General features: G+C 61.5%; 41 protein-coding genes and 3 pseudogenes. 23 read left to right on the top strand and 21 right to left on the bottom strand.

All coding sequences use genetic code 11. The features are described from left to right. From HX815_RS18665 to HX815_RS18570, 20 genes and pseudogenes are all read left to right on the top strand, one after another. On the top strand, positions 1–136 hold a 136-nt coding region (locus tag HX815_RS18665; protein WP_177008282.1), incomplete at its 5' end, for a hypothetical protein. 142 nt (positions 137–278) lie between these two features. Further along, the gene (locus tag HX815_RS18660) at positions 279–1718 is read left to right on the top strand and encodes a cytosine permease (RefSeq protein WP_087692903.1); all 1440 of its coding nucleotides are present in this window, start codon (positions 279–281) and stop codon (positions 1716–1718) included. Next, positions 1705–1852: pseudogene (locus tag HX815_RS18655) on the top strand (histidine ABC transporter substrate-binding protein); the annotation flags it as partial. The gene HX815_RS18660 and the pseudogene HX815_RS18655, both read left to right, overlap by 14 nt. Before the next feature lie 71 nt (positions 1853–1923). Further along, positions 1924–2775 carry a proline/glycine betaine ABC transporter permease gene (locus HX815_RS18650; protein ID WP_003209260.1) on the top strand — a complete coding sequence of 284 codons (852 nt, stop codon included), beginning with the start codon at positions 1924–1926 and terminating at the stop codon, positions 2773–2775. Then, on the top strand, positions 2772–3596 hold the full coding sequence (locus HX815_RS18645) for a glycine betaine/L-proline ABC transporter ATP-binding protein (protein ID WP_008430269.1): 825 nt from the start codon (positions 2772–2774) through the stop codon (positions 3594–3596). The genes HX815_RS18650 and HX815_RS18645 overlap by 4 nt, the downstream gene beginning before the upstream one ends. 146 nt (positions 3597–3742) lie before the next feature. Continuing rightward, positions 3743–5266, top strand: a complete 1524-nt coding sequence (gene hutH / locus HX815_RS18640; RefSeq protein WP_003209264.1) for a histidine ammonia-lyase — start codon at positions 3743–3745, stop codon at positions 5264–5266. Between the two features lie 114 nt (positions 5267–5380). Further along, on the top strand, positions 5381–6919 hold the full coding sequence (gene hutH / locus HX815_RS18635; protein ID WP_085984627.1) for a histidine ammonia-lyase: 1539 nt from the start codon (positions 5381–5383) through the stop codon (positions 6917–6919). 170 nt (positions 6920–7089) lie between these two features. Further along, on the top strand, positions 7090–8496 hold the full coding sequence (locus tag HX815_RS18630) for an amino acid permease (protein WP_008430271.1): 1407 nt from the start codon (positions 7090–7092) through the stop codon (positions 8494–8496). A gap of 16 nt (positions 8497–8512) precedes the next feature. Next, the gene (gene hutI, locus HX815_RS18625; RefSeq protein ID WP_134325596.1) at positions 8513–9718 is read left to right on the top strand and encodes an imidazolonepropionase; all 1206 of its coding nucleotides are present in this window, start codon (positions 8513–8515) and stop codon (positions 9716–9718) included. An 11-nt stretch (positions 9719–9729) separates the two neighbouring features. Beyond that, positions 9730–10530 carry an N-formylglutamate deformylase gene (gene hutG / locus HX815_RS18620; protein ID WP_087692905.1) on the top strand — a complete coding sequence of 267 codons (801 nt, stop codon included), beginning with the start codon at positions 9730–9732 and terminating at the stop codon, positions 10528–10530. A gap of 259 nt (positions 10531–10789) precedes the next feature. Further along, positions 10790–11737 (top strand): choline ABC transporter substrate-binding protein, encoded by a 948-nt coding sequence (locus tag HX815_RS18615; RefSeq protein ID WP_010169147.1) that lies wholly within the window; start codon positions 10790–10792, stop codon positions 11735–11737. A 154-nt stretch (positions 11738–11891) separates the two neighbouring features. Beyond that, positions 11892–12827 (top strand): alpha/beta hydrolase, encoded by a 936-nt coding sequence (locus HX815_RS18610; RefSeq protein WP_177028685.1) that lies wholly within the window; start codon positions 11892–11894, stop codon positions 12825–12827. Positions 12828–12930: 103 nt separating this feature from the next. Next, complete coding sequence (pip, locus tag HX815_RS18605; RefSeq protein WP_008439282.1) at positions 12931–13902, top strand: prolyl aminopeptidase; 972 nt, start codon at positions 12931–12933, stop codon at positions 13900–13902. Then, positions 13899–14336, top strand: coding sequence for a D-aminoacyl-tRNA deacylase (gene dtd, locus HX815_RS18600; protein WP_087692908.1), 438 nt, complete (start codon positions 13899–13901; stop codon positions 14334–14336). Before pip ends, dtd begins: the two co-directional genes overlap by 4 nt. A gap of 267 nt (positions 14337–14603) precedes the next feature. Continuing rightward, the gene (locus tag HX815_RS18595) at positions 14604–16355 is read left to right on the top strand and encodes a glucan biosynthesis protein G (RefSeq protein ID WP_008439280.1); all 1752 of its coding nucleotides are present in this window, start codon (positions 14604–14606) and stop codon (positions 16353–16355) included. Further along, positions 16348–18923, top strand: a pseudogene (gene mdoH / locus HX815_RS18590) (glucans biosynthesis glucosyltransferase MdoH); the annotation flags it as partial. The gene HX815_RS18595 and the pseudogene mdoH, both read left to right, overlap by 8 nt. A 237-nt stretch (positions 18924–19160) precedes the next feature. Then, the gene (locus tag HX815_RS18585; RefSeq protein WP_177028684.1) at positions 19161–19964 is read left to right on the top strand and encodes a transporter substrate-binding domain-containing protein; all 804 of its coding nucleotides are present in this window, start codon (positions 19161–19163) and stop codon (positions 19962–19964) included. Between the two features lie 219 nt (positions 19965–20183). Then, entirely contained in the window at positions 20184–20981 is a 798-nt protein-coding gene (locus tag HX815_RS18580; protein WP_003209284.1) for a transporter substrate-binding domain-containing protein, read from the top strand. Between the two features lie 128 nt (positions 20982–21109). After that, positions 21110–22069, top strand: a complete 960-nt coding sequence (locus HX815_RS18575; protein ID WP_177028683.1) for an amino acid ABC transporter permease — start codon at positions 21110–21112, stop codon at positions 22067–22069. Then, complete coding sequence (locus HX815_RS18570) at positions 22062–22796, top strand: amino acid ABC transporter ATP-binding protein (protein WP_008439278.1); 735 nt, start codon at positions 22062–22064, stop codon at positions 22794–22796. Before HX815_RS18575 ends, HX815_RS18570 begins: the two co-directional genes overlap by 8 nt. Before the next feature lie 126 nt (positions 22797–22922). Here the strand turns inward: HX815_RS18570 and HX815_RS18565 are convergent, their stop codons facing one another. From HX815_RS18565 to ubiE, 12 genes and pseudogenes are all read right to left on the bottom strand, one after another. Then, positions 22923–24830 (bottom strand): methyl-accepting chemotaxis protein, encoded by a 1908-nt coding sequence (locus HX815_RS18565; RefSeq protein WP_177028682.1) that lies wholly within the window; start codon positions 24828–24830, stop codon positions 22923–22925. Between the two features lie 172 nt (positions 24831–25002). Beyond that, positions 25003–25716 (bottom strand): methyl-accepting chemotaxis protein, encoded by a 714-nt coding sequence (locus tag HX815_RS31965; protein WP_371132926.1) that lies wholly within the window; start codon positions 25714–25716, stop codon positions 25003–25005. A gap of 144 nt (positions 25717–25860) precedes the next feature. After that, a pseudogene (locus HX815_RS31960) lies at positions 25861–26919 on the bottom strand (methyl-accepting chemotaxis protein); the annotation flags it as partial. Between the two features lie 178 nt (positions 26920–27097). Further along, entirely contained in the window at positions 27098–27805 is a 708-nt protein-coding gene (locus HX815_RS18555) for a 16S rRNA (uracil(1498)-N(3))-methyltransferase (protein WP_003209293.1), read from the bottom strand. Continuing rightward, positions 27802–28593: a twin-arginine translocase subunit TatC gene (gene tatC / locus HX815_RS18550; RefSeq protein ID WP_003209295.1), complete on the bottom strand. Its 792-nt coding sequence runs from the start codon at positions 28591–28593 to the stop codon at positions 27802–27804. Before tatC ends, HX815_RS18555 begins: the two co-directional genes overlap by 4 nt. Then, entirely contained in the window at positions 28590–29036 is a 447-nt protein-coding gene (tatB, locus tag HX815_RS18545; RefSeq protein WP_003209296.1) for a Sec-independent protein translocase protein TatB, read from the bottom strand. Before tatB ends, tatC begins: the two co-directional genes overlap by 4 nt. 10 nt (positions 29037–29046) lie before the next feature. After that, positions 29047–29325, bottom strand: a complete 279-nt coding sequence (locus HX815_RS18540; protein WP_003209298.1) for a twin-arginine translocase TatA/TatE family subunit — start codon at positions 29323–29325, stop codon at positions 29047–29049. 25 nt (positions 29326–29350) lie between these two features. Then, positions 29351–29683, bottom strand: coding sequence for a phosphoribosyl-ATP diphosphatase (locus HX815_RS18535; protein WP_003209299.1), 333 nt, complete (start codon positions 29681–29683; stop codon positions 29351–29353). A 2-nt stretch (positions 29684–29685) separates the two neighbouring features. After that, positions 29686–30078, bottom strand: coding sequence for a phosphoribosyl-AMP cyclohydrolase (gene hisI / locus HX815_RS18530; RefSeq protein WP_003209300.1), 393 nt, complete (start codon positions 30076–30078; stop codon positions 29686–29688). 41 nt (positions 30079–30119) lie between these two features. Further along, complete coding sequence (gene ubiB / locus HX815_RS18525) at positions 30120–31724, bottom strand: ubiquinone biosynthesis regulatory protein kinase UbiB (protein ID WP_003209302.1); 1605 nt, start codon at positions 31722–31724, stop codon at positions 30120–30122. Next, positions 31721–32344, bottom strand: a complete 624-nt coding sequence (locus HX815_RS18520) for an SCP2 domain-containing protein (RefSeq protein WP_177028681.1) — start codon at positions 32342–32344, stop codon at positions 31721–31723. The genes ubiB and HX815_RS18520 overlap by 4 nt, the downstream gene beginning before the upstream one ends. After that, complete coding sequence (gene ubiE, locus HX815_RS18515) at positions 32344–33114, bottom strand: bifunctional demethylmenaquinone methyltransferase/2-methoxy-6-polyprenyl-1,4-benzoquinol methylase UbiE (RefSeq protein WP_003209306.1); 771 nt, start codon at positions 33112–33114, stop codon at positions 32344–32346. The genes HX815_RS18520 and ubiE overlap by 1 nt, the downstream gene beginning before the upstream one ends. Before the next feature lie 143 nt (positions 33115–33257). Between ubiE and HX815_RS18510 the strand changes: the two genes are divergently transcribed. The 3 genes from HX815_RS18510 (at position 33258) to HX815_RS18500 (ending at position 35084) form a co-directional block, all read left to right on the top strand. After that, positions 33258–33533: a polyhydroxyalkanoic acid system family protein gene (locus HX815_RS18510; RefSeq protein ID WP_017478217.1), complete on the top strand. Its 276-nt coding sequence runs from the start codon at positions 33258–33260 to the stop codon at positions 33531–33533. Between the two features lie 105 nt (positions 33534–33638). Next, entirely contained in the window at positions 33639–34061 is a 423-nt protein-coding gene (locus HX815_RS18505) for a phasin family protein (RefSeq protein WP_134325603.1), read from the top strand. A gap of 12 nt (positions 34062–34073) precedes the next feature. Next, positions 34074–35084 carry a phasin family protein gene (locus HX815_RS18500; protein WP_102367937.1) on the top strand — a complete coding sequence of 337 codons (1011 nt, stop codon included), beginning with the start codon at positions 34074–34076 and terminating at the stop codon, positions 35082–35084. A 171-nt stretch (positions 35085–35255) separates the two neighbouring features. On the opposite strand, the gene HX815_RS18495 is transcribed toward HX815_RS18500, so the two are convergent. From HX815_RS18495 to argS, 9 genes are all read right to left on the bottom strand, one after another. Continuing rightward, on the bottom strand, positions 35256–35876 hold the full coding sequence (locus HX815_RS18495; protein WP_177028680.1) for a TetR/AcrR family transcriptional regulator: 621 nt from the start codon (positions 35874–35876) through the stop codon (positions 35256–35258). A 27-nt stretch (positions 35877–35903) separates the two neighbouring features. Further along, entirely contained in the window at positions 35904–37586 is a 1683-nt protein-coding gene (gene phaC, locus HX815_RS18490) for a class II poly(R)-hydroxyalkanoic acid synthase (RefSeq protein WP_177028679.1), read from the bottom strand. Between the two features lie 101 nt (positions 37587–37687). Then, positions 37688–38533 (bottom strand): poly(3-hydroxyalkanoate) depolymerase, encoded by an 846-nt coding sequence (phaZ, locus tag HX815_RS18485; RefSeq protein WP_003209316.1) that lies wholly within the window; start codon positions 38531–38533, stop codon positions 37688–37690. Positions 38534–38722: 189 nt separating this feature from the next. Beyond that, entirely contained in the window at positions 38723–40402 is a 1680-nt protein-coding gene (gene phaC / locus HX815_RS18480) for a class II poly(R)-hydroxyalkanoic acid synthase (RefSeq protein ID WP_102605853.1), read from the bottom strand. A 249-nt stretch (positions 40403–40651) separates the two neighbouring features. Next, entirely contained in the window at positions 40652–41029 is a 378-nt protein-coding gene (locus HX815_RS18475) for a gamma-butyrobetaine hydroxylase-like domain-containing protein (protein ID WP_003209319.1), read from the bottom strand. A 162-nt stretch (positions 41030–41191) separates the two neighbouring features. Further along, the gene (gene hslU / locus HX815_RS18470) at positions 41192–42529 is read right to left on the bottom strand and encodes an ATP-dependent protease ATPase subunit HslU (protein ID WP_003209321.1); all 1338 of its coding nucleotides are present in this window, start codon (positions 42527–42529) and stop codon (positions 41192–41194) included. A gap of 38 nt (positions 42530–42567) precedes the next feature. Then, positions 42568–43098, bottom strand: coding sequence for an ATP-dependent protease subunit HslV (gene hslV / locus HX815_RS18465; protein WP_003209323.1), 531 nt, complete (start codon positions 43096–43098; stop codon positions 42568–42570). Positions 43099–43354: 256 nt separating this feature from the next. Continuing rightward, entirely contained in the window at positions 43355–44059 is a 705-nt protein-coding gene (locus HX815_RS18460; RefSeq protein ID WP_003209324.1) for an SPOR domain-containing protein, read from the bottom strand. A gap of 1 nt (position 44060) precedes the next feature. Beyond that, positions 44061–45797: an arginine--tRNA ligase gene (argS, locus tag HX815_RS18455; RefSeq protein WP_177028678.1), complete on the bottom strand. Its 1737-nt coding sequence runs from the start codon at positions 45795–45797 to the stop codon at positions 44061–44063. Between the last annotated feature and the right edge of the window lie 100 nt (positions 45798–45897).

Genomic DNA, 45897 nt, shown 5'->3' with positions numbered 1-45897 from the left:
CGAAGCCGCCGAGCGTATCGCGCGCGTGCTGCACAACGACCCGGCGACCGGCGTGATGCGTCATGCGGATGCGGGCTACCAGATCGCCATCGACTGCGCCAAAGAGCAGGGCCTCAATCTCCCGATGATCAAATAACTAATGTGGGAGCGAGCTTGCTCGCGAATGCGGTGTATCAGTCACTGAAGTCGTTAGCTGACCCATCGCTTTCGCGAGCAAGCCCGCTCCCACATGTGATCTGCGTTTCACCCAAAAACAATCCATCAGAGGTTGAACATAAATGGCAGTAAAAGACGCTCGTGCAAGCACCACCCCGTTGATCGAAAGGCGTTCGATCGACTACATCCCGGAAGCGGAAAGACACGGCCGTCTATTGAGTCAGTTCACCCTGTGGTTGGGTGCCAACTTGCAAATCACTGCGATCGTCACCGGGGCCCTGGCCGTGGTGCTGGGCGGTGATGTGTTCTGGTCGTTGATCGGTCTGTTGATCGGTCAACTGCTGGGCGGTGGCGTCATGGCCCTGCATGCGGCGCAAGGCCCGCAACTGGGCTTGCCGCAGATGATCTCCAGCCGCGTGCAGTTCGGCGTGTATGGCGCGGTGATTCCACTGGTGCTGGTGTGCCTGATGTACATCGGTTTTTCCGCCAGCGGCTCATTGCTGGCGGGGCAGGCGGTGGCGCAGTTGCTTCACGTTGAAGACTGGGTCGGCATCGTATTGTTCGCGGGGCTGATCATGGTGTTTACGATCTTCGGCTACCGGGTGATCCACGGCATCGGTCGCATCGCCAGCGTGCTGGGGGTGGTTGCCTTCGTGTACCTGTTCTACAGGCTGCTGGCCGGTAACGACATCGGTGCGTTGCTGGGCAACAAGCATTTTTCCCTCAGCAGTTTCCTGCTGGCGATTTCCCTCTCGGCGTCCTGGCAGATTGCGTTCGGCCCGTATGTAGCGGACTACTCGCGCTACTTGCCGCGCAGCACGCAGGCCTCGAAAACCTTCTGGGCCGTGGGCCTCGGTTCGGTGATCGGCGCGCAGGCTTCGATGGTGTTCGGTGTGTTTGCGGCAGCCCTGGCAGGCTCGCAATTCGCTCACCACGAAGTGTCGTTTATCGTCGGCCTGGGCGGCACCGGGATCGTCGCGGCGCTGCTGTATTTCAGCATCGCCTTCGGCAAGGTCACCGTCACCACCCTCAACGCCTACGGCAGCTTCATGTCGATCGCGACAATCATCAGTGGTTTCCGTGGCAGCCGGCATATCGGCAGTGGCACGCGGCTGTTGTACATCTTCGTGATGGTGTCGATTGCCGCCGCGCTGGCGTTGCTGGGCAAGGACTCGTTCCTCAAGGATTTCTCCGCGTTCATCCTGTTCCTGCTGGCGTTTTTCACGCCCTGGAGTGCGATCAACCTGGTGGACTTCTACTGCATCACCAAAGAGCGCTATGACATCCCGGCCCTGTCCAACCCCAACGGTCGCTACGGTCGCTGGAACCTGATGGGCATCAGCATCTACGTGTTCGGCGTGCTGATTCAGATGCCGTTCATCTCGACGCATTTCTACACCGGCCCACTGGTCGCGAGCCTGGGCGACACCGATATCTCATGGATCATCGGGCTGGTGGTGCCGGCGGCGTTGTACTACTGGGCTGCGAAAAAATGGCACAGCCCGATTCCTGAGCGCCTCGTGCTGCCCGATGTGCAGGGCGCCGCTGCTCAACCTGCTTAACCAGAACCCGGTACGCATGACAAACAGCGAATTGAAACAGCAAAACTGGCGAAAACTTTCCTCAAGGGACATCCTGAACTCTGGCACGCATGGTGAGCGACAACGCAGCCAAGAAAATCGACGCGGCCTTGTAGGTTGAGCGTTTCCGGTTGCCGCCACAGGCAACCGGGCGCCCGGCCACAATCCACTGGATCGAGAGCACACTATGTTTCCTGAGAGTTTTACGTTTTCCATCGCCGACTGGGTCAACAGTTGGGTCGATGCGCTGGTGACCAACTACGGCGATGTGTTCCGGCACATCTCCGATACGTTGCTGTGGGCCATCGTTAACCTGGAAGGTTTGCTGCGCGCAGCGCCCTGGTGGTTGATGTTGCTGATTGTCGGCGGTATTGCCTGGCATGCCACTCGCAAGTGGTTCACCACCGTCGTGATCGTCGGCCTGCTGTTTCTGGTGGGCGCGGTCGGGCTGTGGGACAAGCTGATGCAAACCCTGGCGCTGATGATGGTGGCCACGGTGATCTCGGTGCTGATCGGCATTCCCCTGGGGATTCTGTCGGCCCGCAGCAACCGCCTGCGTTCGGTGCTGATGCCGCTGCTGGACATCATGCAGACCATGCCCAGCTTCGTGTACCTGATCCCGGTGTTGATGCTGTTCGGCCTGGGCAAGGTCCCGGCGATTTTCGCCACGGTGATCTACGCCGCACCGCCGCTGATTCGTCTCACCGACCTGGGCATTCGCCAGGTGGACGGTGAAGTCATGGAAGCGATCAACGCCTTCGGTGCCAACCGCTGGCAGCAACTGTTCGGCGTGCAACTGCCGCTGGCCCTGCCGAGCATCATGGCCGGGATCAACCAGACCACCATGATGGCCCTGTCGATGGTGGTGATCGCTTCGATGATCGGCGCCCGTGGCCTGGGTGAAGATGTACTGGTGGGCATCCAGACCCTCAACGTTGGACGCGGCCTTGAAGCCGGTCTGGCGATCGTGATTCTTGCCGTGGTCATCGACCGCATTACGCAAGCCTATGGTCGTCCACGGCATGAGGCGAGCAAATGACTACTGTCAGCAAAATTGAAGTCAAAAACGTATTCAAGATTTTCGGCAACCGCTCCAAGGATGCACTGGCGTTGATTGGCCAGGGCAAGACCAAGGACGAGGTGCTGGCCGAGACTGGTTGCGTGGTGGGTGTGAACGACCTGTCCCTGAGCGTCGACACCGGTGAAATCTTCGTGATCATGGGGCTGTCGGGTTCCGGCAAGTCGACCCTGGTGCGTCACTTCAACCGGCTGATCGACCCTACCAGCGGTGCGATCCTGGTGGACGGTGAAGACATCCTGCAACTGGACATGGAAGCCTTGCGCCAATTCCGCCGGCACAAGATCAGCATGGTGTTCCAGAGCTTTGGCCTGCTGCCTCACAAGAGTGTGCTGGACAACGTTGCCTACGGCCTGAAAGTGCGTGGCGAAACCAGGCAAGTGTGCGCCGAGCGTGCGCTGCACTGGATCGAAACCGTGGGCCTCAAGGGCTATGAAAACAAATACCCGCATCAACTTTCCGGCGGCATGCGTCAGCGTGTAGGCCTGGCCCGGGCGCTGGCGGCCGACACTGACATCATCCTGATGGACGAGGCGTTCAGTGCGCTCGACCCGCTTATCCGTGCCGAGATGCAAGACCAGTTATTGGAGCTGCAAAAGACCCTGCACAAGACGATCGTGTTCATTACCCACGACCTCGATGAGGCGGTGCGCATCGGCAACCGCATTGCGATCCTCAAGGACGGCAAGCTGATCCAGGTCGGCACGCCCCGCGAGATTTTGCATTCACCGGCGGATGAGTACGTGAACCGGTTTGTCCAGCGGCGGGTGGCGGTGGTTTGATCCGATATTTGTGGTGGGTTGGCTGAGGCTGTCGCAGGCAAGCCAGCTCCCACATTTGGAATGCGTTTCCCCTGTGGAAGCTGGCTCGCTTGCGATGAGGCCAGTGAAGCTGCACAACAATTGCGAATTTCATGAAGAGGTCAACGATGTCCCAGGCTGAAAAAATCATCATCGCCGACGCCCCGATGCGTTGGCAGGACGTGGTCGCCGTGGCTCGCCACGGTGCGATCCTCGAACTCTCGGGCCAGGCCTGGGCTCGCATCGACAATGCCCAGGCCATCGTCCAGCGCATCGTCACCAGCGGCGAGCGCGCCTACGGCATCAACACCGGCCTGGGCGCCTTGTGCAACGTGTCGCTCAAGGACGAACAACTGAGCCGGCTGTCGCGCAATACCCTGCTCAGCCATGCCTGCGGCGTCGGTGCGCCACTGAGTGTGGAGCAAACCCGCGCGATCATTTGTGCGGCGATCATTAACTACAGCCACGGCAAATCCGGCTTGCATCCGCAGGTGGTGCATTCGCTGCTGGGGCTGCTCAACCATGGCATCACGCCGCAAGTGCCGTCCCAGGGTTCCGTGGGTTACCTGACCCACATGGCGCACATTGGCGTCGCCTTGCTCGGCGTCGGCGACGTCAGCTATCGGGGCCGTATCGTTCCCGCACACCAGGCGCTGGCTGAAGAAGGTTTGCAGCCGGTAGTGCTTGGCGCCAAGGACGGGCTGTGCCTGGTCAACGGCACGCCGTGCATGACCGGCCTCAGCAGCCTGGCCCTGGCCGATGCGCACCGCCTGCTGCAATGGGCCGACGTGATCGGTGCCATGAGCTTCGAAGGCCAGCGCGGCCAGATCGACGCCTTCGACGAAGAAATCATCGCGCTCAAGCCGCACCCGGGCATGCAGCAAGTGGGCATCAACCTGCGCGCGTTGCTGGACGGCAGCGAAGTGATCGCCAGCAGCAAAGGCATTCGTACCCAGGACGCCCTGAGCATCCGTTCGATTCCCCAGGTGCACGGCGCGGCCCGCGACCAACTGGAACACGCCACCCGGCAGATCGAAACCGAACTCAACGGTGCCACCGATAACCCGCTGGTGCTCGGCACGCCAGACAACTACCGCGTGGTGTCCCAGGCCAATCCCCACGGGCAGTCCGTCGCCCTGGCGGCCGACATGCTGGCCATCGCCATGGCTGAAATCGGCTCCATCGCCGAGCGTCGCCTGGACCGTCTGATCAACCCGCACGTCAGTGGTTTGCCGGCGTTCCTGGTGAGCAACCCCGGGGTCAACTCCGGGATGATGATCGTGCAGTACGTCGCCGCCTCGCTGTGCGGGCAAAACCGCCAGTTGGCGCAACCGGCGGTGCTCGACAACTTCGTCACCTCGGGCCTGCAGGAAGACCACCTGAGCATGGGCACCAACGCCGCGCTGAAGCTGTATTCGGTGCTGGAAAACGTCACCCAGATCCTCGCCATCGAGTACTTGCTGGCGGCCCAGGCGTTCGAGTTCCTCCAGGAACAACGCTTCGGCGCCGGCACCGATGCCGCCTGGCGTTTGCTGCGCGAACACGTCCCGGCCTACGACCAGGACCGCTGGCTGGCGCCAGACATCGCAGCCACCGCCGCGTTGCTCAAGGACGCCGACTTACTGCAACGCACGCTACCGAATTTGCACTGACCTTTTCCCAACAATAACCAGCGTGCCAAGCCGACTGATCCTCTAAAAGAGCACAGCGGCGGATAACGGAAGCATCCGGAGCGACTGGTAGTTAACAACACTCTCAAAAGGAGCATGAATGTGACTGCGCTAAACCTGATTCCAGGCCAACTGAGCCTTGCCCAACTGCGGGCCATCTACCAGCAGCCGGTAACCCTCAGTCTGGATGACAGCGCCTCGGCCCAGATCGAAGCCAGTGTCGCCTGTGTGGAACAGATTCTCGCCGAGAACCGCACCGCCTACGGCATCAACACCGGTTTCGGCCTGCTGGCCTCGACCCGCATTGCCAGCGAAGACCTGGAAAACCTCCAGCGTTCCCTGGTGCTGTCCCACGCCGCCGGCGTCGGTGAGCCCATCAGCGATGCGCTGGTACGGCTGGTCATGGTGCTCAAGGTCAACAGCCTGAGCCGGGGCTTTTCCGGGATTCGCCGGCAGGTGATCGACGCGCTGATCGCCCTGATCAATGCCGAGGTCTACCCGCACATTCCGCTGAAGGGTTCGGTGGGCGCCTCCGGTGACCTGGCGCCATTGGCCCACATGTCGCTGGTGCTGCTGGGCGAAGGCAAGGCCCGCTACAAAGGCGAATGGCTGGAAGCTACCGAAGCGCTGAAAGTTGCCGGCCTGACGCCGCTGACCCTGGCGGCCAAGGAAGGCCTGGCGCTGCTCAACGGCACCCAGGTTTCCACCGCTTATGCATTGCGTGGGCTGTTCGAGGGCGAAGATCTGTTCGCCGGTGCCCTGGCCTGTGGCGCCCTGACGGTGGAAGCCGTGCTGGGTTCGCGCTCGCCGTTCGACGCACGCATTCACGCTGCCCGGGGCCAACGCGGCCAGATCGACTCTGCGGCCGCGTATCGCGCCCTGCTGGGTGAAAGCAGCGAAGTGTCGCAATCCCACGAGAACTGCGACAAGGTCCAGGACCCGTACTCCCTGCGTTGCCAGCCACAAGTCATGGGCGCCTGCCTGACCCAGTTCCGCCAGGCGGCCGAAGTACTGGTGGTGGAAGCCAACGCTGTGTCGGATAACCCGCTGGTGTTCGCGGCTGAAGGTGACGTGATTTCCGGTGGCAACTTCCACGCCGAACCGGTGGCCATGGCGGCGGACAACATGGCGCTGGCCATCGCGGAAATCGGCTCCCTGAGCGAGCGTCGCATCTCGTTGATGATGGACAAGCACATGTCGCAACTGCCGCCATTCCTGGTGGGCAATGGCGGTGTGAACTCCGGCTTCATGATCGCCCAGGTGACGGCGGCGGCATTGGCCAGCGAGAACAAGGCACTGGCGCATCCCCATAGCGTCGACAGCCTGCCGACGTCAGCCAACCAGGAAGACCACGTGTCGATGGCCCCGGCGGCGGGCAAGCGCCTGTGGGAAATGGCCGAGAACACCCGCGGTGTGCTGGCGGTGGAATGGTTGGCGGCTTGCCAGGGCCTGGACCTGCGCAATGGTTTGAAAACCTCGCCGGCGCTGGAAAAGGCGCGCGGGATCCTGCGCAGCAAAGTCGCGTTTTATGAGAAGGACCGCTTCTTTGCGCCGGACATCAATGCCGCCAGTGAGCTGCTGGCAACGCGTTGCCTGAACGAGCTGGTGCCGGCGAAATTGCTGCCGAGCCTCTAAGGACATCGAACCCCTCTTTGTGGCGAGGGAGCTTGCTCCCGCTGGGCTGCGTAGCGGCCCCAAAAGCTTGCCGGCGCTGCGCACCCGAGCGGGAGCAAGCTCCCTCGCCACAAAAAGATTGTTCGCACCGCTTCGAATTTTCTCAGGATAAAAATAATTAGGGACGAGAAATGCACTCGGAAAAAGGTTTAAAACGCGGGCTCTCCGCCCGACATATTCGCTTCATGGCCCTCGGTTCCGCGATCGGTACCGGGCTGTTCTACGGCTCTGCCTCCGCCATCCAGATGGCCGGCCCGGCCGTGCTCCTGGCCTACCTGATCGGCGGCGCCGCGGTGTTCATGGTCATGCGCGCCCTCGGCGAAATGGCCGTGCATAACCCGGTGTCCGGCTCCTTCGGCCAGTACGCCAGTACCTACCTGGGCCCGATGGCCGGCTTTATCCTCGGCTGGACCTACGCCTTTGAAATGATCATCGTCTGCCTCGCCGACGTCACCGCCTTCGGCATCTACATGGGCTTCTGGTTTCCCGAAGTCGCGCGCTGGGTCTGGGTGCTGGGCATCGTGTTGCTGATCGGCGGCCTGAACCTGTGCAACGTCAAAGTCTTTGGCGAAATGGAGTTCTGGCTGTCGCTGCTCAAGGTCGGTGCCATTGTCGCAATGATCCTCGGCGGCTTCGGCATCATGCTGTTCGGCATTCACTCGGCGGGCGAAGCACCCGCTACCGGCCTCAGCAACCTGTGGGCTCACGGTGGCTTCATGCCTAACGGCGTGGGTGGCTTGATCGCATCCTTCGCGGTGGTGATGTTTGCGTTTGGCGGCATCGAAATCATCGGCATCACCGCCGGCGAAGCCAAGGACCCGCAGCGGGTGATCCCCAAGGCAATCAACGCCGTGCCGCTGCGTATCCTGCTGTTCTACGTGCTGACGTTGTTTGTGCTGATGGCGATCTACCCGTGGCCGCAGATCGGCAGCCAGGGCAGCCCGTTCGTGCAGATCTTCAGCAACCTGGGGATAGGCTCGGCGGCGACCATCCTTAACATTGTGGTGATCTCGGCCGCCGTCTCGGCCATCAACAGCGACATTTTCGGCGCCGGTCGCATGATGTATGGCCTGGCCCAGCAAGGGCAGGCGCCCAAGGGTTTTGCCCAACTGTCGAGCCAGGGCGTGCCGTGGATGACCGTAGTGGTGATGGGCGCCGCGTTGCTCGGCGGTGTGGTGCTCAATTACCTGATCCCGGAAAACGTGTTCCTGGTCATCGCCTCGATTGCGACCTTCGCCACGGTGTGGGTATGGCTGATGATCCTGGTCACCCAGGTGGCCATGCGTCGCTCGATGACCAGGGAACAGATTGCCGAGCTGAAATTCCCGGTGCCGTTCTGGCCCTACGCGCCAGCGGCCGCCATCGTGTTCATGCTGTTCATCTTCGGCGTGCTGGGTTACTTCCCGGACACCCAGGCCGCTCTTATGGTCGGCGCCGTGTGGATCGTCTTGCTGATCGTCGCCTATCTGCTGTGGGTCAAGCCCGCCGCCGGGCAAACGGCCAAGGTCCACTACGACCCGGCTTTGTCTCATCGATAACCTAATGGAGGCGTTGATGAAAACGCTTTGGCAACACTGCCACGTTGCAACCATGGCCCAGGGCAACTACTCGATCATCGAGGACGCCGCCATTGTTACCTCGGGCACGCTCATCGAGTGGATCGGCCCGCGCGCCGATCTGCCGGATGCGAACTACGCAACCACCCATGACCTGCAAGGGGCGTGGGTCACGCCCGGGCTGATCGACTGCCACACCCACACGGTGTTCGGCGGCAATCGCAGCGGCGAGTTCGAGCAGCGGCTGCAAGGCGTGAGCTACGCCGAGATCGCAGCGGCCGGTGGCGGTATTGCCAGCACCGTGCGCGCCACGCGTGCGGCGAGCGAAGATGAACTGTTTGCCAGCGGCCACAAGCGCCTGCGCAGTTTGCTGCGCGACGGTGTAACCACCGTCGAGATCAAGTCCGGCTACGGCCTGGACCTGGCCAGCGAGCGCAAGATTTTGCGGGTGATCCGTCGCCTCGGCGCCGAGTTGCCGGTCAGTGTGCGCAGCACCTGCCTGGCGGCGCATGCGTTGCCGCCGGAGTACGTGGACCGGGCCGATGCCTACATCGAACACATCTGCACCGAAATGCTCCCGGCGCTGGCAGCGGAAGGCCTGGTGGACGCGGTCGACGCCTTCTGTGAGTACCTGGCGTTCTCGCCGGAGCAGGTGGAGCGCGTGTTCATCGCCGCCCGGAAACTTGGCTTGCCGGTAAAACTGCACGCCGAACAGTTGTCGTCCCTGCATGGCTCCAGCCTGGCGGCGCGTTACCAGGCGCTGTCGGCGGACCACCTGGAATTCATGACCGAGGAAGACGCCATCGCCATGGCCGCTTCCGGCACCGTCGCGGTGTTGCTGCCGGGCGCGTTCTACTTCCTGCGGGAAACCCAGTTGCCGCCGATGGATGCCCTGCGCAAGCACGGCGTGAAGATCGCGATCGCCAGCGACCTCAACCCGGGCACCTCGCCGGCGTTGTCGGTGCGCTTGATGCTGAACATGGCCTGCACCCTGTTCCGCATGACCCCGGAAGAAGCCCTGGCCGGCGCCACGCAACACGCGGCCACCGCCCTGGGCCTGGGCAACAGCCATGGCTCGCTGGAAGTGGGCAAGGTCGCGGATTTTGTCGCCTGGCAGATTGATCGTCCCGCCGACCTGGCCTACTGGCTGGGTGGCGAGCTGGATAAACGCGTCGTGCGCCACGGCGTCGAAGTCACCGTTTAAGGAGTACCGCTGTGGATAAGGTTCTGAACTTCAAACAAGGCCGTGTGCCGCTGCTGATCAGCATGCCCCACGCGGGCCTGCGCCTGACGCCGGCGGTGCAAGCCGGGCTGATCCCCGAGGCGCAAAGCCTGCCGGACACCGACTGGCACATTCCCACGCTGTACGACTTCGCCGAAGCGCTGGGCGCCAGCACCCTGGCGGCGGAGTATTCGCGCTTTGTCATCGACCTGAACCGGCCTTCAGACGACAAGCCGCTGTACGTTGGCGCAACCACCGGCCTGTACCCGGCGACACTGTTTGACGGTGTGCCGCTGTTCCGCGAAGGCCTGGAACCGTCCAAGGCCGAGCGCGCCACGTACCTGGAGCAGGTGTGGACGCCGTATCACCGCACCCTGCAAAACGAACTGGCCCGGCTCAAGGCCGAGTTCGGTTATGCGCTGCTGTTTGATGCGCATTCGATCCGCTCGGTGATCCCGCACCTGTTCGAAGGCAAGCTGCCGGACTTCAACCTCGGCACCTTCAACGGCGCGGCCTGCGATCCGCAGCTGGCCAGCGAACTGGAAGCCATCTGTGCCGGCCACCCGCAGTACAGCCATGTGCTCAACGGGCGCTTCAAGGGCGGGCACATCACCCGTCACTACGGCAACCCGGCCGAGAACATCCACGCCGTGCAGCTGGAGTTGGGGCAGTGCACCTACATGGAAGAGTTTGAGCCCTTCCGTTATCGCGCCGACCTGGCCGAGCCGACGCGGGTGGTGTTGAAGGAACTGCTGGAAGGGTTCCTGGCGTGGGGCAAGCGGCATTACTCCTGAGTGGCGTCGCTGCTGAGATAGCTTTCGCGAGCAAGCCCGCTCCCACATTCGACCGTGTTTCTTCAGGAGGAACACGGTCGAATGTGGGAGCGGGCTTGCTCGCGAAGAGGCCCTCAACAGCAACACACCTCCCAAGTCGTCTGTGTGCAAATCCCTGTCGCCACAGTTCGCTTTGATCAAGGTCTCGCTGGGTAAGGTGTTGGGCACGGCGCGTCAGACGCCACTCCCACAATAAAAACTGCCGAGTGAGACCGCATCGATGAAAAGACTGTTCAACCGTTGTCTGTTGATTCTCACCGGCGCCGCACTCTTGAGCGCCAATGCGATGGCTGCCGACCCGGCCTCGTGCAAGGTCGTGCGCATGGGCGTGGTCAGCTGGACTGACGTGATCGCCACCAGCGGCATGGCCGATGTGCTGCTCAATGGCCTGGGCTATGACAGCAAGCAAACCAGCGCCGTGCAGCAAATCATCTTTGCCGGTATCCGCGACAAACGCCTGGATATCTTCCTCGGCTACTGGAAACCGGCGATGGACAACAACATCGCGCCATTCCTCGCGGCCAAGCAGGTCAAGGTGTTCGACAAGCCGAGCCTGTCCGACGCTCAAGCGACGCTGGCGGTGCCGCAGTACGTTGCCGACGCCGGCTTGAAAACCTTTGCCGACATTGCCCGCTTCAAGGACAAACTGGGCGGCAAGATCTATGGCATCGAGCCGGGCAGCGGTGCCAATACCGATATCCAGAAAATGATCGACAGCAACCGCTTTGGCCTCGGCGGCTTCAAGCTGGTGGCGTCCGGCGAGGCAGGCATGCTGGCGGCGGTGCAGCGGGCAGTGAATCGCAAGGAGTTCGTGGTGTTTGTCGGCTGGACCCCACACCCGATGAACATCAACATGAAAATGGCGTACCTGACCGGCAGTGAAGATGTGTTCGGTGCCAACGAAGGCATGGCCACGGTCTCCACGGTGACGGCGCCGGATTACGCCGAACGTTGCCCCAACGTGACACGCCTGCTGGAAAACCTGACCTACACCGCGGCCCAGGAAAGCCAGTTGATGGTGCCGATCATGGACCGCAAGACGCCGCAGGAGGTGGCCAAACAATGGTTGCGCGACAACCCCGAGGATTTGCAGCGCTGGCTGGCGGGTGTAACGACCCTGGATGGCAAGGACGGCGTGGCGGCGGTGCAGGCCAGCCTCAAGCCCTGAGCAAATGAAGATCAAAATGTGGGAGCGGGCTTGCTCGCGAATGCGGTGGGTCAGCCACACAAGTATTGACTGATACACCGCATTCGCGAGCAAGCCCGCTCCCACATTGGATTCGTGGCGGCTGTTAAATCCTTATCTTCAGGACGATCCTTCGATGTCCCATTACCCGATTTCCGCGCAGATGTGCGCCTTCGTCGAAAAAACCGAATCCTTCACCAGCGACGACACATCGCTGGCCGGATTGCGCCGAGGCTATGACCGCATGTGCCAGGCGTTCACCCCGGCGCGGCCCGAAGGGTTACAGGTGTCAGACGTTTCCCTGGGTGGCGTGGGCGTACGCATTTATCAACCGGCGACGCCAACCCCCGATAGCGGCTGGCCATGCATCCTTTATATGCACGGTGGCGGCTGGGTGGTCGGCGGCCTGGATTCCCATGACTTCATGTGTGCTGAACTGGCCGACTCACTGCAAGTGCTGGTCATCGCCATCGATTACCGCCTGGCACCCGAACACCCGTTTCCGGCCGCCTTTGAGGATTGCCGTGCGGTCTGGCAGGCGATCCAGGTGGGCGAAGCGCCCCAGCCGATCAACCTTCAGCGTCTGGTGGTGGCTGGTGACAGCGCCGGCGGTAACCTGGCGGCGGCCCTGTGCCTGGGCCTGCGGGATGACCATCAGCCGCAGCCCCTGGCGCAAGTCCTGATCTACCCCGGCCTGGGCGGCCCCGCCGACCTGCCGTCCCGCCGCGATTGCGTCGACGCGCCATTGCTCAGTACCGCCGACACCGAGTGCTACCTCGCCCTTTACCTGCGTGGGCCGGACAAGCCGTCGCCCTACGCCATGCCATTGCTGGCCGTGGATTTCAGCGGGTTGCCGCAGGCTTTGATCGCTGTCGCCCAGTTCGACCCGTTGCGGGACGACGGCATGCTCTACGCCGAACGCCTGCAAGGCGCCGGGGTGGCGGCCACGCTGTATCCCGGCAAAGGCCTGGTTCACGGCTGCCTGCGGGCCCGGGGCCAGGTGTTGGAGGTCGACCGGCTGTACGTTTATCTGCTGGACTACCTGCGTGGTGTTCTGCTGACACAGGTCTAGGTCCACGAGGACATGCTCATTGCACAATTCGGGTTTATGATGCCAGACGGCAAAATAATAGACGTCCCCCCAGGGATGAACTCGACCCCTTACGGAGCGCGCAATGCAGACTTTGTACCCGCAGATCAAACCCTACGCCCGGCACGATCTGGCCGTCGATGAAACCCACGTCCTGTACGTCGACGAAAGCGGTTCCCCGGAAGGCTTGCCCGTTGTGTTCATCCATGGCGGCCCCGGCGCCGGGTGTGATGCCAATAGCCGCTGCTATTTCGATCCTAATCTGTACCGAATTGTTACTTTTGATCAGCGTGGCTGCGGGCGCTCCACCCCACGGGCCAGCCTGGAAAACAACACCACCTGGGACCTGGTGGCCGACCTTGAGCGGATTCGCGAACACCTGGGCATCGAAAAATGGGTGCTGTTCGGCGGTTCCTGGGGCTCGACCCTGGCCCTGGCCTACGCGCAAACCCACCCGGAGCGTGTGCACGGCCTGATCGTGCGGGGCATTTTCCTGGCCCGCCCCCAGGACATTCAATGGTTCTACCAGGCCGGCGCCAGCCGCCTGTTCCCGGATTACTGGCAGGACTACCTGGCGCCTATCCCGGCGGAGGAGCGGCACGACCTGCTCAGCGCCTACCACAAGCGCCTGACCGGCAACGACCAGATCGCCCAGATGCACGCCGCCAAGGCCTGGTCCACGTGGGAAGGGCGCATGTTGGGCCTGTGCCCGAACCCGCAATTGATCGAGCGTTTCTCCGAACCCCAGCGCGCCCTGTCGATTGCCCGTATCGAATGCCATTACTTCACCAATAACTCGTTCCTTGAACCTGACCAGTTGATCCGCGACATGCACAAGATCGCCCACCTGCCTGGCGTAATCGTGCATGGCCGCTACGATATGATCTGCCCGCTGGACAATGCCTGGGAGCTGCATCAGGCCTGGCCCAACAGTGAGCTGCAGATCATCCGCGAGGCCGGCCATGCGGCTTCCGAACCCGGAATCACCGATGCGCTGGTGCGTGCGGCGAGTGAAATGGCACGGCGCCTGCTTGATTTGCCGCCTGAAGAAGCATGAAGGGGCTTTTGCAACGGGTGCGCGGCGCCCGGGTCGAGGTAGAAGGGCAGGTGGTCGGGGCGATAGACCAGGGTTTGCTGGTGCTGGTGGCTGTCGAGCCTTCGGATACGCAAGCCAGCGCCGACAAGCTGCTGCATAAGCTGCTTAACTATCGGGTGTTCAGCGACGACGAGGGCAAGATGAACCTGTCCTTGAAAGACATTGGCGGCGGTTTGCTGCTGGTGTCGCAGTTCACCCTGGCGGCAGACACCAAGAGTGGGCTGAGGCCGAGCTTCTCCACGGCGGCACCGCCGGCGTTGGGCGAGGCGCTTTTCGACTATCTGCTGTTACAAGCGCAACAATTGCATGGCACGGTAGCGGCAGGGCGTTTTGGCGCTGATATGCAGGTGCATTTGGTCAATGATGGGCCGGTCACCTTCCTGTTACAGACGTGAATGTACTGAAAACGACTTGTGATGCCCAAAAAACCGGGTTTTCGCTACAAATACTTCGCTGACCCTGATGCGTTGTCACGCGGGCTACTAGATAATCGCGCGCTACGGGGATCAGCGTTAATTGGTCCATTTTTGACTTAGGTAGAGACTTGTCCGATAGCCATTGGGGAATCATTTAGCCCCATGGGAGTCGGAACAATGCTCGCCAACCTGGCATATAGATAGCTGGCCGTTGGTTTTTTGATCTGTTTTCGGCGAGGGTTGCTCGTGATTGTTAGTCCCTGTAATGCACCAAAATTGTCTGCCAAACGGTTACGAAACGTACTGGTGACGGGCTCTGCCCTGTTTTGCCTGTTCGGCGCGGGTCAACTGTGGGCATTCAGTCTGGATGATGTGTCGGCCAAGGCAAAAGAGCTGGCCGGGCAGAAATACGAAGCTCCGCGCAGCAATTTGCCGAACGAATTCCGCGAAATGAAATTCGCTGATTACCAGAAAATTCGTTTCCGCAACGAAAAAGCCGAGTGGGCCGATCAGAACACCCCGTTCAAGCTGTCCTTCTACCACCAGGGTATGCATTTCGATACACCGGTGAAAATCAACGAAGTCACCGCCGACAGCGTTCAGGAAATCAAGTACGACCCGTCCCGCTTCGATTTCGGCGACGTCAAGTTTGATCCCAAATCCACCGAACAGCTGGGTTATGCCGGTTTCCGTGTGCTGTACCCGATCAACAAGGGTGACAAGCAAGACGAAATCATGACCATGCTCGGCGCCAGCTATTTCCGCGTCGTGGGCAAGGACCAGGTCTACGGCCTGTCTGCCCGCGGCATGGCGATCGACACTGCGTTGCCGTCCGGCGAAGAATTCCCGCGTTTCACCGAGTTCTGGATCGAGCGTCCAAAACCGGGTGAGAAACAGCTGGTGATCTACGCCCTGCTGGATTCGCCGCGGGCCACCGGCGCTTATCGCCTGATCCTGCGCCCGGGTACCGACACCATCGTCGACGTCAAATCCCAGATGTACCTGCGTGACAAGGTCACCAAGCTGGGCATCGCCCCGCTGACCAGCATGTTCCTGTTCGGCGCCAACCAGCCGTCCAAGGTCCTCAACTACCGTCGCGAGCTGCACGATTCCAGCGGCCTGTCGATCCATGCCGGCAACGGCGAGTGGATCTGGCGCCCACTGAACAACCCCAAACACCTGTCGGTCAGCAACTTCACCGTGGAAAACCCGCGTGGTTTCGGCCTGCTGCAACGCGGCCGCAACTTCAGCCACTACGAAGACCTCGACGACAACTACGACAAGCGCCCAAGCGCCTGGATCGAGCCTGAAGGCGATTGGGGCAAGGGCTCCGTCGACCTGGTAGAGATTCCGACCGCCGATGAAACCAACGACAACATCGTTGCGTTCTGGAGCCCGGAAACACTGCCGGAGCCAGGCAAGCCGCTGGACGTTGCCTACCGCCTGCACTGGACATTGCAAGACGCCGAGTTCCATTCGCCAGAAAGCGCCTGGGTCAAGCAGACCCTGCGTTCCACCGGCGACGTCAAGCAATCCAACCTGATCCGTCAGCCAGACGGCAGCGTGGCTTACCTGGTGGACTTCGAGGGCCCGTCCCTGAAGAAACTGCCAGCTGACGCACCGGTTCGCAGCCAGGTCAGCGTGGGCGACAACGCCGAAATCGTTGAAAACAGCGTGCGCTACAACCCGCACACCCAAGGCTGGCGCTTGACCCTGCGCATGAAGATCAAGGACGCAGGCAAACCGACTGAAATGCGCGCTGCTCTGGTTCAGGACATCGTGCAGCCGGAACCGGAGAAGGTTTCGACCCAAGTGTTGAAAGCCGACAAAGTACTGGCTAAACAGCACGAGAAAGCGGCCAAGAAAGACGCCAAGGACAAGGACGCCAAGCAGCCGGAAGCGGCTGCCCCAGCCACACCACTCCCTACCCAGGATCAGGCCAAGACAGAGCAAGTCCTGACCGAAACCTGGAGCTATCAGTTGCCTGCCGATGAGTAATTCTCAAGTCCAGCCAGAGACGCTTGCCGAGTACCTGGCGCATCTACCGATGACCGATGAGCAGCGCGCCGAACTGGCGGGCTGCGAGTCCTTCAGTGAATTGCACAAGCGCCTGTCATCGTCCACGTTCGACGCGCCTGCCGACGCTGCCCAGGCATCGGTAGGCGCCCGGCTGACCCTCAACACTGCCGAAGAGCTGCAAGACGCCGAAATGCTGGTGCTCGACGCCAGCGGCCGGGTCTGCCTCAAGGCCACGCCGCCGATCCGTCGGACCAAGGTCGTGCCTGAGCCGTGGCGCACCAATATCCTGGTGCGTGGCTGGCGCCGCCTGACCGGCCGCACCAATCCACCGGCCCCGCCGAAGGATGAGCGCGTACTGCCGGCCGCCCGCTGGCGCACCGTCGGTTCGATCCGTCGCTATATCCTGCTGGTGCTGATGCTCGGCCAGACGATCGTTGCCGGCTGGTACATGAAAGGCATCATGCCGTACCAGGGCTGGTCCTTCGTCGACTTTGACGAGATCCGCAACCAGACCCTGCTGCAAACCGCGACCCAGGTACTGCCTTACGCCCTGCAAACCAGCATCCTGGTGCTGTTCGGGATTCTGTTCTGCTGGGTCTCGGCCGGTTTCTGGACCGCGCTGATGGGCTTCCTGGAACTGCTGACCGGTCACGATAAATACCGTATCTCCGGTAAAAGTGCCGGTGACGAGCCGATTCCGAAAGACGCCCGCACCGCCCTGGTCATGCCGATCTGCAACGAAGACGTGCCCCGGGTATTTGCCGGCCTGCGCGCGACGTTCGAATCGGTGGCTGCCACCGGTGACCTGGACCGTTTCGACTTCTTCGTCCTCAGCGACAGTAACGAGGCCGACATCTGCATCGCCGAGCAGCAAGCCTGGCTCGACGTGTGCCGCGAAGCCGGTGGCTTCGGCAAGATCTTCTATCGCCGCCGTCGCCGTCGCGTCAAACGCAAGAGCGGCAACCTCGACGACTTCTGCCGTCGCTGGGGCGGTGACTACAAGTACATGGTGGTGCTCGACGCCGACAGCGTGATGAGCGGCGAATGCCTGACCAGCCTGGTGCGCCTGATGGAAGCCACGCCGGATGCCGGGATTATCCAGACCGCGCCACGTGCGTCGGGCATGGATACCCTGTATGCGCGCATGCAGCAGTTCGCCACCCGGGTGTACGGCCCGCTGTTTACCGCCGGCCTGCACTTCTGGCAGTTGGGTGAATCCCACTACTGGGGTCACAACGCGATCATCCGCATGAAGCCGTTTATCGAGCACTGCGCCCTGGCGCCGTTGCCGGGTAAAGGTGCGTTTGCCGGTGCGATTCTTTCCCACGACTTCGTTGAAGCTGCGCTGATGCGCCGCGCCGGCTGGGGCGTGTGGATTGCCTACGACTTGCCGGGCAGCTACGAAGAGCTGCCGCCGAACCTGCTGGACGAACTCAAGCGTGACCGTCGCTGGTGCCACGGCAACCTGATGAACTTCCGCCTGTTCCTGGTAAAAGGCATGCACCCGGTGCACCGTGCGGTGTTCCTCACCGGCGTGATGTCGTACCTGTCGGCGCCGTTGTGGTTCTTCTTCCTGGTGCTGTCCACGGCCTTGTTGGCGGTCAACACACTGATGGAGCCGCAGTACTTCATGGCGCCGCGCCAGTTGTATCCGTTGTGGCCACAATGGCATCCGGACAAGGCGGTGGCGCTGTTCTCCACCACCATCGTGCTGCTGTTCCTGCCTAAATTGCTGAGCATCATCCTGATCTGGGCCAAGGGCGCGAAAGAGTTCGGCGGCAAGTTCAAGGTGACCCTGTCGATGCTGCTGGAGATGCTGTTCTCCATGTTGCTGGCGCCGGTGCGGATGATTTTCCACACCCGTTTCGTACTGGCCGCGTTCCTCGGCTGGGCGGCGACCTGGAACTCGCCACAGCGTGACGACGACTCCACACCATGGAGCGAGGCAGTCAAGCGCCACGGTCCGCAGACCCTGCTCGGCTTCTTCTGGGCGCTGCTGGTGGTGTGGTTGAACCCAAGCTTCCTGTGGTGGCTGGTGCCGATCGTCGGTTCGCTGATGCTGTCGATTCCGGTGTCGGTGATTTCCAGCCGGGTCAAACTGGGCCTCAAGTCTCGCGACGAGAGCCTGTTCCTGATCCCCGAGGAATACAATCCGCCCCAGGCGCTGTTGTCGACCGACAAGTACACCCACGAAAACCGTTGGCATGCGCTCAATGACGGTTTTGTGCGGGCGGTGGTCGATCCGCAGCAGAACGCCCTGGCGTGCGCCTTGGCAACTTCCCGTCACGGGCAGGCGGAGCCGATTGAATGGCTGCGTGTTGATCGGGTTCGCCACGCGTTGAAAGTTGGCCCGGCCGGCCTCAACAACGGTGAACGCCTGGCCTTGCTCAGCGACCCGGTCGCCCTGGCACGCTTGCACGAGCAGGTCTGGAGCGAAGGCCACGCCGAGTGGCTGAGCGCCTGGCGCGAATCGGTCAAGGCCGATCCGCATGCGCCATTGCTGCCATTGAAGCCGCTGTCGTCCCAGGCTCAACCGGCCTGATTCCGACGCCCCCGAGGTGCCACCTCGGGGGCGTTTGCGATAACCGTCCTACGTTGTTTTTCCCTTCTGCTGCATCGCGCTAACTCCTTGTTATTTCGAAACAAAAGACCCTTCTCCGAGGCATATTGCCGTGCCTGCGAGTGGGTTAGCATCGCCCCCCAAATCTGACTCGAAGCCTGCGGCTTACGCGAACTTGCGCGTGGCCGGGTGTGGGAGTGTTTAATGGAACAGGGGCTTTTTTCATGATCAAAAGGTATTTGTCGATGCTGCTGCTCGGCATCGTCACATTTTCCCACGGTTACCTGGCGCATGCCGGAGCCATAGATGAGGCCGTTCGGCGGGGTGTGTTGAAAGTCGGCACCAGTCCGGCCTACGTGCCCTTTGAGATGACCGACAAGAAAGGCCGGATCGTCGGGTTTGAAATTGACCTGCTCCGGGAGATGAGCAAGGCGCTGGGGGTCAAGCTGGAGCTGGTTTCGGTACCGTATATCGACCTGATTCCCGGCCTGCTGGCCAGCCGGTTCGACCTGATCGGCAGCGGCATGACTGTCACGCAGGAGCGCAACCTGACCCTCAATTTCAGCGACTCGTTCATCATCGTCGGCCAGACCGTGCTGCTGAACCCTCGGTTGGCCGACAAGGTCCAGAGCATCGAGGACTTGAACGAGGCCGGTTACCGGATCGTGGCCGCCGAAGGCACCACAGGCGAGGCGGCGGCGAAAAGGTTTCTCGGCACTGCACGGCTGCGCAGTTTTCCAACACCTGAAGAAGGCGTGCGCCAGGTGGTGGAGGGCAAGGCCGATGCGTTTATCCATGATGCGCCGTATAACCTGATCGCCATTACCAAGCCCCAGAACAGTGCGCTGTTGGCGCTGGAGCAACCCTTCACCTACGAGCCCCTGGCGTTCGGCTTGAAAAAGGGCGATTACGACAGCCTCAACTGGATCAATCATTTCCTCAACCAGGTGGCCCAGGACGGCACCTACGATCGGCTGCATGACAAGTGGTTCAAGGACTCGGGCTGGATGGCGGAAGTGGACTGGTAGTCATAACTGCTTACACATCAAGCAATTGGCTGGGCCGTGGATCGAGGTGTCTAGCCATGCCTTTCTCTGCACGGTTATGGGGCTTTTCTGTCATACCTTGGCAACAAATCCCGGCGAAACCTTTGTACCCGGCGGTGAGTGAGTTAGGATCGCACCCCGAAATGGTGCAGCCCTTTTGCGCGCCGACCTCACAAGAAAATGAGTTCAGGGGACTTGATGATGAAAAAGTATCTTTCGATGCTGCTGCTGGGTGTCACCGCACTGGTGGCGGTCAACGCGGCACATGCCGGCGCCATCGATGATGCGGTCAAGCGCGGTACGCTGAAAGTCGGCATGGACCCGACCTACATGCCGTTCCAGATGACCAACAAACGCGGCGAAATCATCGGCTTTGAAGTCGACATCCTCAAGGCCATGGCCAAGTCGATGGGCGTGAAGTTCGAGCCGATTTCCACCGGTTACGACGGCATCATCCCGGCCCTGTTGACCGACAAGTTCGACATGATCGGCAGCGGCATGACCCTGACCCAGGAACGCAACCTGCGCCTGAACTTCAGCGAACCGTTCATCGTGGTCGGCCAGACCCTGCTGATCCGCAAGGAGCTGGAGGGCACCATCAAGTCCTACAAAGACCTGAATGACGAGAAATACCGCCTGACCTCCAAGCTCGGCACCACCGGCGAGATGGTGGCCAAGAAGCTGATCTCCAAAGCCAAGTACCACGGCTATGACAACGAGCAGGAAGCTGTTCTGGACGTGGTCAACGGCAAGGCTGACGCCTTCGTCTATGACGCCCCGTACAACGTGGTGGCCGTGAACAAGGTCGGCGCCGGCAAACTGGTGTTCCTTGATCAGCCGTTCACCTTTGAACCCCTGGCGTTCGGCCTGAAGAAGGGCGACTACGACAGCATCAACTTCATCAACAACTTCCTGCACCAGATCCGCAACGACGGCACCTACGATCGCATCCATGACAAGTGGTTCAAGAGCTCTGAGTGGCTCAAGGACATGGAATAAGGTTGGCTTAATACCGAGTCGAGCCCTTCGCGAGCAAGCCCGCTCCCACATTAGATCGCGGTCGAAATGTGGGAGCGGGCTTGCTCGCGAATAGGGCCTGCCAGGCGATACACATCCCGGAACCTGAAATGAAACAGAAAAAAGCCCAATGGCCCTGGCACCTGCTGACGGTGCTGGTGCTGGTCGGCCTGGCCGGCGCGTTGTATTACGCCACCTCGCTGATGTCCTACGAATGGCGCTGGAACCGCGTGCCGCAGTACTTCGTCTACCAGGCCGAAGAATCCCAGCGTGCGTCGGACATTTCCACCGTCAGCGAGCTGGTGCGCAAGGGCGATGTGGCTGACGTCACCCTGCGTAATGACGAGGGCAACGAACAGCACCTGACCGTGGCCGAGAACAGCCTGCAAGTGGCCAAGGGCGATGACGTGGCCGAGGGCGATGTGATCGGCGTCACCCGGCATTGGGCTGCGGGCCCTCTGCTGTGGGGCTTGTGGACTACGTTGTGGCTATCGGTGGTGTCCGGGGTGCTGGGACTGTTGATCGGCCTGGCGACCGGATTGTGTCGCCTGTCGAACAACCCGACTTTACGCGATCTGTCGACGATCTACGTCGAACTGGTACGCGGTACGCCGTTGTTGGTGCAGATCTTCATTTTCTATTTCTTTATCGGCACGGTGCTCAACCTGTCCCGGGAATTCGCCGGGATCGCCGCGCTGTCACTGTTTACCGGCGCGTATGTGGCGGAAATCATCCGTGCCGGCGTGCAGTCGATTGCCCGTGGGCAGAATGAGGCAGCCCGCTCCCTGGGGCTCAGTGCCGGTCAGTCGATGCGCCACGTGGTGTTGCCGCAAGCTTTCAAGCGCGTGCTGCCGCCCCTGGCCGGGCAATTTATCAGCTTGGTCAAGGACACATCCCTGGTGTCGGTGATCGCGATTACCGAGCTGCTCAAAAGCGGCCGCGAGGTCATCACCACCTCGTTCTCGCCATTCGAAATCCTGTTCTGCGTCGCAGGCCTGTACCTGCTGATCAACCTGCCGCTGTCGAAAATCGCCAGCCGGCTTGAGCGGAGGCTCGCGCAAAGTGATTGAAGTCCGCGATCTGGTAAAAGTCTTCGACACCCGTGGCCACGTCGTGCGCGCGGTGGACAGCGTGACCACGCAGGTGGCCAGGGGTGAAGTGCTGGTGGTGATCGGCCCGTCCGGTTCCGGCAAGTCGACGTTCCTGCGCTGCCTTAACGGCCTGGAGGAATTCGATTCCGGCTCGGTAAGCATCGACGGCCTGCAACTGGCAGACCCGAAAACCGACGTGAACGCCTACCGCCGTGAAGTCGGCATGGTGTTCCAGCACTTCAACCTGTTCCCCCACATGACCGTGCTGGAAAACCTCTGCCTGGCGCAAAAAGTCGTGCGCAAGCGCGGCAAGAAAGAGCGCGAGGCCAAGGCCCTGGCGCTCCTGGAGAAAGTCGGCATTGCCCAGAAAGCCCACGAGTTCCCGTCGCGGCTTTCCGGTGGCCAGCAGCAGCGCGTCGCGATTGCCCGCGCGCTGGCGATGGAGCCCAAGGTGATGCTGTTTGACGAGCCCACCTCGGCCCTGGACCCGGAAATGGTCGGCGAAGTGCTGGACGTGATGAAGACCCTGGCCCTGGAAGGCATGACCATGGTCTGCGTCACCCATGAAATGGGCTTTGCCCGGGAAGTGGCTGATCGCGTGCTGTTCTTCGATCACGGCAAACTGTTGGAGGACGCCGCCCCGGCGCAATTCTTCGATGCGCCGAAGGACCCTCGCGCCCAAGCCTTCCTGCGCCAGGTTCTATAAATGCGTTGGAATGCTTCTTGTGGCGAGGGAGCTTGCTCCCGCTGGGCTGCGTAGCGGCTCCCAAAAAAGATAGGAGCGCTGCGCACTCCAGCGGGAGCAAGCTCCCTCGCCACAGGTTGGGTTTTTTCAGACCTTGAACTTGCCCACCCACACCTGCAAATCCGCCCCCAGGCGCGCCAGTTCGACACTGGCCGCCGCAGTGTCCTGACTCGCGGCCCAGGTCTGTTCCGATACATCCTTGACCTTCAACACGCTGCGGTTGATCTCCTCGGCGACCGCGGTTTGTTCCTCGGCGGCAGCGGCAATCTGCGGGTTCATCTCCTGAATCACTGACACGGTACGGGTGATGCCAGCCAGAGCCTCTCCTGCGCGGCGGGTCAGTTGCACGCTGTTGTCGGTGAGGCTGCGACTGTTGTCCATAATGTCCGCGACCTGCTGCGTGCCCCGGTGCAGGCCGCTGATCAACTCCTCGATTTCCTCGGCCGACTGCTGGGTGCGTTGTGCCAGGCTGCGCACTTCATCGGCGACCACGGCAAACCCCCTGCCGGCTTCGCCTGCGCGGGCCGCCTCGATCGCGGCGTTGAGGGCCAGCAAGTTGGTCTGTTCCGATACCGACTTGATCACCTCCAGCACGCTGCCGATCTTCCGGCTTTCCTGTTGCAGGCCTTGCATGGCCTGGCTTGAACGAGCCATCTCCTGAGCCAGGTGCTCGATGTGGGTAATGGCCTCAGCCACCACCTGATCGCCCTGGCCCGCCTGCCGGTCGGCCTCGGCAGCAGCCAGCGACGCTTGCTCGGCATGGCGCGCAACTTCCTGGGAGGTGGCGAGCATCTCGTTCATGGCGGTGGCCACCTGTTCGGTTTCCTGCTTCTGGCCGTCGACCCCGTCGCGGGTTTGCTCGGTGACCGCCGAGAGTTGCTCGGCGGCGCTGGCGATCTGCTGGGCGCTGTCGCCGATGCCGCTGATCAAGCCCCGCAGGTTGAGGGTCATTTGCCCGATGCTGCGCTGCAACTGCCCCAGTTCATCCTGGCGCGAGGCCTGGATGTCGTGGCTCAGGTCACCTTCGGCAATCCGGTTGGCCACGGACAGGGCCTGGCGCAGCGGCGCGACGATCTGGCCGGCGATCAACCAGGCGGCCACGACGCCGAGCAACAGCGCCGCTGCAGTAACGTTGAGCAGCAGGGTGCGGGCGAGGCTGGCTTCGTTGTCACGCTTGGCGGTCTGGTCCTGGCTCAGCAGGTCGCTTTCCGTGAGCAATTGATCCAGCCACTGTTCAAGCTGGTTCTGGGTGGTTTCGGCGCTGAGTTGGGCGTCCTTGAGGCGTGTCAGGTGAGCCCGAAAATCGAGCAGGACTTTTTTCAGGGCGCTGGCGTCAACCGGCAGCGCGCCTACCGCCGCCTGGGCGCCATCCAGGGCCAGTAGCGCATCACTCACGTCCTTGGCGTAGGCGTCCAATGACGCAGCGGCCCAGGCGGGGCTCTGGGCGCGGTCTTCGGCTTGTTCCAGGGCCTGGCGCAATTGTTCCACGGCATCGAGGGCCTTTTCATCGTCTTGATTGGGCAGGTTGCTCGACAGTTCAGAGAGGCTGTCACTGCTCTGGACTGAGCTGCGCTTGAGCTGTTCACGGGCGTTTTCACGTTGCTTGATCAGCCCCTCCAGGCCGCTTAAGGCGGTCTTGAAACTGGTGACGAAGCGTCGGCTTTCCTGCAGCTGTTGTTGGTTGACCGGGTCGGTAAATCGCGGGGAAAGATCCACCAGAAACTGGTCGATCTTGTCCATGTGCAGCTCTATTTTGGACAGGCTGGCCGGGTCGTTAAGGGTGCGATAGACGATGCGATCAGCGCGCAACTCTTCGCCGACGACTGCCAATTGCGAGAGCAGCGTGAGTTTTTGGGAGCGCTCGAGGGATGCGCTCAAGGCTTGCCAGCCGGTAGAGGCGATGATCAGGCTGAGGCTGAGCACCAGGCCAAAGCCCAGGGCAAGTTTGAGGCTGATGCTGATGTTTCCGAGCAGGCGGGTCAGTGGACGAAACATGGTGAACCTCCAACGAATCAAAAGGAGCGTCTCAAGCGTCCGGCCAACAATGGTCAGGGGAGTTGAAACGCTACTTTTATTCGGCGCCAGGTGTGTGATCCACGACCTGAAAAACGCGTAGGAAATTTCACATATTGTCGGAGCGGCGGCCCTGATGGCCGCCGCAAGCGGGTCAGACCTTGAAGCGACCTACCAGGCTTTGCAGGTAAACCCCCAGGCGCGCCAGCTCGGCACTGGAAGCCGCAGTTTCTTCGCTGGCCGCCGAGGTTTGTTCGGAAACGTCCCGCACGTTGAGCACGCTGCGGTTGATCTCTTCGGCCACGGCGCTTTGCTGCTCGGCGGCGGTGGCGATCTGCTGGTTCATCGCCTGGATCGCCGAGACGGTACGGGTGATGTTCTCCAGGGCATTGCCGGCCCGACGGGTCAGCTCGACGCTGCTGTCGGTCAGGCCGCGACTGTTATCCATGATGGTCGCCACCTGCTGGGTGCCGCTTTGCAGGCCGACGATCAACTCTTCGATCTCCTCGGTGGACTTCTGCGTCCGCTGGGCCAGGCTGCGCACTTCATCGGCAACCACCGCAAAACCGCGTCCGGCTTCACCGGCGCGCGCCGCTTCAATCGCTGCGTTAAGGGCCAGCAGGTTGGTTTGCTGGGCCACCGACTTGATGACGTCCAGCACACTGCCGATCTTGTCGCTCTCACGCTTGAGATGGCCCATGGCTTCGGTGGAGTTGCCCACCTCGCTGGCCAGGCGCTCGATCTGGGCGATGGCCTCGCCGACCACCTTGTCGCCTTCACGGGCCTGTTGGTCGGCGGCTACGGCGGCTTCCGAGGCTTCTTCAGCGTTACGGGCGACTTCCTGCACGGTAGCGGCCATTTCGTTCATGGCGGTGGCCACCTGGTCGGTCTCGACCTTCTGGCTGTTGACCCCGGCGCTGGTCTGCTCGGTAACGGCCGATAGCTGCTCGGCGGCACTGGCGATCTGGGTAACGCCGTCGCTGATACCGCCAATCAGCTCCCGCAGGCCCACGGTCATGCTTTGCATCGACCGTTGCAGTTGCCCCAGTTCATCCTGGCGCTGGGAGATCAGGTTGTGGCTCAGGTCGCCGGACGCCACGCGCTCGGCGACTTTGAGGGTCTGGTTCAGTGGAATCACGATCTGCCGGGTAATGGCCCAGGCGGCGAGTACACCAAACGCCAGCGCGAGGGCGGTGGCCAGTAACAGCAGGTTCTTGGCGTGGGCGGCATCGGTATCACGCACCACGGTTTGCGAAGTGGTGAGTTTGTTACTGCGGTCGAGCAGGATATCGCCTTGCTCGCCCATGATTTTCATCGCGGCGGCACTGGCCACCTGGGAGTCGCGGTACTGGCTCACGGCGGCGCGGTAGGCCTGCAGCGAGACGCTGGCCTCTTGCAGGTTGGCCCGGTATTGCTCGGGCAACTGGTCGTTGAGGTCGGTGATTTTCTTCAGGGCGTTGTCGATGGCATCCAGGGCCGGTTGTTCGGCTTCGACCTTGCCGCTGTAGGTGTAGCCGCGCACCTGGAAGCGCGCTTGCTGGATCAGTTTGCTCAGGTCGACCACGCTGTTGAACAGGGTGACGCTGTCGCCTTGCAGCAGGGATTTTTCCACTTCGTTGATTTTTGCGACGGCGTTGTCGGCGGTATCGCCCAGTTTGCTGCGGGCGCCTTCACGCTTGAGGCCGGCCTGCACCATGGCGCCGAAGGCTTTTTTGTATTGGCCCAAGGCATCTTGTTGCTGCTCTACCACGAGCTTGTCGTCGGGTTGCTCGATCAGGTCTGCGGCGGTTTTCAGGCCACTGTCCAGCTGGGTGATCAGGTCGTTGACCGCGCTGGTGCCTTGTTCGCCACGGCGCATTTCGAAGTCCAGTCGCGCCAGGCGCAGGTCCTTGGTCAGCCCGTTGAGGCTGGAGATGTAGCCCAGCTTGTCGCCACGGCTGATCACGCCGCTGAGGCCGGTCCAGCCGGTGAAGGTGATCAATAGGGTCAAGACCAATACCAGGCCGAAGCCTATGCTCAGCTTGCGGTTGACGCTGACATTCCCCAGTTTCTCGGCTAACCAACGATACATGCTGCGAACTCCCCTGGAACAAGGCTTGGACTTATTCAGAGCGTATCGGCAGATTCGGATGTTTCTGTAGGAGCGAGCTTGCTCGCGAAGGTCGTCAACGATAACGCGGGCATTCTGAGTGAGCGCGGTGTCCTTGAGTTTTTCGCGAGCAAGCTCGCTCCTACAGGAGAGGGCGGTGTTAGAAAAGGCGGGCGAGCAGCGCGGTGACGGCGGTTTCGACTCTCAGGATGCGCGCGCCGAGTTGCACCGGCTGCAACCCGGCCTTGGCCAGCAGGTCCACCTCGTAGGGAATCCAGCCGCCTTCCGGCCCGATGGCCAGGGTGACCGGCTCATCCAGCCCGCGAGGGCAGGGCGGATAGTCGCCAGGGTGACCAATCAGGCCGAGGGTGCCTTGCGCCATGGCGGGCAGGCGGTCTTCGACGAATGGCTTGAAGCGCTTTTCGATCACGATCTCGGGCAGCACTGTGTCCCGGGCCTGTTCCAGGCCGAGGATCAATTGCTCGCGAATCGCTTCCGGCTCCAGGAACGGCGTCTGCCAGAAGCTCTTTTCCACGCGATAGCTGTTCACCAGCACCACTCGCGGCACGCCCATGGACGCCACGGTTTGCAGCACCCGGCGAAGCATTTTCGGGCGGGGCAGGGCCAGCAGCAGGGTCAGGGGCAGTTTGGCCGGCGGCGGCTGGTCGAAGGTGACTTCCAGCTCGGCTTCCCGGGCTTCCAGGCGCAGCAACTGCGCGTTGCCCATCAAACCGCCGATGCGTCCGACCCGCAGGCTGTCGCCTACGGCGGCACGGTGGACTTCCTGCATATGCACCAGGCGCCGATCACGCAGCACCACCCGGTCGGCCGCGATAAAGTCGGCCTCCTCAAGCAGCAGCAGGTTCACGGCTGGGTCGCTGGCGGCTGGTCGTCGTCGGCGGGTTGGTCATCGGGGTGATCGCCACGCTTGCTCACCAGGCTGCCAAACAGGATGCCAATCTCGAACAGCATCCACATGGGTACGGCCAGCAGGGTCTGGGAGAAGATGTCCGGCGGGGTCAGGATCATGCCGACCACGAAGCAGCCGATGATCACGTAGGGGCGGATCTTCTTCAGGTATTTGACGTCGACCACGCCGATCCACACCAGCAGCACCACGGCCACCGGAATTTCGAAGGCCACGCCAAAGGCGAAGAACAGCGTCATCACGAAGTCGAGGTAGCTGGTGATGTCGGTCATCATTTCCACACCGGCCGGCGTAGCGGCGGCGAAGAACTTGAAGATCAGCGGGAACACCAGGAAGTAGGCAAAAGCCATCCCGGTATAGAACAGCAGGATGCTCGACACCAGCAGCGGCACGGCGATGCGTTTTTCATGCTTGTACAGGCCCGGCGCGATAAAGCCCCAGATCTGATGCAGGATCACCGGGATCGCCAGGAACAGCGAAACCATCATCGTCAGCTTCAACGGCGTGAGGAACGGTGACGACACGTCGGTGGCGATCATCGTCGCGCCGGCCGGCAGGTAATTGCGCAGCGGCGTGGAGACGAAGGTGTAGATCTGCTGGGTGAAGGCAAACAGCCCGGCAAAGATGATGAAGATCGCCGCGACACAGCGCAGCAGGCGGGTACGCAACTCGGTGAGGTGCGAGACCAGTGGCATGTGCTGGTCGGTTTCCGGTTTATCAGCGCTCATGGGGCTCGCGGCGGCAATGTAGGGTCGTGGGGCGCGGGCGACACGGCAGGTGTCGGCGCGGGTTCGGTCGGGGTCACGGGCGCAGTGGGCGCAGGCTCGACGGCGTGCACGGGTTCAGCGACCGGTGCAGGCGCGGGTGCGGCGGGCGGAGCAATCGAATGCTCTGCCACAGGCTCTACCGGCTTGGGCGTTTCCTGCACCGGCGAGAGAATCTTCCGTGCCTCCTGCTCCAACGACAGAATGTGTTCGTTGTGCAGTTGCCGGCGAATCTCGTCGGCGCCGATTTCCCGTTCAACTTCCTGTTTGATGGCGTTGAAACTGCGTTTCAGGCGCCCGATCCACAGGCCGGCCGTGCGCGCGGCACCGGGCAGGCGTTCCGGCCCCAGTACCAGCAGGGCCACGAGGCCGACGAGCAGCAGTTCAGAGAAGCTGATACCAAACATTATTCAGTACTCACGAGTCTTTTTGGTTCTGCTCTTTGACGTGCTCGGCCTGCACGTCGAAGGTGCGACGTTCAGTGATCGGCTGAGTGGCCTGCGGGTGTACAGGCTGCGCCGGTGGCACCGGATTGACGGCCGGGTCGGCAGGCTTTTCGTCGTCGTTCATGGCCTTGCGAAAGCCCTTGATCGATTCACCGACGTCGGTGCCGAGGTTTTTCAGTTTCTTGGTGCCGAACACCAGCACAACGACCACAAGAATGACGATCCAGTGTTTCCAGTCAAAAATGCCCATGCTGCAATTCCTCTGTAAAAGTTGGTCAGGCGGACGGGCGCGAGGCCTTTTCGGCATGCCCGGACAAGCCGAAGCGACGGTCCAGTTCATCAAGCACTGCCTGTGGATGCTGCCCCAGTTGGGCGAGCATGACCAGACTGTGGAACCACAAGTCGGCAGTTTCGTAGATCACGTCGCTGCAGTCGCCGCTGATTTGCGCGTCCTTGGCCGCAATAATCGTCTCGACGGATTCTTCGCCGAGTTTTTCCAGGATCTTGTTCAGACCCTTGTGGTACAGGCTGGCGACGTAGGAGCTGTCGGCGTCCGCGCCTTTGCGGTCTTCCAGCACCTGGGCCACACGGTTGAGGGTATCGCTCATGTTCAGTGTCCTGCCGAATAGATAGCGTGCGGGTCTTTGAGCACGGGCTCGACGGTCTTCCACTCGCCGTTCTGGAACACGCGGTAGAAGCAGCTGTGACGGCCGGTGTGACAGGCGATATCGCCGATCTGCTCGACCTTGAGGATCACCACATCGGCATCGCAGTCGATGCGCATCTCATGCAGGGTTTGCACGTGCCCGGACTCTTCGCCCTTGCGCCACAGTTTGCCACGGGAACGTGACCAGTAGATGGCGCGGTTCTCGGCGGCGGTCAGGCTCAGGGCCTCGCGGTTCATCCAGGCCATCATCAGCACGCGCCCGGTCTTGTAGTCCTGGGCAATGGCTGGCACCAGGCCGTCACTGTCCCACTTGATCTCGTCCAGCCAGTCTTTCATTTTCGGCTCCGGCAATTTGCGACAGTGTATAACCGGATTGGCTATCGACGCACGATCAGATACACGCCCACCGCGACCATGATGCCGGCCGGCCAGTGGCCCAGTTCGTTCAGCGGCCCGCCGGCGGCCAATATCGTACCGCCCACCAGGTGCGCGGCGCCCAGCAGGCGCAGGAACCAGTCGTCCTTGCGCTTGTGCCACGGCGGTGCGGGGTCCTTGGCGTGGGGCTGGGACATGCGCTCCAGCAGGTCGCGGGTCATGTTGGCCAGGTGCGGCAGTTGCTCGACCTGGCTTTGCAGGTTGCCCAGCAGGGTTTTCGGGCTGATACGGTCCCGCATCCAGCGCTCGAGGAACGGCTGGGCGGTGTTCCACAGGTCGAGGTCCGGGTACAGCTGGCGGCCCAGGCCTTCGATGTTCAGTAGGGTCTTTTGCAACAGTACCAGCTGCGGCTGCACTTCCATATTGAAGCGCCGCGCCGTCTGGAACAGGCGCATCAGCACCTGGCCGAAGGAAATATCCTTTAACGGTTTTTCAAAGATCGGCTCGCACACAGTGCGGATCGCCGCTTCGAATTCGTTGAGTTTGGTTTCAGCCGGTACCCAGCCCGAGTCGATGTGCAACTGCGCCACGCGGCGGTAGTCACGCTTGAAGAAGGCAAACAGGTTGCGCGCCAGGTAGTCCTGGTCTTCCGGGGTCAGGCTGCCGACGATGCCGCAGTCGATCGCAATGTACTGCGGGCTCCACGGGTTCACGGTGCTGACGAAGATATTGCCGGGGTGCATGTCGGCGTGGAAGAAGCTGTCGCGGAACACTTGGGTGAAGAAAATCTCCACGCCGCGCTCGGCAAGCATCTTCATGTCGGTGCGCTGGTCGGCCAGGGTCGCGAGGTCGGTGACCTGCACGCCGTAGATGCGCTCCATCACCAGCACTTTCGGGCGGCACCAGTCCCAATAGACTTGCGGCACGTACAGCAGCTGCGAGCCTTCGAAGTTGCGTTTGAGCTGGCTGGCGTTGGCCGCTTCGCGCAGCAGGTCGAGTTCGTCGTAGATGGTTTTTTCGTAGTCCAGCACCACGTCCACCGGGTGCAGCAGGCGTGCATCGGCAGAAAAGCGCTCGGCGGCGCGGGCAAGGATGAACAGCCACGCCAGGTCCTGGCCGATGATCGGCTTGAGGCCCGGGCGGATCACCTTCACCACCACTTCTTCGCCGCTTTTCAGTTGCGCGGCATGCACCTGGGCCACCGAGGCCGAGGCCAGCGGCGCGATGTCGAAGCGGCTGAAGACTTCGCTGATCTTCTTGCCCAGCTGTTCTTCAATCAACGTGACTGCCAGTTGCGAGTCGAACGGCGGCACGCGGTCCTGCAACAGCATCAGTTCGTCGGCGATGTCTTCGGGCAACAGGTCGCGGCGGGTGGAGAGGATCTGCCCGAACTTGATGAAGATCGGCCCCAAGTCCTGCAACGCCAGGCGCAGGCGCGCGCCACGGCTCAGCTCGAGGGTCTTGCGCGGGAACCAGCGCCACGGCAGCACATAGCGCACCGCCAGCAGAAACCACGGCAGCGGCAGGGCGAACAGCAGGTCATCGAGGCGGTAGCGGATTACGACGCGCTGGATACGAAACAAACGGCGGACGGCGAGCAGCTTCATGCGTTATCGCTTGAATCAAGGGAGCGGCTCAGGCGCTCGAAGCGCGCCTCAAGTCGTTCCAGGTCGAGTTTGGCCTGGTCGAGTTCGCGAAAGCGCGCTTCCGCTTCCCGTTGTCCGACCAGGGTGCGCGATTCTTCGCTCAGGTATTCGGCGAGGTTCTGGTTCAGGCTGGCGAAACCCTGCTGGTACCAGCGCGTACGGCTGCGCAGATGACCGCTGATCAGTTGGGTGGCCACCGGGCCGAGCCAACGTGACAGCTCGTATTCCCAGTCCAGTTCCAGGTCTTGCAGCACGGCGGCCAGGTCCATCAGCACCGCGCTGTCGCCTTCAAGTTCCACGTCCGGGCCGTGGAGGATCGCCGTCTTGTCCCGGCTCAGGGCCAGGCGCAGCAGGCTTGAGCCGGAAGCATGCAGGGTGCAGTCGGCGTCGGCGGCCCAGTGGGACGCCAGCAACAGGCCTTCATCGCTGGGCAGGATAAACAGCTGCAAGGCGGGGCTGGTGCAGTCGACGGCGATGATCCTGCCGTTCAGGTGCGCCAGCCGTGCCAGGGCGGTGCTGTCCAGGCGCAGTACACGGTTGAGGCCGTGTTCGACGCTGGCGAGAAGGCCTGCGAACAGCATCAGGGCTTGATGCCGCGGTGCAGGGCGACGATGCCCGAGGTCATGTTGTGGTAGGTCACGCGGTCGAAACCGGCCTCTACCATCATCGACTTCAGGGTTTCCTGGTTCGGGTGCATGCGGATCGATTCAGCCAGGTAGCGGTAGCTTTCGGCGTCATTGGTGATCAGCTTGCCCATCAACGGCATGAAGGCGAACGAGTAGGTGTCGTAGACCTTGGACATCAGTGCGTTGGTCGGCTTGGAGAACTCCAGCACCAGCAGGCGACCGCCGGGCTTGAGTACGCGCAGCATCGAGCGCAGTGCGTCTTCCTTGTGGGTCACGTTACGCAGGCCGAAGGCGATGGTCACGCAGTCGAAGTGGTTGTCCGGGAACGGCAGCTTTTCAGCGTCGGCCTGGACGAATTCGATATTGCCCGCCACACCTTTGTCCAGCAGGCGATCACGACCGACCTTGAGCATCGAGCCGTTGATGTCGGCCAGTACCACCTGCCCGGTGGGGCCCACCAGCTTGGAGAACTTGGCGGCCAGGTCGCCCGTGCCGCCTGCGATATCCAGCACACGGTTGCCGGTGCGTACACCCGACAACTCAATGGTGAAGCGCTTCCACAGACGGTGCATGCCGCCGGAGAGCACGTCGTTCATCAAGTCGTACTTGGCGGCGACCGAGTGGAACACCTCGGCGACTTTTTCCGCTTTCTGGCTTTCCGGGACGTTCTTGAAGCCGAAGTGAGTGGTGGGTTCGGCATCGCTGCCTTTGCGCTGATCAGTCATATCGCTGTCACCAAAAGAGAATGGGGGCATTCTAATCCCCAAGGCATGCTTTGTCTTGGCAAGGCTGAAGGTAAGATAGGTGGTCACCGAGACCTTTTGCCGCATGGCGGGTCGACAAGTCTCTATAACGAGGAGTCATTCAAATGGCCCGTATACAGGTTGAACGTGCTCACACGCTGGGCAAAGACGCTGCCCGAGAAAAAGCCGACAAGTTGGCGAGTAAACTCAAGGATCAATATGGCCTGGAGTCTTCGTGGGCCGGCGACACACTGAACCTCAAACGTTCGGGCGTTAAAGGCACCGTGAAAGTGGCTGAAGATTCTCTGCGCATCGAAGTCGAACTGGGGCTGTTGATGTCGGCCATGAGTGGCACCATCAAGTCCGAAATCGAGAAGGCACTGGATAAAGCCCTGGCCTGATTTGCGACCTTCTTAGGGTGCCGATTCTAATTTTTCTGCCTACTTTGTGCCCAAGCCCCCAACTTCTGTGGGCAGTTCCTCCCCCCTTTATGCGTGAGGTGCACCATGGCCAAAGTTATTTTGAAGAAAAAAATTGCTACCGGAACTAACGCCCTGACTGACGTTAAATCCTATGCCCGCAAGATCTGGCTGGCCGGTTTGGGGGCTTACGCCAAGGTCGGAAGCGAGGGCGCCGAGTACTTCAAAGAGCTGGTTAAGACTGGTCAACATGTTGAAACTAAAGGCAAAAAAGTTGTGATTGAACAACTTGATGCAGCCAACAGTCAGATTGATCAAGTCAAGAGCGAAGTCTTCGGCGTCAAAGGTCGAGTCGAAGTGCAACTGGATAAAGTTGAAAGCGCTTTTGATAGTCGTGTTGGAAGTGCCTTGAATCGGATCGGCATTCCGTCTAAACATGACGTGGAGACACTCTCTGCTAAGCTCGATGAGCTGACGGCATTGCTCGAACGTGTCGCGCGTAAACACTAAGGAGACAACGGGATGGCTGGTAAAAAGACTACTGATAAAGAAGGCAGCTCGTGGATCGGGGAAGTTGAAAAATACTCCCGCAAGATCTGGCTGGCCGGTTTAGGCGTGTACTCGAAGGTGAGCAGTGACGGCGGTAAATACTTCGAGACTTTGGTTAAAGACGGCGAGAAGGCCGAGAAGTTGACCAAGAGCACAGTGGGTAAACAAGTCGATGCGGCAAAGGCTTCCGCCGGTTCTGCCAAATCACGTATCAGCGACAAGTGGGGCGAACTGGAAGGGGCTTTTGACAAGCGCCTGAACAGTGCCATTTCGCGACTGGGCGTACCTAGCCGTACTGAAGTGAAAGCGCTGCACAGCAAGGTCGATACCTTGACCAGGCAAATCGAAAAACTCACCGGCCTCAAAGCTGCGCCAGTTGCGGCTAAAACTGCAGCGGCTAAACCGGCTGCCAAGCCTGCCGCGAAAACTGCAGCGGCCAAGCCTGCTGCTAAAACCGCCGCTAAACCGCTGGTCAAGGCCGCCGCCAAACCGGCAGCCAAGCCAGCCGCCAAGGCGCCGGCCAAAGCTGCTGCAAAACCGGCTGCCAAGCCTGCGGCGAAAACCGCAGCGGCTAAACCGGCCGCCAAGCCTGCCGCTAAACCAGTGGCCGCTAAAGCAGCTGCAAAACCTGCGGCGAAACCTGCAGCCAAGCCGGCAGCAAAAGCAGCAGCCAAGCCAGCGGCGAAAACCGCTGCCGCCAAACCTGCTGCTGCCAAGCCAGCCGCTGCGAAACCTGCAGCCAAGCCGGTTGCTGCCAAACCCGCCGCCAAGCCTGCGGCTGCAAAACCTGCAGCGGCCAAGCCAGCTGCAAAACCGGCTGCGGCGAAGAAGCCGGCCGTAGCCAAAAAGCCAGCAGCGCCGAAGCCAGCGGTAGCGGCCAAGCCTGCAACTGCAGCGCCGGCGACCAACTCGGTCACGCCACCGACGCCTGCTGCTACCCCGACTGCAACGCCGGCAAGCCCGACGCCTACCAGTCAGTCCTGATTTTTACGGGACACATAAAAACGCCCGGCCTGCGAAGGTCGGGCGTTTTTTATGGAATCTACAGAACAACACAAATCCAATGTGGGAGCGGGCTTGCTCGCGAAAGCGGTGGATCAGTCACACATGTGCTGACTGACACTCCGCTTTCGCGAGCAAGCCCGCTCCCACATTTTAGTCCGCGTCGTCCAGGTAGCGCAGCGCCAACCTCTCTGTCGCCAGCCTCGCCGGCATCAGCAGATGCGGGGCCACCAGCATCATGATCTGGTACACCACCACCCGCACCTCACCTTCTCGGTCGAGAATCCGCTGGTAGTCCAGGGAAAACAGCAAGGTCATGGTGATCTGTTCCACCAACTGCCCCAGCGCCTGGGTTTCACTGACCAGTTGCCCATCCGTCTTGAGGCGGGCCAGCAACGAGGCCAGCGTGCGCTTGAGCGCCGTCAGCAGGTTGCGGATGCCCTTGGCCAGTTTCGGCAGGCGGCCCGCCAGGTTCGACAGGTCCTGGAACAGAAACCGATAGTGCGCCATGCGCTCCACGATCAGGTGCAGGAACAGCCAGTAATCCTCGGCCGCCAGTTGTGCGTCTTCCGGCGGATCGAGCAACGGCGCCAATTCGTTTTGAAAGCGCTCGAACAGCCCGAGCACCAACGGTTCCTTGCCATGGAAGTGGTAATAGAGATTGCCGGGGCTGATCCCCATTTCATTGGCCACCTCCATGGTCGACACGTTCGGCTCGCCCTTGTGGTTGAACAACTGCAAGGCACATTCAAGGATACGGTCGCGGATCTTCATCCAGTCTTCTTAAAGTCGTCGTGGGGCTCAGCGGACTCGCACATAGGTGCCCGGCGCCGCTTCCATCGGTGGGTAATTCTGGTTGCCCAGGGCGGTCAGTGTTTCGCGCTGCACACCGGAGCGCTGCTGGATCCACGCCAGCCAGTTGGGCCACCAGCTGCCCTCGACATGATTGGCGTCGTAGTACCAGGCGCGCGGGTCGCTGCTCAGCTTGAGGTTCTCGACGTAGTTGGCCTTGGGGTTGCCCGGCGGGTTGAGGATGCTCTGGACATGCCCGCTGTTGGACAGAATGAAGCGCTTGTCGCCGCCCAGCAGCTGGGTGGAGCGGTACACCGCGTCCCACGGCGTGATGTGGTCGTTGATGCCGCCCACGCTGAAGCTGTCCACCGTCACCTTCTGCAAGTCGACAGGCGTGCCGCACACCTCCAGGCCGCCGGGGTGGCTCAGCGGGTTGTGCTTGAAGAAGTCCAGCAAGTCGCCATGCAGCGCGGCGGGCAGGCGGGTGTTGTCGTTGTTCCAGTACAGGATGTCGAAGGCCGGCGGTTCCTTGCCCAGCAGGTAATTGTTGATCCAGTAGTTCCAGATCAGGTCGTTGGGACGCATCCAGGCGAATACCTTGGCCATGTCCCGGCCGTCGAGTACGCCTTGCTGGTAAGAGCGGCGCTTGGCGGCTTCCAGCGTCTGTTCGTCGGCGAACAGGATGGCGGGGCTGTCGATCTGGCTGTCCAGCAGGCTCACCAGGTAGCTGGCGCTGGAGATGCGGCGCAGCTGGCGCTTGGCCTGCAGATGGCCTTGCAGCGCGGCGATGGTCAGGCCACCGGCGCAGGCGCCCATCAGGTTGACCTCACGGGCGCCGGTGATTGCGCGGGTTACGTTCAGCGCTTCTTCCAAAGCCGCGACGTAGGTGGACAAGCCCCATTCGCGGTGGCGTACATCCGGGTTGCGCCAGCTGACCATAAACACTTGCAGGCCATTTTTCAGGGCGAACTGGACGAAGCTGTTGTTCGGGCTCAGGTCGAAAATGTAGTACTTGTTGATTTGCGGCGGCACCACCAGCAGCGGCTTGGCGTACTGTTTTTCGCTCATGGGCTTGTACTGGATCAGCTCCAGCAGTTCATTGCGAAACACCACCGAACCGGGTGTGGTGGCCACCGTCTTGCCGACTTCAAAGGCCTGCTTGGTGACCTGGCGCGGCAAGCCGTTGTTGTGCAGCAGGTCGTCGAACAGGTTGCTGACGCCACGCACCACGCTGTTGCCGCCGGAGTTGAGCAGCTCCTTGATCGCCAGCGGGTTGAGCAGGGTGTTGGATGGCGACACCGCATCGTTGAGCAGGGCAAAGGCAAAGTGCGCCCGGGCCCGGTCGTCGGCGCTGAGGTTGCTGTCGTCGATCCAGTGGCGGGTCTGTTTTTGCCAGCTCAGGTAGGCTTGCAGGCTGCGCCGATAAAACGGGTTGAGCTGCCAGGTCGGGTCGGCGAAGCGGTTGTCCTTCGGGTTCGGCTCGTGCACAGTTTCCCCGAGCAGCACGCGGCCCAATTGCCCGCCCAACTTCAAGGCGTGGCGGGCGGTGTGCACCGGATTGCGCAGGCCGTGTGCGGCGACGCTGCGCAGGGTCGAGAGCAAATCCCGGCCGCGCAGGCCGGTGATCGCACTTTCAATATTGATGAACGCGGCGGGTGTGGGCACCGGGTTCGATACGGGTCTTTCTCGCATGCGCCAACACTCCTTCGTCAAGCCATCAACAAGCACGCCAATTCAGAACCATAGTCGGTTCTGGCCAAGTTGCGCGGCGCGGTCGTCCTGACCGCTGCCGTCTAAAGTGCGGGTTGCGGGTGAATCACCGCCCTCAGGCGTTCCTCCTGGAGAAACTTCATGATGATCGGCGCCACGGCCTCGGCCCGGGTAATCAGGAACAGATGGCCGTCGTCGATGATGTGCAATTGGGCGTTGGGAATACGCCAGGCCAGCATGCGCATGTTGATCAGCGGGATCAGTGGGTCGTCGTCGCCGGCCAGCACCAGGGTCGGCTGCTTGATCTTGTGCAGCCAGTGGATGCTGGTCCAGCCAAGCCCGGCGAACAGTTGCCAGTAGTAACCCAGCTTGCCCGCCGAACGCACTTTGCTCGCGTGTTCGGCGGCCAGTTTCGAATCCCGACGGAAGGAGCCGCCGTAGATCATCGGTGCAATGCGCACCACGTGGGACGGTTGGATATAACGCCGGGGGCTGGCCATCAGCCACAAGACCTTCGGCTTGCCCGGCACCATGAAGGCACCGGCGGCGGTGGCGGCCAGAATCAGCTTCTTGCAGCGTTCCGGATAGTCATAGGCGAACTGCTGCGCCAGCGCGCCGCCCCAGGAAACGCCCACCGCGTTGACCTGGCCATAGTCCAGGTAGTCGAGCATGCGCGCGGTGAGTTTGGCCAGGCCGGGAAAGCGATAAGGCCGGCTTGGGGTCGACGAGCCGCCGACGCCTGGCACATCAAAGGCAATCACTTCCAGGTCCGGGTCCAGGGCCTGGACGAACGGAAACACCAGCTCAAGGTTGGCGCCGATGCCATTGAAAATCAGCAGCGGCGTCAAGTGAGGCTTGCCCGGGCGTACCGCCGTGCGGATGGCTTGGCCATCCAGGTCGATGGTACGGAAGATGAACGGTTGCGGCATGGGCTTACCCTGCAAAGTGGCGCGCTATTCCCTGTCGGAACTCGGTCAGTGTGGGAGCGGCGGTGCGACGATTCGACTTGCTCGCGAAGGCGGTGAATCCGTCTCTAGATGCATCAACTGACACACCCCCTTCGCGAGCAAGCCCGCTCCCACAGTTGATACCGTTCCAGTCACAAAAGTGTGTGTGCTTTATCGTTCATGTACATAAGTGCCCGGCGCCGCTTCCGCCGCTGCATAAGTCTTGTTGCCCAGGTTCGCAGGCGCCTTCTTCAACTTGCCCGACCGCTCCGCCTGCCACGCCTGCCAATGCAACCACCACGAATCGGTGTGCTTGGTGGCGTTCTCCTGCCAGTCCAGGGCCTTGCCCGGCATCGTATCGCTGGTCTGGTAACGCGATTTTGGATTGCCCGGCGGGTTCAGAATGCTCTGGATATGCCCGCTGCTGGACAGCACAAACTCCACCTTGCCGCCAAACAGCTGTGCCGACTTGTAGCAGGACTGCCAAGGCGTGATGTGGTCGTTGGTGCCGGCCAACGAATAGATATCGGCAGTGACCTGCTTCAGGTCGATCGGCGTGCCGCACACTTCCAGGGCATTGGCCCGCACCAAGGGATTGTTCTTGAACAGTTCGATCAGGTCGCCATGGAACGCGGCCGGCAAGCGGGTGGTGTCGTTGTTCCAGAACAGGATGTCGAACACCGGTGGCTCGTTGCCCAGCAGGTAGTTGTTGACCCAGTAGTTCCAGATCAGGTCATTGGGGCGCATCCAGGCAAACACCTTGGCCATGTCGCGGCCTTCCAGCACACCGGCCTGGTAGGAATGGCGCTTGGCTGCTTCCAGGGTCTGTTCGTCGACGAACAACGCCACCTGGGTGTCCAGGGTGGTGTCCAGCACGCTCACCAGCAGGGTCAGGGCGTTGACCTTCTTCTCGCCCAGCGCCGCGTAGTGGCCCAGCAGGGCGGTGCAGGTGATGCCGCCGGAGCAGGCGCCGAGCATGTTGATGTCTTTGCTGCCGGTGATCGCGCTCACCACATCGACCGCTTCTTTCAGCGCCTCGATGTAGGTCGACAGGCCCCACTCGCGCTGGGCCTTGGTCGGGTTGCGCCAACTGACGATAAACGTCTGCTGGTTATTGCGCAGGCAGAAGCGCGCCAGGCTCTTGTCCGGGCTCAGGTCGAATACATAGAACTTGTTGATCTGCGGCGGCACTACCAGCAGCGGACGTTCGTGCACCTGCTCGGTGATCGGCCGGTACTGGATCAGCTCCAGCACATCGTTGCGAAACACTACGGCGCCTTCGGTGGTGCCCAGGCTCTTGCCCACTTCAAAGGCGCCCATGTTGACCTGGCTCGGCATGCCGCCGTTGTGCACCATGTCCTTGGCCAGGTTGGACAGGCCATCCAGCAGGCTCTTGCCGCCGGTTTCAAAGAAGCGTTTGACCGCCGCCGGGTTGGCTGCGCTGTTGGTGGGCGCCATGGCTTCGGTCATCAGGTTGATGACGAAGTGGCCGCGGCTGATGTCGTGTTCCGACAGGTTGCTGTCACCGATCCAGTCGTGCAGCTCCTTGCGCCACGCCAGGTAGGTTTGCAGGTAACGTTTGTAGAGCGGGTTCTGGGTCCACGCCGGGTCGTTGAAACGACGGTCGTCGGCCTCGGGTGTCAGCTGTGATTTGCCGAACACCACGTTCTTCAATTCGACGCCGAAATGGGCGACATGCTTGACGCTGTGCAACGGTTGTTTGATGGCCTGGGTCAGCACCATCCGAGCGGATGCCAGTAAATCCTTTTTCCGTAACGCGATGATCGGGTTCAGCCCCAGGGTGTTTTCCGAGGCCTGGCGTTTCAAGTCATCGTTGTTCTTGTTACTCATCTACGACGCTCCATTGTCCGACAGACGAGTACCGGGTACCGCTGTGTACCACTACTTGCCACACAGCACAGCCTGGTACTACTGCTCGGGTGACCGTTAATACCGCATCGTCAAATGCAGGGAACTTGCCAGTTCCATTGGTTACCCGAGTTTAATTTTTTTCGCAAGCGGGCCAATCGTTGGCCACGACAGAGGGGCATTCAAGCAGATGGAATTAGAAAATGCCCACTAATGAGCAAGAGGCCTGGGCTAGAGCATCAGCCGCACGACCGACTGGCTCGGGTCGCGGGTTTTTCCGGCGGCTTTCAGCTCGGCAAGATAATCAGCCCACAGCGCGTCCTGACGCACGGCAAGTTGATAGAGGTAGTCCCAGGTGAACAATCCGCTGTCATGGCCATCGTCGAAGGTCAATTTCAGTGCGTATTGGCCGGCGGGTTCGATCTTGGTCAAGCCGACATTGAGCTTGCCGAATTGCAGGATCGGTTTGCCGTGGCCCTGGACCTCGGCGGAGGGGGAGTGCACGCGAAGGAATTCGGCGGGCAGTTGATACACCTCGTCGGGACCGTAGGTGAGGCCCAGGGTCCTGGAGGCTTTGTGCAGGTTGATGGCGGTAGGCAGTTTGGTCATTTGGGGAACCGCTCAGAGATGATCCTGAAGGAACCGGCTTTAAACTGTGGGAGCGGGCTTGCTCGCGAATGCGGTGGGTCAGTTCATGCAATTGTGACTGACCCACCGCATTCGCGAGCAAGCCCGCTCCCACATTAAAGCAGAGCGGTTCCTGCGTGAGGCTTACAGGATATAACGAGACAGATCTTCGTTCTGCGCCAATTCGCCCAAGTGGCTGTTGACGTAGTCGGCGTCGATCTTGATTGCCACGCCATTCTGCGCGCCCGCCATGTCGCCGGCACTGAAGGACACTTCCTCCAGCAGGCGCTCAAGCAGGGTGTGCAAGCGACGGGCACCGATGTTCTCGGTCTTCTCGTTGACCTGCCAGGCAATCTCCGCCAGACGCTTGATACCGTCCGGCAGGAACTCAATCCCCAGGCCTTCGGTTTTCAGCAGCTCGCGGTATTGCTCGGTCAGCGACGCATGCGGCTCGCTGAGGATGCGTTCGAAATCGCCCGGCGTCAGCGCTTTCAGCTCAACGCGAATCGGCAGGCGGCCTTGCAGCTCCGGCACCAGGTCGCTTGGCTTGCTCAGGTGGAACGCACCGGACGCGATAAACAGGATGTGGTCGGTCTTGACCATGCCCAGCTTGGTGTTGACGGTGCAGCCTTCGATCAGCGGCAGCAGGTCGCGCTGCACGCCTTCGCGGGACACGTCGACGCCGCCGGAATTGCCGCGCTTGGCCACCTTGTCGATCTCGTCGATAAACACGATGCCGTGCTGCTCGACCGCTTCCAGGGCCTTGGCCTTGAGTTCTTCCTCATTCACCAGGCGCCCGGCTTCTTCGTCGCGCACCAGTTTCAGCGCTTCCTTCACCTTGAGCTTGCGGCTTTTCTTCTTGCCCTTGCCCATGTTGGCGAACAGGTTCTGCAACTGGCTGGTCATTTCTTCCATGCCAGGCGGTGCGGAGATGTCGACGCCGGACACTTCGGCGACTTCGATCTCGATTTCCTTGTCGTCCAGCTGGCCTTCACGCAGGCGCTTGCGGAACAGCTGGCGGGTGTTGGAATCCGAGCTCGGTGCGGCGTCTTCGTTGAAGCCCATGCGTGCCGGTGGCAGCAGGGCGTCGAGGATGCGTTCTTCGGCGGCGTCTTCGGCGCGATGGCTGACCTTGGTCATTTCCTGTTCGCGCAGCAGCTTCAGGGCAGCGTCGGCCAGGTCACGAATGATCGACTCGACGTCACGGCCCACATAGCCCACTTCGGTGAACTTGGTGGCTTCGACCTTGATGAACGGAGCATTGGCCAGCTTGGCCAGGCGCCGGGCGATCTCGGTTTTACCGACACCGGTCGGGCCGATCATCAGGATGTTCTTGGGGGTTACTTCAACGCGCAATTCTTCGGGCAGTTGCATCCGGCGCCAGCGGTTACGCAGGGCGATGGCAACGGCGCGCTTGGCATCGTCCTGGCCGATGATATGGCGATTGAGTTCATGGACGATTTCGCGGGGAGTCATGGACATAGTAATTGGCGGTCCTCAAGCGGGAATAAGCCTGCGGCTTATTCGGCGAGGTCCTGCTCCTCAATGGTCAGGTTGTGGTTGGTGAAGACACAGATGTCGCCAGCGATACCCAGGGCCGTCTCGACGATTTCCCGGGCCGACAGGTCGGTTTTCTTCAGCAGGGCGCTGGCAGCGGCCTGGGCGTAACCGCCGCCGGAACCCATGGCGATCAGGCCTTCTTCGGGTTCAACCACGTCGCCGTTGCCGGTGATGATCAGCGAGGCGTCTTTGTTGGCGACGGCCAGCATGGCTTCCAGGCGGCTGAGGGAGCGGTCGGTGCGCCATTCTTTGGCGAGTTCGACGGCGGCACGGACCAGATGGCCCTGGTGCTTCTCAAGTTGGCCTTCAAAGCGCTCGAACAGGGTAAAGGCGTCAGCGGTGGCGCCGGCGAAACCGGCGAGGACCTGGCCGTGGTACAGGCGACGGACTTTTTTCGCGTTGCCTTTCATCACGGTATTGCCAAGTGAAACCTGGCCGTCGCCGCCCATGACGACTTTGCCGTGGCGGCGAACTGAAACGATGGTGGTCAAGGGGAGAGTCTCCACGCTGCGGGGCGAAAATGCCCTGATGGAACTCATATGGGGGTGGCGGGGGGGATTTCAACTGTAGGACGGGAGGGCGGACGAGTGGTGTTTATGTGTCGGACTCGGTCCTGAGGCCGATGAAAATCAAATGTGGGAGCGGGCTTGCTCGCGAATGCGGTGTATCAGTCACTGGAAATATTGACTGGTCTGGCGCCTTCGCGAGCAAGCCCGCTCCCACATAGGTACTGCTGTGTATCCGGAATCAGCGGCTCTGGCGTTGTTGTAACAACAGGTTGCTAAACCCGGCGCCGGCCAGTTGCTTCTGCGCCACGGTCAGCTGTTCACGGTTGCTGAACGGCCCTACCAGCACGCGATACCAGGTCGCATCCTTAACCGTCCCGGACTCCACCGTCACCGCCTGCCCCAACAGAATAATCTGCGCGCGCACACGGTCCGCATCCGCCTGTTTCGGGAACGAGCCCGCCTGCAGGAAGAACTTGGTCACCGGCGCGGCCTTGGTGGTGGCGACCGGCGGCGGTGGCGGCGGGGTAATCCCGGCCAGCGCAGCCTGGGCCCGGGCCGTGTCGATCTTCGCTGCTTCCGCCGGGGTAACCGGCGTAGTCGGCACCGGCTGCGGCGTCGGCAGGGTTTTCTCCGGCACGGCGTCCGGCGGCACGATCACTTCCGATTCCGGTAGCAGCGTGTAGAAGTCGTATTTCGGCTTCACCGGCGCAGTCGGGCTAGGCGGTGTCTTGTTCGCCTCGGCCATTTTCGTGGCCTTCTGCTGTTCTTGCTTGACCCGTTTGACGTCATCGCCCTTGCCCGGGTCGAGCTTCATCAGGAACACCACAAACGCGCCGACCGTCAGGCCGATGGCCATCCACAACCAGCCCGGAATAGGCTTCTTCGCCGGTGCCTGGTAGCGGCTGGCGCCGCGCTTGGGTGCAGGTTTTTTCTTGGCAGCCAACTTACATACGCTCCAGAGTTTCCAGGCCCAACAATTCCAGGCCTTGCTTGAGGGTCCGTCCTGCCAGTGCGGCGAGGCGCAGGCGGCTCTGCTTTTGGGCTTCGTCGTCTGCGGTCAGGATCGGGCAGTTCTCGTAGAAGCTGGAGAACAAACCGGCGACTTCGTACAAATAGGTGCAGAGGATGTGCGGTGTGCCTTTTTCGCCGACGCTGTTCAGCACTTCGCCGAATTGCGCCAGTTTGGCGGCCAGCTCCTGCTCGTGTGGCGCCTCAAGGTTGATCTGGCCTTCGACTTCGCTGAAGTCCTTGCCCAGCTTGCGGAACACACCGGCCACCCGCGTGTAGGCATACAGCAGGTACGGCGCAGTGTTGCCTTCGAAGTTGAGCATCAATTCGAAGTTGAAGCTGTAGTCGCTGGTGCGGTGCTTGGACAGGTCGGCGTATTTCACCGCGCCAATCCCCACGACGCGGGCGATGTTGCGCAGGTCGGCTTCGGCCAGCTCCGGGTTCTTTTCCTTCACCAGGTTGTAGGCGCGGTCCTGGGCTTCGTTCAGCAGGTCGATCAGCTTCACGGTGCCGCCGTCACGGGTCTTGAACGGGCGGCCATCGGCGCCGTTCATGGTGCCGAAGCCCATGTGCTCCATCTGCATCGGATGGGTCACGAAACCGGCGCGGCGCGCCACTTCGAACACTTGCTGGAAGTGCAGGGCCTGGCGCTGGTCAACGAAATACAGGGCACGGTCGGCTTTCAGCACGCCGCTGCGGTAGCGCACGGCGGCCAGGTCGGTGGTGGCGTAGAGGTAGCCGCCATCGGCCTTGACGATGATCACCGGCAGCGGGTCGCCGTCGGCGGTCTTGAATTCTTCGAGGAACACGCACTGCGCGCCGTTGCTTTCAACCAGCAGGCCCTTGGCCTTGAGGTCGTTGACCACGTTGATCAGGTCGTCGTTGTAGGCGCTTTCGCCCATCACGTCGGCCATGGTCAATTTGACGTTGAGCAGCTCGTAGATTTCCTGGCAGTGGGACAGCGAGATCTCGCGGAAGCGGCCCCACAGTTCCAGGCATTCGGCATCGCCGGCTTGCAGCTTGACCACCAGGCCACGGGCGCGGTCGGCGAATTCTTCGGATTCGTCGAAACGCTTCTTGGCGGCGCGGTAGAAGTTCTCCAGGTCCGACAGCTCGTTGCTGGTGATCGGGTTTTCCTGCAGATAGGCCATCAACATGCCGAACTGGGTACCCCAGTCGCCCACGTGGTTCTGGCGGATCACGTCATCGCCGAGGAACTCCAGGACCCGCGCCACGCCGTCACCGATGATGGTGGAGCGCAGGTGGCCCACGTGCATTTCCTTGGCCAGGTTCGGTGCCGACAGGTCGATGGCCACGCGCTGTGCCGGGCCGGCCTTGCGTACGCCGATCTTGGCATCCGCCAGGGCCGCGTCCAGGCGCGAAGCCAGGGCCTGGGTGTTCTGGAAGAAGTTGATAAAGCCTGGGCCGGCGATTTCAGCCTTGGTCACCTGCGGGTCGGCCGGCAGCGCGGCGATGATTTTTTCCGCCAGGTCGCGCGGCTTCAGGCCGGCCGGCTTGGCCAGCATCATCGCGATGTTGCTGGCGAAATCACCGTGAGTCTTGTCACGGGTATTTTCCACCTGGATCGCCGGCGACAGGCCTTCAGGCAACACACCTTCGTTGACGAGTTGGGTGAGGGCTTGTTGGATCAGCTGGCGAATGGTGTCTTTCATGGTGTTCTCTTTCGACCGCAAGCGGTGGCGCGCGATGCGCAGGTGGAAAAACTGGGCATTATCCGTGGCGAGGGCGGGCTTGCCAACCTTCGCGGGACCT

The sequence above is a fragment of the Pseudomonas sp. E6002 genome (assembly GCF_013385565.1).
In the GTDB taxonomy this organism is placed as follows: domain Bacteria; phylum Pseudomonadota; class Gammaproteobacteria; order Pseudomonadales; family Pseudomonadaceae; genus Aquipseudomonas.
The sequence above is the reverse complement of the archived record's forward strand: the minus strand, read 5'-3'. Positions and strand labels throughout refer to the sequence as shown.

Bases quoted from the DNA above. Each gene is read 5' to 3' on its own strand.
- ubiE (WP_003209306.1), bottom strand. From the start codon at position 33,114: ATGACTGATCAGCGCAAAGGCAGCGATGCCGAACCCACCACTCACTTC.
- phaC (WP_177028679.1), bottom strand. From the start codon at position 37,586: ATGCGAGAAAGACCCGTATCGAACCCGGTGCCCACACCCGCCGCGTTC.
- HX815_RS18575 (WP_177028683.1), top strand. From the start codon at position 21,110: ATGAAACAGAAAAAAGCCCAATGGCCCTGGCACCTGCTGACGGTGCTG.
- HX815_RS18615 (WP_010169147.1), top strand. From the start codon at position 10,790: ATGAAAAGACTGTTCAACCGTTGTCTGTTGATTCTCACCGGCGCCGCA.
- pip (WP_008439282.1), top strand. From the start codon at position 12,931: ATGCAGACTTTGTACCCGCAGATCAAACCCTACGCCCGGCACGATCTG.
- HX815_RS18610 (WP_177028685.1), top strand. From the start codon at position 11,892: ATGTCCCATTACCCGATTTCCGCGCAGATGTGCGCCTTCGTCGAAAAA.
- HX815_RS18500 (WP_102367937.1), top strand. From the start codon at position 34,074: ATGGCTGGTAAAAAGACTACTGATAAAGAAGGCAGCTCGTGGATCGGG.
- HX815_RS18510 (WP_017478217.1), top strand. From the start codon at position 33,258: ATGGCCCGTATACAGGTTGAACGTGCTCACACGCTGGGCAAAGACGCT.
- HX815_RS31965 (WP_371132926.1), bottom strand. From the start codon at position 25,716: ATGAACGAAATGGCCGCTACCGTGCAGGAAGTCGCCCGTAACGCTGAA.
- tatB (WP_003209296.1), bottom strand. From the start codon at position 29,036: ATGTTTGGTATCAGCTTCTCTGAACTGCTGCTCGTCGGCCTCGTGGCC.
- tatC (WP_003209295.1), bottom strand. From the start codon at position 28,593: ATGAGCGCTGATAAACCGGAAACCGACCAGCACATGCCACTGGTCTCG.
- hisI (WP_003209300.1), bottom strand. From the start codon at position 30,078: ATGAAAGACTGGCTGGACGAGATCAAGTGGGACAGTGACGGCCTGGTG.
- HX815_RS18630 (WP_008430271.1), top strand. From the start codon at position 7,090: ATGCACTCGGAAAAAGGTTTAAAACGCGGGCTCTCCGCCCGACATATT.
- hutH (WP_085984627.1), top strand. From the start codon at position 5,381: ATGAATGTGACTGCGCTAAACCTGATTCCAGGCCAACTGAGCCTTGCC.
- HX815_RS18495 (WP_177028680.1), bottom strand. From the start codon at position 35,876: ATGAAGATCCGCGACCGTATCCTTGAATGTGCCTTGCAGTTGTTCAAC.
- HX815_RS18580 (WP_003209284.1), top strand. From the start codon at position 20,184: ATGAAAAAGTATCTTTCGATGCTGCTGCTGGGTGTCACCGCACTGGTG.
- HX815_RS18535 (WP_003209299.1), bottom strand. From the start codon at position 29,683: ATGAGCGATACCCTCAACCGTGTGGCCCAGGTGCTGGAAGACCGCAAA.
- hslU (WP_003209321.1), bottom strand. From the start codon at position 42,529: ATGTCCATGACTCCCCGCGAAATCGTCCATGAACTCAATCGCCATATC.
- dtd (WP_087692908.1), top strand. From the start codon at position 13,899: ATGAAGGGGCTTTTGCAACGGGTGCGCGGCGCCCGGGTCGAGGTAGAA.
- argS (WP_177028678.1), bottom strand. From the start codon at position 45,797: ATGAAAGACACCATTCGCCAGCTGATCCAACAAGCCCTCACCCAACTC.
- HX815_RS18520 (WP_177028681.1), bottom strand. From the start codon at position 32,344: ATGCTGTTCGCAGGCCTTCTCGCCAGCGTCGAACACGGCCTCAACCGT.
- ubiB (WP_003209302.1), bottom strand. From the start codon at position 31,724: ATGAAGCTGCTCGCCGTCCGCCGTTTGTTTCGTATCCAGCGCGTCGTA.
- HX815_RS18565 (WP_177028682.1), bottom strand. From the start codon at position 24,830: ATGTTTCGTCCACTGACCCGCCTGCTCGGAAACATCAGCATCAGCCTC.
- phaC (WP_102605853.1), bottom strand. From the start codon at position 40,402: ATGAGTAACAAGAACAACGATGACTTGAAACGCCAGGCCTCGGAAAAC.
- HX815_RS18475 (WP_003209319.1), bottom strand. From the start codon at position 41,029: ATGACCAAACTGCCTACCGCCATCAACCTGCACAAAGCCTCCAGGACC.
- HX815_RS18650 (WP_003209260.1), top strand. From the start codon at position 1,924: ATGTTTCCTGAGAGTTTTACGTTTTCCATCGCCGACTGGGTCAACAGT.
- HX815_RS18505 (WP_134325603.1), top strand. From the start codon at position 33,639: ATGGCCAAAGTTATTTTGAAGAAAAAAATTGCTACCGGAACTAACGCC.
- phaZ (WP_003209316.1), bottom strand. From the start codon at position 38,533: ATGCCGCAACCGTTCATCTTCCGTACCATCGACCTGGATGGCCAAGCC.
- hutH (WP_003209264.1), top strand. From the start codon at position 3,743: ATGTCCCAGGCTGAAAAAATCATCATCGCCGACGCCCCGATGCGTTGG.
- HX815_RS18585 (WP_177028684.1), top strand. From the start codon at position 19,161: ATGATCAAAAGGTATTTGTCGATGCTGCTGCTCGGCATCGTCACATTT.
- HX815_RS18540 (WP_003209298.1), bottom strand. From the start codon at position 29,325: ATGGGCATTTTTGACTGGAAACACTGGATCGTCATTCTTGTGGTCGTT.
- HX815_RS18660 (WP_087692903.1), top strand. From the start codon at position 279: ATGGCAGTAAAAGACGCTCGTGCAAGCACCACCCCGTTGATCGAAAGG.
- hutI (WP_134325596.1), top strand. From the start codon at position 8,513: ATGAAAACGCTTTGGCAACACTGCCACGTTGCAACCATGGCCCAGGGC.
- HX815_RS18645 (WP_008430269.1), top strand. From the start codon at position 2,772: ATGACTACTGTCAGCAAAATTGAAGTCAAAAACGTATTCAAGATTTTC.